The sequence below is a fragment of the Paenibacillus sp. FSL H8-0537 genome, assembly GCF_038051995.1.
Lineage (GTDB): Bacteria > Bacillota > Bacilli > Paenibacillales > Paenibacillaceae > Pristimantibacillus.
The window spans coordinates 1,450,925-1,508,595 of the sequence record NZ_CP150290.1 but is presented as its reverse complement, the minus strand read 5'-3'; the positions used below and the strand labels follow the sequence as shown (position 1 = coordinate 1,508,595).

43 protein-coding genes and 1 pseudogene (1 of these 44 cut by a window edge) are annotated in these 57,671 nt (G+C 48.7%); 15 read left to right on the top strand and 29 right to left on the bottom strand.

The features are described 5' to 3' along the window. Together MHB80_RS06110 and serS are read left to right on the top strand one after the other, a co-directional pair. Nucleotides 1-201, top strand: partial view of a glycine betaine ABC transporter substrate-binding protein gene (locus MHB80_RS06110; RefSeq protein WP_341282873.1) — the 3' end only. It extends 645 nt beyond the left edge of the window; the window shows 201 of its 846 coding nt (coding positions 646-846); the start codon falls outside the window, past its left edge; it ends in the stop codon at nt 199-201. A gap of 296 nt (nt 202-497) precedes the next feature. Further along, entirely contained in the window at nt 498-1,877 is a 1,380-nt protein-coding gene (serS, locus tag MHB80_RS06105) for a serine--tRNA ligase (protein WP_341281340.1), read from the top strand. A gap of 255 nt (nt 1,878-2,132) precedes the next feature. Here the strand turns inward: serS and MHB80_RS06100 are convergent, their stop codons facing one another. Continuing rightward, nucleotides 2,133-2,645 carry an SRPBCC domain-containing protein gene (locus tag MHB80_RS06100; protein WP_341281339.1) on the bottom strand — a complete coding sequence of 171 codons (513 nt, stop codon included), beginning with the start codon at nt 2,643-2,645 and terminating at the stop codon, nt 2,133-2,135. Next, nucleotides 2,623-2,994, bottom strand: a complete 372-nt coding sequence (locus MHB80_RS06095) for a metalloregulator ArsR/SmtB family transcription factor (protein ID WP_341281338.1) — start codon at nt 2,992-2,994, stop codon at nt 2,623-2,625. Before MHB80_RS06095 ends, MHB80_RS06100 begins: the two co-directional genes overlap by 23 nt. Before the next feature lie 623 nt (nt 2,995-3,617). Between MHB80_RS06095 and MHB80_RS06090 the strand changes: the two genes are divergently transcribed. Beyond that, entirely contained in the window at nt 3,618-4,499 is an 882-nt protein-coding gene (locus MHB80_RS06090; RefSeq protein ID WP_341281337.1) for an AraC family transcriptional regulator, read from the top strand. Nucleotides 4,500-4,618: 119 nt separating this feature from the next. After that, a complete protein-coding gene (locus MHB80_RS06085) occupies nt 4,619-5,023 on the top strand; it encodes an IDEAL domain-containing protein (protein WP_341281336.1) in 405 nt (134 codons plus the stop codon). 1,053 nt (nt 5,024-6,076) lie between these two features. Here the strand turns inward: MHB80_RS06085 and MHB80_RS06080 are convergent. After that, nucleotides 6,077-8,095 (bottom strand): methyl-accepting chemotaxis protein, encoded by a 2,019-nt coding sequence (locus tag MHB80_RS06080; protein ID WP_341281335.1) that lies wholly within the window; start codon nt 8,093-8,095, stop codon nt 6,077-6,079. Nucleotides 8,096-8,265: 170 nt separating this feature from the next. On the opposite strand from MHB80_RS06080, the gene MHB80_RS06075 reads away from it, so the two are divergent. Together MHB80_RS06075 and MHB80_RS06070 are read left to right on the top strand one after the other, a co-directional pair. Next, complete coding sequence (locus MHB80_RS06075) at nt 8,266-8,751, top strand: SRPBCC family protein (protein ID WP_341281334.1); 486 nt, start codon at nt 8,266-8,268, stop codon at nt 8,749-8,751. 309 nt (nt 8,752-9,060) lie between these two features. After that, nucleotides 9,061-10,280 (top strand): annotated as a pseudogene (locus MHB80_RS06070) (IS256 family transposase). A gap of 18 nt (nt 10,281-10,298) precedes the next feature. On the opposite strand, the gene MHB80_RS06065 reads toward MHB80_RS06070, so the two are convergent. The 3 genes from MHB80_RS06065 to MHB80_RS06055 form a co-directional block, all read right to left on the bottom strand. Then, on the bottom strand, nt 10,299-10,490 hold the full coding sequence (locus MHB80_RS06065; protein ID WP_341281333.1) for a transposase: 192 nt from the start codon (nt 10,488-10,490) through the stop codon (nt 10,299-10,301). 382 nt (nt 10,491-10,872) lie between these two features. Continuing rightward, on the bottom strand, nt 10,873-11,376 hold the full coding sequence (locus tag MHB80_RS06060; protein ID WP_341281332.1) for a hypothetical protein: 504 nt from the start codon (nt 11,374-11,376) through the stop codon (nt 10,873-10,875). Then, on the bottom strand, nt 11,363-12,145 hold the full coding sequence (locus MHB80_RS06055) for a hypothetical protein (protein ID WP_341281331.1): 783 nt from the start codon (nt 12,143-12,145) through the stop codon (nt 11,363-11,365). The genes MHB80_RS06060 and MHB80_RS06055 overlap by 14 nt, the downstream gene beginning before the upstream one ends. Nucleotides 12,146-12,838: 693 nt before the next feature. On the opposite strand from MHB80_RS06055, the gene MHB80_RS06050 reads away from it, so the two are divergent. The 3 genes from MHB80_RS06050 (at nt 12,839) to MHB80_RS06040 (ending at nt 15,081) form a co-directional block, all read left to right on the top strand. Then, entirely contained in the window at nt 12,839-12,961 is a 123-nt protein-coding gene (locus MHB80_RS06050) for a hypothetical protein (RefSeq protein WP_341281330.1), read from the top strand. 305 nt (nt 12,962-13,266) lie between these two features. Then, nucleotides 13,267-13,479 (top strand): integrase core domain-containing protein, encoded by a 213-nt coding sequence (locus tag MHB80_RS06045; protein WP_341281329.1) that lies wholly within the window; start codon nt 13,267-13,269, stop codon nt 13,477-13,479. Nucleotides 13,480-13,620: 141 nt separating this feature from the next. Then, nucleotides 13,621-15,081 (top strand): IS1182 family transposase, encoded by a 1,461-nt coding sequence (locus MHB80_RS06040; protein ID WP_341277701.1) that lies wholly within the window; start codon nt 13,621-13,623, stop codon nt 15,079-15,081. 221 nt (nt 15,082-15,302) lie between these two features. Here the strand turns inward: MHB80_RS06040 and cdiI are convergent, their stop codons facing one another. From cdiI to MHB80_RS05990, 10 genes are all read right to left on the bottom strand, one after another. Next, a complete protein-coding gene (gene cdiI / locus MHB80_RS06035; RefSeq protein WP_341281328.1) occupies nt 15,303-15,683 on the bottom strand; it encodes a ribonuclease toxin immunity protein CdiI in 381 nt (126 codons plus the stop codon). Between the two features lie 22 nt (nt 15,684-15,705). After that, on the bottom strand, nt 15,706-17,952 hold the full coding sequence (locus MHB80_RS06030; protein ID WP_341281327.1) for a CdiA family toxin C-terminal domain-containing protein: 2,247 nt from the start codon (nt 17,950-17,952) through the stop codon (nt 15,706-15,708). Between the two features lie 24 nt (nt 17,953-17,976). Further along, complete coding sequence (locus MHB80_RS06025) at nt 17,977-21,372, bottom strand: DUF5704 domain-containing protein (RefSeq protein ID WP_341281326.1); 3,396 nt, start codon at nt 21,370-21,372, stop codon at nt 17,977-17,979. 17 nt (nt 21,373-21,389) lie between these two features. After that, nucleotides 21,390-22,676, bottom strand: coding sequence for an S-layer homology domain-containing protein (locus MHB80_RS06020; RefSeq protein WP_341281325.1), 1,287 nt, complete (start codon nt 22,674-22,676; stop codon nt 21,390-21,392). 424 nt (nt 22,677-23,100) lie between these two features. Further along, nucleotides 23,101-23,490 (bottom strand): (2Fe-2S) ferredoxin domain-containing protein, encoded by a 390-nt coding sequence (locus MHB80_RS06015; RefSeq protein WP_341281324.1) that lies wholly within the window; start codon nt 23,488-23,490, stop codon nt 23,101-23,103. A gap of 19 nt (nt 23,491-23,509) precedes the next feature. Beyond that, nucleotides 23,510-23,659, bottom strand: coding sequence for a 50S ribosomal protein L33 (gene rpmG / locus MHB80_RS06010; protein WP_341281323.1), 150 nt, complete (start codon nt 23,657-23,659; stop codon nt 23,510-23,512). Between the two features lie 45 nt (nt 23,660-23,704). Then, nucleotides 23,705-24,940 (bottom strand): GTP-binding protein, encoded by a 1,236-nt coding sequence (locus MHB80_RS06005; protein ID WP_341281322.1) that lies wholly within the window; start codon nt 24,938-24,940, stop codon nt 23,705-23,707. An 80-nt stretch (nt 24,941-25,020) separates the two neighbouring features. Next, nucleotides 25,021-26,139: a metal ABC transporter substrate-binding protein gene (locus MHB80_RS06000; RefSeq protein WP_341281321.1), complete on the bottom strand. Its 1,119-nt coding sequence runs from the start codon at nt 26,137-26,139 to the stop codon at nt 25,021-25,023. Further along, nucleotides 26,123-27,082 carry a metal ABC transporter permease gene (locus MHB80_RS05995; RefSeq protein WP_341281320.1) on the bottom strand — a complete coding sequence of 320 codons (960 nt, stop codon included), beginning with the start codon at nt 27,080-27,082 and terminating at the stop codon, nt 26,123-26,125. Before MHB80_RS05995 ends, MHB80_RS06000 begins: the two co-directional genes overlap by 17 nt. Continuing rightward, on the bottom strand, nt 27,019-27,735 hold the full coding sequence (locus MHB80_RS05990; RefSeq protein ID WP_341281319.1) for a metal ABC transporter ATP-binding protein: 717 nt from the start codon (nt 27,733-27,735) through the stop codon (nt 27,019-27,021). The genes MHB80_RS05995 and MHB80_RS05990 overlap by 64 nt, the downstream gene beginning before the upstream one ends. Nucleotides 27,736-28,123: 388 nt before the next feature. Between MHB80_RS05990 and MHB80_RS05985 the strand changes: the two genes are divergently transcribed. Further along, nucleotides 28,124-28,645, top strand: a complete 522-nt coding sequence (locus MHB80_RS05985) for a molybdenum cofactor biosynthesis protein B (RefSeq protein WP_046234765.1) — start codon at nt 28,124-28,126, stop codon at nt 28,643-28,645. Between the two features lie 334 nt (nt 28,646-28,979). On the opposite strand, the gene MHB80_RS05980 is transcribed toward MHB80_RS05985, so the two are convergent. Beyond that, the gene (locus MHB80_RS05980; RefSeq protein ID WP_341282872.1) at nt 28,980-30,857 is read right to left on the bottom strand and encodes an AbfB domain-containing protein; all 1,878 of its coding nucleotides are present in this window, start codon (nt 30,855-30,857) and stop codon (nt 28,980-28,982) included. 287 nt (nt 30,858-31,144) lie between these two features. On the opposite strand from MHB80_RS05980, the gene MHB80_RS05975 reads away from it, so the two are divergent. Further along, entirely contained in the window at nt 31,145-32,080 is a 936-nt protein-coding gene (locus MHB80_RS05975; protein WP_341281318.1) for an MraY family glycosyltransferase, read from the top strand. An 85-nt stretch (nt 32,081-32,165) separates the two neighbouring features. On the opposite strand, the gene MHB80_RS05970 is transcribed toward MHB80_RS05975, so the two are convergent. The 4 genes from MHB80_RS05970 to MHB80_RS05955 all read right to left on the bottom strand — a co-directional run bounded on the left by MHB80_RS05970 (nt 32,166) and on the right by MHB80_RS05955 (nt 39,821). Further along, entirely contained in the window at nt 32,166-33,398 is a 1,233-nt protein-coding gene (locus MHB80_RS05970; protein ID WP_341281317.1) for an S-layer homology domain-containing protein, read from the bottom strand. Between the two features lie 119 nt (nt 33,399-33,517). Continuing rightward, nucleotides 33,518-37,477, bottom strand: coding sequence for a S8 family serine peptidase (locus tag MHB80_RS05965; protein ID WP_341281316.1), 3,960 nt, complete (start codon nt 37,475-37,477; stop codon nt 33,518-33,520). Between the two features lie 400 nt (nt 37,478-37,877). Beyond that, the gene (locus MHB80_RS05960) at nt 37,878-38,954 is read right to left on the bottom strand and encodes an LLM class flavin-dependent oxidoreductase (protein WP_341281315.1); all 1,077 of its coding nucleotides are present in this window, start codon (nt 38,952-38,954) and stop codon (nt 37,878-37,880) included. 6 nt (nt 38,955-38,960) lie between these two features. Further along, entirely contained in the window at nt 38,961-39,821 is an 861-nt protein-coding gene (locus tag MHB80_RS05955) for a VOC family protein (RefSeq protein WP_341281314.1), read from the bottom strand. Between the two features lie 193 nt (nt 39,822-40,014). On the opposite strand from MHB80_RS05955, the gene MHB80_RS05950 reads away from it, so the two are divergent. From MHB80_RS05950 to MHB80_RS05935, 4 genes are all read left to right on the top strand, one after another. Next, entirely contained in the window at nt 40,015-40,551 is a 537-nt protein-coding gene (locus tag MHB80_RS05950) for a cupin domain-containing protein (RefSeq protein WP_341281313.1), read from the top strand. Nucleotides 40,552-40,733: 182 nt separating this feature from the next. Further along, nucleotides 40,734-42,251, top strand: a complete 1,518-nt coding sequence (locus MHB80_RS05945) for a spore germination protein (RefSeq protein ID WP_341281312.1) — start codon at nt 40,734-40,736, stop codon at nt 42,249-42,251. Continuing rightward, nucleotides 42,248-43,426, top strand: a complete 1,179-nt coding sequence (locus tag MHB80_RS05940; protein ID WP_341281311.1) for a Ger(x)C family spore germination protein — start codon at nt 42,248-42,250, stop codon at nt 43,424-43,426. Before MHB80_RS05945 ends, MHB80_RS05940 begins: the two co-directional genes overlap by 4 nt. A gap of 15 nt (nt 43,427-43,441) precedes the next feature. Beyond that, complete coding sequence (locus MHB80_RS05935; protein WP_341281310.1) at nt 43,442-44,554, top strand: endospore germination permease; 1,113 nt, start codon at nt 43,442-43,444, stop codon at nt 44,552-44,554. Nucleotides 44,555-44,649: 95 nt separating this feature from the next. On the opposite strand, the gene MHB80_RS05930 is transcribed toward MHB80_RS05935, so the two are convergent. From MHB80_RS05930 to MHB80_RS05895, 8 genes are all read right to left on the bottom strand, one after another. Continuing rightward, the gene (locus MHB80_RS05930; RefSeq protein ID WP_341281309.1) at nt 44,650-46,221 is read right to left on the bottom strand and encodes an ABC transporter substrate-binding protein; all 1,572 of its coding nucleotides are present in this window, start codon (nt 46,219-46,221) and stop codon (nt 44,650-44,652) included. 69 nt (nt 46,222-46,290) lie between these two features. Continuing rightward, nucleotides 46,291-47,223: a carbohydrate ABC transporter permease gene (locus tag MHB80_RS05925; RefSeq protein WP_341281308.1), complete on the bottom strand. Its 933-nt coding sequence runs from the start codon at nt 47,221-47,223 to the stop codon at nt 46,291-46,293. 15 nt (nt 47,224-47,238) lie between these two features. Then, on the bottom strand, nt 47,239-48,159 hold the full coding sequence (locus MHB80_RS05920; protein ID WP_056042839.1) for an ABC transporter permease subunit: 921 nt from the start codon (nt 48,157-48,159) through the stop codon (nt 47,239-47,241). Nucleotides 48,160-48,338: 179 nt separating this feature from the next. Then, on the bottom strand, nt 48,339-49,913 hold the full coding sequence (locus tag MHB80_RS05915) for a response regulator (protein WP_341281307.1): 1,575 nt from the start codon (nt 49,911-49,913) through the stop codon (nt 48,339-48,341). A gap of 25 nt (nt 49,914-49,938) precedes the next feature. Beyond that, entirely contained in the window at nt 49,939-51,738 is a 1,800-nt protein-coding gene (locus tag MHB80_RS05910) for a histidine kinase (RefSeq protein WP_341281306.1), read from the bottom strand. 177 nt (nt 51,739-51,915) lie between these two features. Then, the gene (locus tag MHB80_RS05905; protein WP_341281305.1) at nt 51,916-53,877 is read right to left on the bottom strand and encodes an AraC family transcriptional regulator; all 1,962 of its coding nucleotides are present in this window, start codon (nt 53,875-53,877) and stop codon (nt 51,916-51,918) included. A 521-nt stretch (nt 53,878-54,398) separates the two neighbouring features. Continuing rightward, nucleotides 54,399-56,456, bottom strand: coding sequence for an iron ABC transporter permease (locus tag MHB80_RS05900; RefSeq protein WP_341281304.1), 2,058 nt, complete (start codon nt 56,454-56,456; stop codon nt 54,399-54,401). Between the two features lie 8 nt (nt 56,457-56,464). After that, complete coding sequence (locus MHB80_RS05895; RefSeq protein ID WP_341281303.1) at nt 56,465-57,490, bottom strand: iron-siderophore ABC transporter substrate-binding protein; 1,026 nt, start codon at nt 57,488-57,490, stop codon at nt 56,465-56,467. Nucleotides 57,491-57,671 lie beyond the last annotated feature (181 nt).

The following is a 57,671-nucleotide window of genomic DNA, read 5'->3' as shown; positions in this document are numbered from 1 at the left end:
GCGGAGCAAATTCATACGATTGTGCGCAAAGGGCTGAAAGAGGACAAAGCGGAAGCTTACGCTTTCCTCGACAAGTTCAACTGGACGCCGGATGATATGGCGAAGGTTATGGTTGCTATTCAAGGCGGCGAAACACCGGAAGCAGCGGCCAAGGCTTGGGTTGAAGGCAACGCCGAGCTGGTTGATGCTTGGTTGAAATAATTTAATATGAAATAAATCAATCTTGCTTTCATCCGCAGCGCGCGCTATAATACATCTAATTTCATTACAACGACTTGCTGATGACGAGATTCCAACTCCGAGGCGTTCTCGTCAAGAGAGATGCATAGCGCTTCTCCTAAGTTAACCGGGCCCGCCCGTTATCGCGGAACCAAAGCGGATCGTTCGGCACTGCCGTCCGGTCAAGTTGGGTGGCACCGCGAGTTTAACGCTCCTCGTCCCAAAAGGATGAGGAGCGTTTTTGCGTTTTTATTTAAACGGCGAAGGAGCGCGGTAACATGCTGGACATGAAATGGATTCGCGAAAACAAAGAGCTGGTGCAGCAAGCAGCGGAGCATAAGGGGCTGGATTTTAACGTCCAGCAGCTGCTTGAAGCGGATACTCGCAGACGCAAGCTGCAGCAGCAGGCGGACGAACTTAGGCAGGAGCGCAATGCGCATTCGCAGCGCATTGCGAAGCTGATGCAGAGCGCAAATGCGAGGCGGGAAAAGCAAGGGGTAGCAGAGCAAGGGATAGAGCAGGAAAAAGAAACCGAGCAGGCCGAGCAATTGAAGCAAGCGGTAGCGAAAATTAATGAGCTGCTAAAGCCTTGCGAGGAGCAGCTGCTTGAAGCTGAGCAGCAATTCCGCAAGCTCATGCTGGAGGTGCCCAATCCGCCTTCGCCCGATACACCCATTGGCAAGTCGGATGCGGACAATGTGGAAGTGCGCCGAATAGGCAGCCTTCCGGCTCCCGCTTTTGCGCTGCGGGATCATCTGGAGCTCGGCGAGCTGCACGGCATGATCGATATGAGTCGCGGTGTTCGGACAGCAGGCTCGCGCAGCTACTATTTGAAAGGCGCAGGTGCCCTGCTGCACCGCGCCGTACAGCAGCTCGCGCTCGACTATTTGCTGGAGCGCGGATTTACGCTGCTTGATGTGCCTCTGATGGTGAGAGAGGAAGCGATGTACAATACGGGGTATTTCCCTGCGGGTACAGATTCGGCTTACCGCATTGACGGCGAAAATCGCTGGCTGATCGGGACGTCGGAAGTGCCGCTAGTCGCCTATTACGATAATGAAATCGTCGATGTTGCCGAGCCGATTCGGCTTACCGCAGCAACCGCCTGCTTCCGCAGCGAGGTCGGCTCGGCCGGACGTGATGTGCGCGGCCTCTACCGCGTGCATCAATTTGCCAAGGTTGAGCAGGTCGTGCTTTGCGAGGCCGATTCTGCCCGTTCGGAGGCGCTGCTCCACGAAATAACAGCGAATGCGGAACAGCTGCTGCAATTGCTGGAGCTGCCCTATCGGGTTGTTGCGGTATGTACCGGCGATATGTCGCAAAAAAATGTTAAGCAGTTCGACATTGAAACGTGGATGCCAAGCAGGCAAGCATATGGCGAGACTCATTCGTCGTCGAATGTGCATGATTTTCAGGCGCGGCGCTCGAATATTCGCTATCGCGATGCAGAGGGCAAGCTTCGCTACTGCCATACGCTTAACAATACGGCCGTCGCAACGCCGCGCATTCTTATCCCGCTGCTGGAAAATCATCAGCTGGAAGACGGATCGATCTATATTCCAGCAGCGCTGCGGCCCTACATGAACGGACTGGAAACACTGCTGGCTCCAGCCGCGCCTATGGCGGAATCGGCGCAGGAGCAGCACAGCCCGAAGTAAAGCATCAATATGCAGCCATCGCCATTAGGCTGGAGAATAAGGTGAAACGGCTGTCGTCGTCCTCTGGCGGCGCGGCGTGTTTCAGTCCGAAAAATATAGAGAATGGATCGAAAAATCACATCCGTTCCTATATTTAAAAAACAAGCGCTGCTTGAACGGCAGCGCTTGTCTCCTTTTATAGTTGAACAGCAGTCTGAAAGGCAGCGGGCAGATTGCTGACTCGCTTTATTTTTCCAAGCCATAATGACGTTACTTTTATTTCAGCTGTTCCAAGTATGCGACTAGGCGATCCGACGTTTCGCTAATGCCCTGCTCCATTCCCATTTCGACAACCGTTTTGAGTGCTTCCTCGGTTGGGTAGCGGGTCACGCTCACGAACTTGGTTTTGCCATCCTCCGTCGCTTCGAACGTCATGGTAATGTCACCAGACGGCATGTCCGCGGATTCATTGCCCTCGGCATCGGAGAAATAGTCGACATAGGCTATTTTTTCATACGTTACAATTTCCTTATATACGCCCTTGCCCCACGATTCAAAACCGTAAAAGTCCCCTTGGTTCTCGTCTACGCATTTCATGCAGTAATGCCATACGCCGCCTGGGCGGAAATCTACTGTGCAAGCTGATAAAATCCAGCCGTTCGGTCCCCACCAATGCTTCAAATGCTCTGCCGTCGAATGCGCTTCAAACACAAGTGTATGTGGTGCATCAAAAATCCGCTCCATCGTAAGTACCTGTCCTTCAACCTTAAAGCTTAATTTGTTCGTCATTGTGATTGCCTCCCGAATGTTCGTTTGTTTTGCGTTCCCGCTTCTTCAACTGCTGCAAGTAAATATCCAATTTGTCGAACCGCTCGCTCCATAGGCTGCGATACGTTTCCAGCCAGCTGTCCATCTCTTGGAGCGGCTCCACCCGAAGCTTGTAATAACGGCGATTGGCTGCTGCCTGCACCTCGACGAGCCCTGCTTCCAGCAAAATACGCAAGTGCTTGGAAGCTTGAGGCTGGCGAATGTGAAGACGATCCGCAATTTCTCCGACCGTCAAGGAACCGTCCACGAGCAGCTCCATGATCCGTAGACGTGTCGGGTCGGATAATGCGCCGAATGTCGTAGCATCCATAAAACCGCGTCCTTTAATGGCGCTGTTAAGATCAAAGGGAAGTCAGCGCTATGAAGGTGCTTTCGTTTCCCTGAATTGAATATACCATTAAGGGAATATTCCCGTCAAGGAATAATTAAAATCAGCCGAGCATGATTGGCATACTTTAATTCTGCACAAAAAAAGCCGCTAACAAGCATAAAACTTGTTACCAGCTCATGTATAAAGAACAAAAAGGAGCTGCAAACGCTTACGTAGCTGCCGTCTCCCGCCGTAGGCAGAAACCAGCCAAATTCTATCTCTTTATGATCATTAAGATTACTCACCATTTTGTTCTCCTTTACGGGTATGTCGCTGAAGCCGTGAGTAGCCCGTATCTCCAGTTCGTCTGGCAGATGCTTATGGTACATCCAGCTGTCCGGCCAATAACCAACAATTTTAGTAGGAATAGTTGTATTTGCATCATAACAATCAACCGTTAGCGGGTCAATGTCATTTCGCGGCGTATTAAACTTGTCATTTTGTGATGTCGAATCATTTGCTATACTGAGGAAGGTTATCTATTTTCACAGCGCTAGTTAAGTAAAACTAGAATAATAGATTGTAGGACAAGCACGTTTAAACATGGAAAAAAGGGGGTATTAATGATGAGACCGAATATGCGTGAGGACCATCATGAATGGCTGGAAATCTATCATTTCACGCCTTCTGCTTTCGAGAAATCGGGAGCCGCATGGCCGATTCGGGTCGGGACGAATATCGCCAAGCCGAATTATCATATCGGCCCACGCGTGGCGCCTTACTATTATTTGCTAGGCGTGCTGGAGGGGCAGGGAACGTTCCTTCAGGGCAACATGGCGTACACGCTGCGGCCAAATGATCTGTTCTGCCTGTTCCCGCAGGTTACCCATGAATATTTCACCTTGGCGGAGGAGCCGCTGCACAAAATCTTTTTTGCCTTTGACGGCAAGAAAGCGCTTCAGCTATTGGCTCGGCTCGGGCTTGGCCCACAAACGCCTCATGCACCCGGCGCACTGACACCACAGGCTGCCGAGTTTATGCAGCAGCTTTTGCAGCTCGTCAGCCACTCCGGTTCGCCAAATACCGATCTGGCACGGCTTAGCCTTTTTCACCGTATATGGGATGAGCTTGTATCCTCCGCTTCTCCTGCTGTTCCCCGCGACCATCGCAGTATTGGCTGGCTGCAAAAGGGGCTGGAGTATATGGAGATTCATTATGCGGAGGGCATTACCGTGGAGAGCGTCTCAAGCTACGTCGGGGTAAATCGCACGCATTTCACTAAACAATTCAGTAAAGCATACGGCATAACACCGGTCCAATACATCCAGCGGTTAAAAATGGGAGAAGCCACGCGGCTTCTGGTGCAGACCAGCTATACGTTATCGGAAATCGCCAGCTCCATCGGCTTCCCCGACCTCTTTTCTTTTTCCAAAGCTTTTAAGAAAAATATGGGGGTTGCGCCCAAGCAATACCGCTCACAGCTCATTAGCGTGCAAAGAGAGTAACGATTGACAGCTGTAACTGTATAAATTATAATTACAGTATTATCATTGTTAAATTGTAATGGATTTTGAAATAAGCAGGCATAATTGCAGGTTCCATTAAACGACAGGTGGTGACTGGAATGATTAATGAGATGATAATTAAACCGGGTGACTGGATGAACGGAACGACTGGAAATGGCGAGCTAATGCTTGGCTTTGTAGAAAGCGTTGATGCTTCCCACGGCACGGTACGGCTATATGTAACGGCATGCGATAACGAGCTTGCCATCGGCAGAACGATTACGCTTGCGGCTTCACAGGTTAATTCACTGCGTTCTTCACCGCTGTATACGGTGCAGCAGTTGACGCAACTAATCGACCTGGCGCTTGCAACGAACGATGAAGCTTGGTTTAATGAGCTTTCGGCCATGCTCGTCACTTTGAACAATGGCAAATTGCCGCAGGACAGCTCCCTGCCAAACGCCCATACCAAGATTTTCAACCGTCTGGGCATTTCGGTTAATGGAGATGCGAACGGCTTGTAACACATAGAGGTAAAAAAGTTCATCGTCGGCGCTTGCGCGCCGGCTGAAGATGGAGATGAAGCGTTCCTTCGGGGACGCTTTATTTTTTTTGGAATGTGGTAAGGGCTTGTAGGGAACGATCGGGGTGAGCTGGAGTATCGGCAGGATCAGCGGTATCGGCGGCGGAGTTCATGATTAATTTGGGGTTGTATTGTTTTCTGCCATCCCTTACGATGAGAGAAATAATGTAAGAGAAATAGGTAAAGGAAATATACAAAGGACTGGTGCGAATGTGAAGCTCCCATGAAATCCTGGGGGATTCGCACCTCAAAATTTGTCGAAAACGACCCATTTTCATGAGAATGGGTATAAGTCAATATTTGTTTCAGACTTTTTTAGCATTACTTTATTTGAAAATGTACCGGACGAATGCCTGCCCGGCATCATTCATGGGCATTTTCGCTGTCGCACTCCGTATGGGGTACGTGGATTGAAACATCCATAAATACGACACAAGGGATCTTCTTCGCGTCGCACTCCGTATGGGGTGCATAGATTGAAACTCTCCCTACGTTTACCGCTAATATCGTAATATTTGTCGCACTCCATATGGGGCGCGTGGATTGAAGCTGCCTAACCGCACCTATCTTTTCATCCGAAAACAGTCGCACTTAAATAGATTTGGTGGACACAGCAGCAGCTATTTCGACAGAATCGCGGGTTATGGCACAGGCTGCGGACTCAGGAGACGCTAATGTGCTGCAGATGATCAATCCGACGAAATAATGAGGGCAATAGCGGCTTTCCTGTCCGCTTACGGTCTAAATTCAGTTTAAAAGCCAAAATAGCGGAAACTCAGTCCTTGAAAAAAGAGTGAGTAGCCTAAGCCGCGTACTCTTAGCAAAACTCGCAGGCATTGAGAGCTCGAAAGTTATACCGATCTACTTGCGCCATCAACAAAAACCGTTCCTTTCGTTAATGGCAGGCTAAGCTTGCCTTTAACAAAGAAACGGTTTTTTGTCGTTTTACCTATTTTCTTTTACCTTTAGCTCTCACCTTTTACCGATCAACCTTCTATAGCTTAAATTGATCAATTTGTGTGCGAAGCTTCTCTGCCATGTTAGCGAGCTCCGCCGAGGAGGAAGCGACTTCCTCCATTGATGCCATTTGCTGCTGTGCGGCAGCCGATACATTTTCAGATTCAGCAGCGGTTTCGCTGGCGGAATCGGCAATATGACGAATGGAGTCAACCAAGCTTCCTGTACCAGAGACGATTTCCTCAGCTGCGGTCGAAACACTTCGAATGCTGTCTGCAACCTGTTCCACAGATGAGCGAATATGCGTAAATAACTCATTCGCCGCTTCTCCGGCTTGTTTGCCTTGGGCTGCTTGCTCAACTGTCTGTTCAGACGCGTGAAGGGTCCGCTTAATCTCAAGCTGAATGCTGCCAATGAAGCCGGCAATTTGCTCTGCGGATGCCATCGACTGTCCAGCCAGCTTCCGAATTTCATCAGCAACGACAGCAAAACCTCGCCCAGCTTCACCAGAGCGCGATGCTTCAATCGCCGCATTCAAGGAGAGAATATTCGTCTGGCGAGCGATGTTGCTGATGCTGCCCACAACCTCGCCAATTTTAGCGGACAAGCCGCTAAGATCTTGAATCGTGCCGGACAACTCGCGAATGCCGAGCTCCATCTCGTCCATTTTTCCACCAAGCTGATTCATAGCGGCTGAGCCGTCTGTTGCCAGGGTAGAGGCCTCAGAGGCAATGGCAGATACATCTGAGCTATGTGCAGCAACACCGTTAATTTGCACAGCAATATTTTCCGCTGCATCGCTGCCATCTTGTACGCTCGACGTTTGCCGCTCCGAGCTTTCGGCCACGACCATAATCGCCTCGGAAATGCTCTGCGCTGCATGAGCACCTTGATCAGCACCTGCCGCAAGCTGCTTCGCAGACTCCGTCAATTGCTCGGATAAGCCTGCAACGCCCTTCATTAATTGATGCATTTGATCTCCTGCTGCATTAAAAGAATGAAGAGCCACGCTAATATCGTTTTTGCCTTTGGTCGGAATGCGATACGTGAGATCGCCTTGTGCCAGCAGATCAATTCCGTGTGTCAATTGACGGATAGGATGCACAATTCTGAGCGCTATCAAAATGCTGAGCAGCAACGCTCCCACAACAATGATCAGCCCTACGATTATTATGAGCTTCAGCAAATCATTAACCGATTTTAAAAACTCGCTTTCATGCACATAGGTGATAACGATCCAATTGAGATCCGTTTTGGTTAAATAGGATAACTGGTCGACCCCTGATTCATGGAAATGAATGGCCTTGTAATTGCCCTGAATCGCATCAGCGAATCCTTCATCCAGTACAGGGTTGTTCAAATCGGCAATCTTATTGTTTAATATAAAGGACTCATCCGGATAATAAATAAACGTTCCATCCGCAGTCGTCAAAAGCGCTCTTCCCGTCTCGCCTTGCTCAAAGCGAGCAATGTTATCGACAACCTCACTAATCGGATATCCTGCTGTATAAAAGCCAACGGGCTGACCATCCTTCATTATAGGAGCACCAATACCAACGCCAAGCTGATTATCTACTTTAGAAATAATCGGGTCAGAGACGTAAGCGCGTCCTGCCTGAATCTCTTTTACATAGGGACGCTCAGATAAGTCATATTCCTTGCCGGTCGAATCAATTGCAAGCTTTCCCGTCGTATCAGCCGAATACAAAATCGTTGTGAATTCAGGATGCAGCTTCTGTGACTTGGCAAGCAAGTCGATATGCTTCTGTTTGTCATCGCCTAGCTCTGCTCCTTGCTCCGCAAGCATTTTAATGATGGTCTGCTTCTCTTTCATTCTGCTGTCAACTTCCTTGGCCAGCAGCCTCGTATTCAACTCCATTTGCTTCTCCGATTGGCTCCTGACCTCATTAGAGGTGGGAGCATAAAACGTAAACGACAGTACCGAAACACAGACAATGACGATAAGCAGTGTAGATAGCACAATTCGCCCGGCTGTCTGACGGAGGGAACAGAATGTGAGTAGTGCGCGAATAAAACGCGAGTTTTTTAAAGCCATGAGTTATCCCCTTTTTTTAACAATGATTTTTGTTTAGTAACTATATCGGTAAAAGTATGAGACTTATTAATCAGTCCGACACTTTTTCGACAAATTTCTACCCGCTGGTTCGATTACAGCCCTAGCTCCTCCCAACAAATACCATTTTAACAATAACGGAGGATTTTCTAATGTCGCAAAACCATTCAGCTAGCAGCCCTACTACTGCGGTCAATGGACCGGAGCTTACCGTGACCAGGCTGTTCAAAGCATCCCGTGAGCTTGTATTCAAAACCTGGACAGAGGCCGCGCATTTGCAGCAATGGTGGGGGCCCGAAGGCTTTACCATTACAATCCAGCAGATCGATGTAAGGCCGGGCGGAGTATGGAGCTACATTATGCATGGCCCTGACGGTGTTGATTATGATAATAAAATTTCATACCTTGAGGTTGTAAGCCCCGAGCGGCTCGTTTACTCCCATGACGATCATGAGGATGCCGAGCACTTTCGGGTAACGGTTACGTTTGCGGAACAAGATGGCGAGACCGAGCTGACCATGCGTTCACTGTTCAAATCTGCGGAGGAATTAGAGAAAGTAGTCAAAGAATATGGAGCTATCGAAGGCGCAAAATCGACGCTTGAGCGTCTTGCGCAGCAGTTGGCAACATTGGTTTAGAGACAAACATATCCCTAAAATTCTAACAGAAAAAACAGGTCAATTATCTGACCATAATCGACCTGTTTTTTAGCGTTATTTAGGTTATACTTTTCAAGCATTTGATATGCCTACAAATAAATTGCCGAAATCTTCATACGGGCATTACACGGGTTAGATGTGTTATTGGTTAAATGATGGATTCATTCGGCACTAGGTAGCCCCCATATAATTATTTTTCGTAGTACTAACCGAGTCTGTAAAATATTCTGTGTAAACTCTCAAACCCGATTACAATAGAAGAAAGGCTGGTTTGAGAGGATGGCACCGATGGCGAGATTCAATAAGGAACAAGTGAAGGCATTTGTGAAGGAAAACAACCTCAAAACGATGGAAGATGTACAGTCGGCCTTGAAGGAGCTATTTGCAGAGACGCTGCAATCCATGCTGGAGGCTGAGCTCGATACGGAGCTCGGTTATGAGAAGCATGATGTGAAAAGCAAAGCGACACGCAATAGCCGGAACGGGAAAACGAAAAAGACCGTAACAAGTGAATACGGCGAGGTGGAGATTGCCGTCCCTCGTGATCGTCATGGCGAGTTTGAGCCCGTGATTGTGAAGAAGCACCAATCCACCGTCACCGGTATTGAGGATCAAATCATCGCGATGTACGCGAAAGGTGTCAGCACAAGGGATATTGGGGACCATCTCCACCAACTATACGGGATAGACGTCTCTCCCGCGATGATTTCGAACGTGACGAACAAAATCGTCCCCTCATTAAAGAATGGCAGAATCGGCCGTTGCAGGGCAACTACGCGGTCGTATTTATGGATGCGATTCATTACAAAGTGAAGCAAGACGGAGCCATTGTGAACAAGGCAGCCTACATGGTCATTGGCATTGATTTAGATGGCAATAAGGACGTATTAGGCATGTGGATTGGGGAAAATGAGTCCGCTAAATTTTGGCTCAGTGTCTTAAACGAGCTTAAAAACCGGGGTGTACAGGACATTCTGATCACCTGTGTGGATAACCTCACGGGCTTCTCTCAGGCGATCTCGGCCTGTTATCCGAACACCGAGATTCAGAAATGTATCATTCACCAAATCCGCAACTCCATCCGTTACGTTTCGTACAAGGATCTGAAAAAGGTAACGGCTGACTTAAAGCCGATCTACAAAGCGGTCACTGAAGAAGCAGCCTTACTCGAATTAGATCGCTTTGAAGAACAATGGGGAAGCAAATACCAGCTCATGGTGCGCTCTTGGCGTACCAACTGGGATGAACTCGCCACCTATTTTAAATATCCACCTGAGATTCGCAAACTCATTTATACGACCAATATGATTGAGAGCTACCACCGTCAGCTTCGGAAAGTGACAAAGGGAAAAAGCATTTTCCCCACCGTCGAGTCCCTCCTCAAAATGCTTTATTTGGCGACCATGGACGTGACCCGAAAGTGGACAGGACGTGTGCAGAATTGGGGACAAATGCTCCTCCAACTCTCCATCTTTTTCCCTGAACGGATCAGTCAGCACCTGCGTTAATTTTTGCTTCAAGAGTGTTTACACAAAATTATTGACAGACCCAGGAAAAAAGGCTTGTCCACCATCTTGTTTGATTTCGGATACCCACCGATACACGGTATTGACGTGCAGCCCTAATTCCTCTGCAACCTGAAGGGCGGTTTTCCCCTCTTCTTGAATCATCTGAACGACTTGTCTTTTAAATGCTTGATCGTAATGTTTCTTTGTCACTTCGTTCACCTCGAATTAGAATAGGTCTATTTTATCCGATTCTCGGTTCTCCGTGTCTACTTTTTAGTCTAACAACACTCTCGGTGTATCTTTACACATCCCCTAAGTTGTAATCTTGAACTTGGAAATAAGAACGTGATAATTGTTATACCAATTACCACCATTTTATCAATTGCTTTGCGCTCTGTTAGAATTACCACCGCTTGATACTGTATCTTGTTCTTCATCATGCTGTAGATGATTAACAAGCCTTCTCATTACGCATACTCATCTAATTTACGATGGTAATACTCGTAGAATAGCGGATTCCTTTGCTTTTTACGTAAGCGCAAAACAGCTCCCACCTTGTTTGCAAGATGCGAGCCGCTTTACGCTTACATTTTCATAAAATGATGATCCTATAATCTCTATCTGTAATAATAAACTTGTCATTAAAATCTATAGATAAACCTTCATATTTTTCGACAAGCATTTCATTAAGTGTTAATATATCTGACCCTTCCCGAACATACAAATATAGTTCGTTAATATTTCGATTCATAGGATCAAGATGCATCTCAACCTTCATAATATCATTTAAATTTCTTTCAATAGTAGTTATTTTGTATACTATTTTCTCGACATCTTCTTCCACATTAGTGTCGTTTCCAAACATTTCACCAAGTGATGAATAGTTCAGTTGTCCCCTTCTAAATATTTCCACTAACCCTATAACTAACTCCTGAAATGAACTTTCCGAAAATTTCACCTTTAACAATTCCCACGAGTTATCAAACATCCAACTCATATCATTGGGATCATTATCACTATCGTCCAAAATTCCAATAACTACAGGTTTTCTATAAAGAAATTTCGAATTAATTCTTTCATCATTATTTAAAAACACTAAAATCCCCTCCCATCTTCTCTGCCATTTTACTATATAGTATATCCCATACTGCCTCTGTGTTACCTTCTTTAAATAATGCTTGAACCATAGGGTCACTGGAAAGTTCTCTTTGTGTTTGTTTAAAAACTTTCTCAACATCCAGTGGATGTATCGCCCATCCACCAGTTCCTCTCTTAATACTAAACGTTACCCCATTTGGAGTCACAGCTCTTATTTCTGCCATATCGAAATATACCACTGTTTCTAGGTCAGCAATACTAAACCTACTGCTACTAGGGTGATTATGAGTAAATGTTGTATCCTTTGCTATATCTTTATAAGAAGAAAGATCGATTTTTGCTTGTTCCCCATCAGAGATTAATCTACCAATCACATTGCCGTCTTTATCGAAAAACAGACCATGCTCTAACGGCTCATTTCTAATACCGTCTTCCAAATATTTAACTGTTGGAGGTGCTTTATCTACTTTCCCTATACTTGATAGTAAATTTTGACCACCCGAACCCTCACTTACTATACCTATCTTAGAATCTGCACTATTAGATTTCCCAGTCCCCTCAACTTCTCGCTTCAGCCGCTCCATCTCTTCCAAATATCGTTTCTGCACGTCTGTTTTCGGGACTTCAATTGGCGACTTGTCGTTGGGAAATGAGTCCATGAAATGTATCCCCTCAGGGGTCACAAGCCGATTGCCAAATCCTAGTCCTCGGCCACTTCCTGCCCCCTCCGGTTTAACCTCTGGGCTTTTCGGTACCGTCGGTTCCATTCCTCCTGGCCCCTTCACTTTAACCGAGAACAATAAGCCGAGCACTCCGATTACATCCTGCACATGCTCCTTGGAATTCGGATTTTCTGGGGCAAACGCCCCCTGCACCATTCCGGTTAAGCCCAAACTCAAATAATCCAAATACGCAGACACCGACTCATTCCGATTCGCCGTCCGATCAACATGTTCCTCCCATAGCGCTCCGGGTACACTGATCAAGCCCATCGTCGCATTGTTAAAAAAATCATAGACCGAGTCGTTGCTCTTGTTCGCTCTATCAACGTGAGCATTATATAAACGCTGGAGGGAGACCTATGCTAAGTACGGTGAGGATAGCTTGCTAGAAGAGCGCAGAGGCATCGGAAGCACAGGCAGACGATCGAAGAGTGAATCGTCAGCAGAAGAGAAGCTGACGCTCGGACTAAACTCCTCGAAGCGGAAAATGAACTTTTAATAAAGCTAGAAGCGCTCGAAAGGCGAAGCAGTAAGGAGTTGAAGCCTTCCGAGCGCTTTCAGCTCATTAACTAGACGATTCGCAAGCATGACTTACGACGTTTAACACGCTACTTATGTGAAATTGCCGAAGTAAGTACAAGCGGCTATTACCGTTGGCGCAGCACTGAAGAAACGCGCCAACTGCGTGAGATAGCCAATCAAAACGACTTAGAGCTTATTAAGGAGCATTTTGTAGCTTTGAATTGTAAAGTAGGTGCATTGGTCATTAAAATGCGGCTAGAGAACCTGAATGGCATTGTCATGAATCATAAAAAGATTCGTCGTATGCGTAAGTTCGGGTTAGTAGCTACGATCCGTTAAGCCAATCCCTATCGAAAAATGGCGAAAGCGACGCAAGAACATCGTACATGTTCTAATCTTCTGGAGCGCAAGTTCGATCAAGGAGAACCCGAGAAAGTCCTACTTACCGACATTACATACATGCGCTATGGCAGTGGTCAGTGGGCGTATCTTTCTTGTGTGAAGGATGGTGCTACGAGGCAGATTTTGGAGCACTATCTCTCTTGTTCTTTGGAGTTATCATGGGTTGAACGGACAAAACTCGCTTACTCAAACGACTGGACGGCAATATTCATCCTGATGCCATCTTCCATTCCGACCAGGGTATGCACAATACACACCCTAAAACCCGCCTCCTCATTGCTGAAACTGGGTTTAAACAGTCGATTTCTCGTAAGGGAAACTGCTGGGATAATGCGTCTATGGAGACGTTTTTTGGTCATATGAAGGACGAGCTTAACTACAAAGACTATAAATCTCTTAAAGAGCTACGTTTACGGGTCAATGCCTACATGACCCACTACAATTTCGAACGCTAGCATTGAAAGATGACTCCTGATGAATTCGAGGCCACTGAAAAAGTCCACACCTTAGAAATAGAATACCTTTCCTCGATTTTGCGAGGAAGGGTATTCTGTTTTGCTGTATAATAGCTGTAATAATTCTAGGCGGTGTCTCGGATGATTTCAAATCAACAAACTCTTAACCTCAGCCCGTATGTGGGAATTTACGATATAGTTGTACCTAAAGATAATATGCTCCGCCAAATTATTGACCTTGTTGATTTTTCTTTTGTCCATGAAGAATTACAAAATAAATATTGCCTTGATAACGGTCGCAATGCAGTACCTCCTATACGTATGTTCAAATATTTATTATTGAAATCTATTTTCGATGTATCCGATGTGGATGTTGTAGAACGATCGAAATATGACATGTCTTTTAAATATTTCTTGGATATGGCGCCGGAAGATGGCGTCATTAATTCGAGTTCTTTAACGAAGTTTCGAAAACTTCGTTTGAAAGATGTAAACCTACTAGACATACTTATTCAAAAAACAGTAGCGATTGCATTGGAAAAAGAAATCATAAAAAGTACCGCGATTATTGTAGACGCCACACATTCAAAAGCGCGTTACAATCAAAAATCACCCAAAGAGATTTTAATGGAGAAGTCCAAGCTGCTACGAAAAGCCGTTTATCAAATGGATGAAAAGATGAAAGATAAATTCCCTTCAAAAACAACAACAAACAAATTGGAAGATGAATTGGACTATTGCCGAAAAGTCATTCAGGCTGTGGAAAAGGAAGAAAAGATTCGCGAATACCCAAAAGTAAAAGAAAAGCTGAACTATTTAAAAGAAATCGTAGAAGATCACGAAGAGCATCTTCAATTCGCAAATGATCCGGATGCACGTTTAGGTCACAAAACAGCCGACTCCTCTTTCTTCGGATATAAAACACATCTTGCAATGAATGAAGAACGAATCATTACAGCAGCGGTGATTACGACGGGTGAAAAGAATGATGGAAAACAACTTCAAACTCTCATCGAAAAAAGTCATGACACAGGTATGAAGATCGATACCGTTATTGGAGATGCAGCCTATTCTGAAAAAGATAATATTCAGTATGCCAATCACAACGAATTACAATTAATATCAAAATTAAACCCTAATATCACACAAGGAACTCGTAAAAAAGAAGAGGAATTTGAGTTTAATAAAGATGCAGGTATGTACGTTTGTAAAGCTGGACATATGGCGATTCAAAGAGCGCGCACAGGTAAGAAAGGTATGAATAATAACCAAAAGAATACCTACATGTTTGACATTGAAAAATGCAAAGTATGTCCAATGAAAGACGGGTGCTATAAAGAAGGTGCGAAAAGTAAAACCTATTCTGTAACCATCAAATCCACCGAACATAAGGAACATGAGGCATTTCAAAATAGTGATGATTTCAAGGAGAAATCGAAAGAACGTTATAAAATTGAAGCGAAAAACAGTGAACTCAAGCATAGACACGGGTATGATGTTGCATCGTCCTCGGGTCTTGTTGGCATGCAAATGCAAGGTGCCATGGCCATATTTTCTGTTAATCTCAAGCGAATCATTACACTCATGAAAGATTCAAAGTAAAAGAATAAAGAGAAAGGCGATATTCCGTTCCAATGTGAACGAAATTTCGCCTTTTTGATTTAAAACAAATCTTAACAAATTATAAACGTAAGTTTTTCAGTGGCCTCGATGAATTCAGAAGCCATCTCCTAGCTGCCTAAGACTATGAGAACCGTTTTTTAAAACTGTCCATAAATGAGGTTACAGTTCAGGAGGCTAACTCGCATTGTGGCTTTTTGAGCTTATAAATTTAACTTTTCCTTGATTTGGGCTAAACAACTTTCAACTAATTCAATTTTTTGAGGATGTCCTGATAGATAATTCCGAGCTACTTTAACTAAGTAATCAAAAAACAGCTCATTATCCACAATTGCATACACTTCTACGCTAGTCACTGGGGGAGTTGTTGTAAAATTCACTCCGCTATCTCCAAAATACTCTTCATCATAGGGAGTGCATTCTGCGGCAAAATAGCAGCTGGTATAACCAATACCAAATCCTTTACCCTGTTTAAATTCATTAAGAGCATCTAAAAAATAGCCATCCCCTAAAGTACTATAATATGCCTCCATATTCATAATCTTTTCCTGTACATCTTCTACATAATAAATTTCATCATCCATATTATTCATCCCTATCTTTTGACTAATTTTTCGGAATTACAGGAAAAAAGTTTGTTATTTCTCCAGTGACTTTGTCCTTATAACCTATAAATTGCAGTTTTTCACCGTTAACTTCAGCATATCCTACAATTTCGTCAGAAACAGCATTTGGTCGTATATCTATTTTTATTCTATTACTTTGAATGCCCTCTTCCATTGCTTCTCTGCCCAACTTCAATATCTTTTCATCAGATAATAATTTTGGATCATAAACAGTTTTTGGATTTTTGTATTCTTTCCACTGACCAGTAAAGTTACCTTTTCCACCGTTAGCTGTACTCAATCCGTCATAAACAGGTAGCTTGTATTTAATTTCATAAATCCCAGAAATATCAGGATGTGGTGTTTGAGCCACAATGACTTGTTTTATATCCTTTACCTGATCCCCATAGTTTTCTAGAATGTACTTTTCAAAATTATCAAGGTTATGGCCACCTTTTATACCAATGGTCGGTTTTGCTTTGAAACCTACTACCTCAACTAGATGTTCACCATAATCTAGTTTATAGCTTACAGTTATTTTCGAAGCATTACCAGTCCCCTCAGCTTCTCTCTTCAGCCGCTCCATCTCTTCCAAATATCGTTTCTGCACGTCTGTTTTCGGGACTTCGATAGGCGACTTATCGTTGGGAAACGAGTCCATAAATTGTATCCCATCAGGGGTCACGAGCTGATTGCCAAATCCTAGTCCACGGCCACTTCCTGCACCCTCCGCTTTGACCTCTGGACTTTTCGGAACCGTCGGTTCTATTCCTCCTGGCCCCTTTATCTTAACCGAGAACAATAAGCCGAGCACTCCGATTACATCCTGTACATGCTCCTTGGAATTCGGATTTTCTGGGGCAAACGCCCCCTGCACCATTCCGGTTAAGCCCAAACTCAAATAATCCAAATACGCAGACACCGACATATTCCGATTCGCCGTCCGATCAACATGTTCCTCCCATAGCGCTCCGGGTACACTGATCAAGCCCATCGTCGCATTGTTAAAAAAATCATAGACCGAGTCGTTGCTCTTGTTCGCTCTATCAACGTGAGCATTATATAAATCGGTTGCCACTTCAGCTATGCTATTTCCGGTTTGCTTAATCGCAGCCCATTCCACTGACGCTTGGTTTTTTAGCACGCTCCAGTAGATCTCAAGGGTTCGCATCGAATCCTGCCCAAACTTCTCCAGCATGCCCGGCTTTTCCTCGACGATAACTTCCTTTGGTGGGGGATCGTATTTGCTTAATGCCTGCATGCTCTGCAAAATCGTCAGCACGTTCAGCAGCCCGCTTTTTACTTGCCCCTGCTGTACATCCGTTACTAATCCTCCAGCCGCTGTTCGAATCGTTTGCTGCAGCGCATGAATTTCCTTTAGCTGCACCCTCGCCAGTTCGCCCGTCGGACCCTGCGTTTGCGCCATCATCACCATAAACAAATAACGGGCGTTGTCCGGCAGCGGCACCCGCGTCGTCAGATCCCCTTCCAGCGCAAACGATGGATCATAGTCACACGCCAGCAGCGGCACCTGCTTGAAATAGCTCGTCATATTCACGTTGGGGGCAAAATAGCTCTCTGCTACGCCAAGCTCCTTCAGCTTCTCTCGGCTGATCTCTGCCTGTTTATGTACTTCTGCCATCAGCAGATGATTCCCAAACTGCTTGTACACTGCATACGCCGTTTGCGCTTTCGCAATCAGATCCCGCTCGGTGAATATCGCCTCCAGCTTCATTTCCGCATCCAGCTTTTCTGCAGCAGTCGCGCCTTGCAGGCCTGCGACCCGCCGCAGCTCCTTCACCAACGGATCGCTGGACCAGCGGTCCCGGCTGGCCTGTCGCAATATCCGGTCGATTAGGTTTGTCACCATCGGGCGGAAGGTGACCGGCACGGGCGTGTAGCTGCCGCCACCTGTCGTCCCTACCCGCTTCAACAGGTCAAAACGCTCCAGTCCGCTTAGTCCCTTCGCCAGTTGCTTCGCTTCCTGCGCTGCTTCCGCCTGCACCCGCTCGATGCCCTTCAGCGCTTTGCTGATCACTTCCGTCATCTGCTCCGCTTCCTGCGTCAAACTCGTCAACTGCCTTTGGATTTGCTCCAGGCTCCCCAGCACTGGCAAGGGACGATCCCAACTCGCTATCTTTCCGCTCACCCGTCGCCGCAGCTCATCGGTGTCTGCACCGATCTGAATCATTCGGCGCTGTAAATTTCTCACTTCATCCGGTTTAAATACGACCTGCTTTCCAGCCATTTCACACCTCCTCGCTTACCCGTTCTATCTCCCCGTGCCTTGGAAGTCATTGCGCACCGAGAAGCTTGATTCAAACATCGTGATATCTCCGTATTGAAAGCGATACGTCTGACCGCTATAGCTCACGCTGCTGAGCGGCTGCCCTTCAATTTCCCACATATTCGCCATTGGCGCGTCATACCGGATTTCCGGATTCGCCTTCCGCTCCTGCTGATAGGCGCTCAGGTCAAAATGAACCATCAGGTAGCCGTTTTTCAAAAACGCTACCTCACTGCCATTCAGTGCCCCGCCATTTTGCTTCGCTACGTCTAAAATATTCGTGCCCTTCGGCAGCACATACGGCGCAATCGGCAAGCTATACTCCCCGTACCATCGCTGCACACTCCGCAGCGCTTGCACCGTATTCACACTTGCCGGTACCTGCGAGCCGCTTGGGCCCACTAACGTGCGGGACGCATACGATAGCTCTTCCAAGCTGTAACCTGCACTGATGACCGTTTTCCGCGTAATGTAGTGCTTCCAGAACTTCTCCCACGAAGCGCCAAACCGATTAGCTGGCGACAATAGATAATCATATTCATAGCTCGCCGTTTGGCTCAGCGAGGTCGTCGTCACCCCGCGCAGCAAATCCGCCAGCTGATACGTTCGGCTGTACAGCTCCTGATCCCGCGCCGAGCCGACCTTAATCAGCTTGTTCCGTGGACCGGATACGTCGTAGTACAAGTCCACCTCCTGCGCGCTTCCTCCCTGCTTGCTCACAAACCAGAAGCTTGGCTGGATTTGGATGCCTGCGTCCTTGCCGCTGTAGCTACCGATGGTTTCAAAGTAAAACGAGATTGGATAGCCATTATGCGGCACCGTGGCCGCTTCCCGCGGATGCGAGCCTGGCCGAATCGGCAATAGCCGTGAAGGCTGGCTTGCTAAATTCGTCTCTTCCCGATCCTTCGTGCGTCCACCCGATTCATAGACATAACCCGAATGCTGCTTCGAGCCTTTCCCTGTGCGAAAGACGGTTTCATAGCGCAGATCGCCAATGTCCGTGATGGTGAAATCCGAAATCCGGCCTTGCACTGTGAAGAGCAGCGTACGGCTCGCTCCGTAGTTCGCGAGATCGCCATTCAAATCCGTCTGATACGCCGACGATCCATCCGGTGTATTAATCGCCCACGCCTGCGTCACCGCATCGTAGTTCCCTTCTGGTACCCAGACCGGAATGCGGTACGTTTGCTTCGCTGCTCCAACGGGATAATCGATCCACGTTTGCGCCGGATAGAAGGTGCTGCCGTGGTACACATCAAACGGGAATACAATCCGTTTGTTTCGCGTATATCTCGCATAGTCCCGGTTGCCGTATCCGAGCTGATTCAAATGCGGCGCCGTCTCATCAAAGTCGACGGAAAACTCTCGTCCCAGCACAAGCACCGTTCGCGCCATATTTGGGATAACGCTCTGATCAAAGCCACGGTTTTCATCCGGCGCTTCAGAATCATTGACCACTGGGGTGTGGACGGTCACCGTGTTGAGCCCTTCAATCGGGAACGTTTGAACATCCCCTTCTCCATTGATGCTCAGCAGGCTCTCGTACGATAGGATGCCATCACTCAGCTCATCCCGGCTATTCGCCCGGGTGCCGGGTATGATCAAGCCACTCTCGTAGAGCACATCTTCCCCGATCTCCTCGGCTTCTACGATATCAATCGGCTCTGGGGTTTCATCGTCCTGCTGCACGTCGTCCATGATAACGGAGCCGTCAAAATCCAGACGGTCGTTCCATACCTTGATGCGCCCAACCTGCCCCTCTGCTTCTTCGGTCCAGTCCTCCGACGGCACGCTCGGGCGCTCGCTGCCGCCATCAAGCGTTTCGCCCTCCAACACTTTCGCACTGTATGGCGGCTTCTCCATATGCTCGGCCGTCACGCCCCCTTGCACATCAGGCGCAGTATAGCCATTTGGCAGCAGTGTAATCGCTCCATAGGGCAGTGCATATTGATTCAGCGTCGCTTGCTTCAGTCCCCATGCATCGAACGTCGTAATTTCCCAATAGGAAAACGGCCGTTCCACCTCATATATCGTCGTCACCGTTTCGGATTCCTGATGGCGAACCGTTCTCGTTCTCGGGTTGCCGTCCGCATCTTCACCATCCGATTCCTCGGTTTCCCACTTCAACGTATATGTTTTGGACACGGGTATTTTAAACGTACAGGTGCCGATTTCTTGATCAAATGTATAGTCAAAAAGATACGCTTTGCCGAATACATTGGCATATAGCGCGTCACTGCTTGGAATCCCCTTGCTCACATCGAACTGCTCTGCCCCTCGCGCATCAGCCCGAATCTCTCCTCGGGCATCCGGCGTTATGGAGGTCTGGCTACGGCTTAGGCCTGGCTGCGGAACGCACATGTCAGAAGCCTCGCAGCTTGCTCCTGTACACGTGGTAGCTCCCACAGTCAGCGTGATTCTCGCCGTGATGTTATACCCATTTGCCCCATCATCTTTCCAGTTCGCCGTAATAACAGCCGAGCCTCGGCTATGTGCCGTTGCTAAACCTGTCTGTTCATCGACGGAAATGACGGCCGAGCGATCACTTTTCCACGTCACCCTATTCGTCATGTTCTGCCAGCCTAAAGGCTTATAGCCATCCGTCTTTATTTCAGCTTTCAACTGACTTGTCGCTCCAATGGAGGCAGGTGAATCTCCCATAATTCTTATTTCTTTCGTTTGCTTATCGACTCCACGCCAAATTAATAGAGTTTCAAAAATATAATGAACCCCGTATTTCTGCAAAACGCCGCCTGGTCTAAAAATGCCTAAAGGATTGCTAATTTGGTAATTAGGGCCTCCTGTTGTTACTTTATAGACCAAATAGTTTTTATTTGTTATACCAGCATTCAGCCAATCTCCAATTGAACCTGGATATCGATGCATATTCACAAATCTATGTTCACTCGAATTGCTAGAGAGGGAATACTCCCCCACCTGCATAGCATGTGCCTCGTTATTTTTATCTACAAAGCTTCGTGGTGCGTATAGTGACATATCCGTTACACCAACGAATGAAGTTGGGACTGGATATGGATTCGTATTTCGATCTGCACCCGTATTCATGTTAGCCGCATTAGCCAATCTTGGATAACCTTCAGCCTCTGACTCTGAGGATTCAGCCCTAAAGCTACCATCGTCCAATTGGGTCCAAATGATTTTGGGCTTGACGATGTCTCCTGCTACTACTTTATAATGCTTGTGCTGTTTAGAGCCTGTATACCCAGCAGAAAGAGGTTCAAATGTAATATCCCCAGCTGGAGGAAGTTCAATTTCACCAGCTTGAATCGTTTCATCCCCAACAGCTGCAGCAACAAAATTTGCTGCCCCTGTAGCCGCTAGAATCAGTAAAACACCCATTACCACAAAAAAATTTCTCACCTTTTCATCTTCCCCACTTATTTTCTGTTCAGCATTATCGTGCCTACAGTACCATCAGCCGCAGTAATCCATTGCATACCATATGTAGTACCAATAGTAGTCCAGATCGTTCTCGGTTTTCCCACTTGTAAAAAATCTGAAAAATCCTTGTATTCTAATGAAGCTCCATACTGTCTTGGTACCGTTTCATATCCAAACCGCTCAGGTGAATCACCAAAAATAACTGATCCCCCTAAAAAATCATAACTATCTAAATATTCATAGGAATGTTTCATCTTCTTTTCAGCCGTAACAGTTGTCTCTGTATAAATGAGAAAAGTTGCACCCATTCTTTGATCGAACATACTTCCATAGATACCTCTCTCCTCCGTTCCCAACGGTTTCGAAATATCTACTACTATCATTTGATGTAAAATAAAGCTGCCCCGTTTTCCCTTCATAATAAATTTTTTCCCCATAATGTTATAAACAGGTGCCACAACGTCCTTACTATCTTTGGACCATGTTGCATTGCCAAGGCTAACTGCATTCGTACCATACAGTCCAACTTCTCTCAATTCATTCAATCCCCTATAGCTTCCCGCCTTGCTTCCTTCAATTCTTAAATAGCGGTAAAGCATGACCGCAACCTCTGCTCGCGTCGTTGTATTTTCCAGTCCAAAGCTGTCATCTGGATTTCCTTTCATTAGTCCCGTTCCCCGTGCCAGCGCGATGTAAGGCGTTTGGGTTTTGCTAATACCTGTCTTATACGTCTCGGTAAATGGCAATAACGTACCTTCTACCTCTTTCAATGCCGTTTCAAAACTAGCTTCACTGCGCACCAGGCCCTGTGAAAACCACTTCGCCATATCATATCGGGTCATCGCTTCATTTGGTTTAAACTTGCCCCCCGGCGCATCGCCTGCCTTAATAAAACCAGCTCCTACTGCGCCCTCAATAGCACTTGCTGCCCAATAGCCGCTCGGTACATCCGTGAAGCTCAGCTTGCTTCCATCCTTTTTATTCTTCGTTATCCGTACGAGCACACTGGCCAGTTCAGCACGTGTAATGAGGCCATTGGGCTTAAACGTTCCATCCGAGTACCCCTTAAGATATCCATCCACTATTGCCTGCTTGATCGTCGCTTCTGCCCAGTGCCCCTTTATATCCTTAAAACTTGCAGCACTAGTGCTCGCATACACCTGTCTATCTTTCACTATATCTTGGTTGGGCCCATTTGCTTCTTTCGCCGAAGCCATTCCGCCTTGCAGCAATATACTGATAGAAACGACTCCTGCTATTATATTTTTCGCCTGTTTTTTCATTTCTCATTTCCCCTTGTTTATAAATTATATATATGAAATATAGAACTTCATTTTCAATTATTTACCTTACCCATTATTACATCTAAATACCTAATTTTCCATCTATTTTTTGTGTATATAGTATGAATATTGAATGTTAAGTCCCTGTATCTTAGCTTAAAAGAGAGAGTTGGCACGACTTATTTACTACATTCGCGCAAAGTCTACTTCGATTTAATGCATGTCTAGATTTAAAATCTGTAAATCCTTCCGAGAGATAATAAACCAAAAAAAACGAACTAATAGGGATAGAGAATGTTATTTCGGGAAAAACGGATAGGATATAAAAAATTTAGCAGCATCGATTAACAATAATGAACAAAAAAAGCATAACGCTGTCATTCAGCGTTATGCCCTCTGCTTTTGCCTATGCTTCTCCACTTGCTTAAGCTTTTTCCACTTTCTTCACAACCGGCTTGCTAATGCCTTCCGCCGCACTGCCCGTCGCTGCGAAGCAATCCGCTTCGTAGTTATACGAGATTCGTTCCGGCAGCGGCATCCGATTGCCGTCCACCAGTCCGCGAACGAGCTTGCGGCCAAGCTCTGGCGTCATGCCGTTATACCAATTGCCGTCAGGATAGACGACCACATTGCATGCATCCTCGCATCTGCCGTTGCACATCGTCTTCGTCGTATGGACGAAAGAATCCGCTTCGTGCTTCGCAAGCTCCTCACGGATGGCGAGCGTTACCTCTTCCGCGCCGCTGCGTTTACAGCTGCCTCCGTTGCATAGAAGCAGATGATGGCGCGTATGCGTCAGGTTCCAAGTTGCCATCCTCTGGAAGCCTCCTTTCCTACCTCGTTTCCCGGTGCACAGTCACCCGCCCCAAGGCGGGACTGTATTTGCGCAGCTCCAGCCGCTCCGGGGTCGTACGTTTATTTTTGGAGGTCGTGTAGTTGCGGTCACCCGTCTCCGTGCATGCCAACGTTACAGTAACTCTCATTAGGCTCACCTCCTTTTATAACATACTTTTCAACGGCCTGTCTCCTTAATTTATGGCGCAAGCTTCCTGCTGCGACTGCGGAAACGGATCGAAAAGGCTGTTCCAATCCTGCTTCATCTCTTCCTTCGTCAGCAAACACTGGTCAAGCGTTGCTTCAATCTCGGCGCGCTGCAAATCGATACCGATGAACACTACCTTATTGATTCGGTCACCATACATCGGATGCCAGCTGCCCGCAAGTTCAGGCTCCTCCTCAAGCAGCAAGTGCTGCTCAGGCTCGGGAAGCGCGGCAACCCACAGTCCAGCAGGGCCAAATTGAATCGACGGCCCCGCCTGGCTAATGCTCTGCGCCTGCAAGCTGCGGGTTGCCAGCCACATAATGCCTTTTGCCCGAACGATAGCTTCCGGCCATTCCTCCATCCAGCGCATTAACCGCTCCGGATGAAATGGCTTCGCCCGCAAATAAACGAATGACCCGATTCCGTATTCCTCTGTTTCTGGCGTATGGACAGGCGCATTCAGCTCCCGCATCCAGCCAGCCGATACGCTGGCTTCTTCAAAGTTGAATCTGCCGGTATTCAAAATTTCCGCAGGATCAACCTTGCCCTGCTCGGTGCGAATCAGCTTGGCGCGCGGCTGCAGCGTGCGAAGCACACCTTCCAGCTCGTCCAAATCCTCATCGCTGACCAGATCGCATTTATTAAGCAGCAGCACATCGCAAAATTCAATTTGGTCAATCAGCAGATCAACGACCTCTCGGTGGTCTTCCTCATGCGCCCCCTGACTGCGTTCAAGCAGCGTCTCGCCCGAGGAATAATCGTGCCAGAAGCGGTACGCATCAACAACCGTCACCATGCAGTCCAAGCGGCAAAATTGCGACAGGTCAATGCCCTGCTCCTCATCAATATAGGTGAACGTTTGGGCAACGGGAACCGGCTCGCCCACGCCCGTCGATTCGATCAATATATAATCAAAGCGCTCCTGCTTCGCCAGCCGCTCTACCTCGCGCAGCAAATCTCCGCGCAGCGTGCAGCAGATGCAGCCATTCGACATTTCCACCAGCTGCTCATCGGTGCGGGACAGCCCGCCTTCTTTTTGAACCAAAGCTGCATCGATATTGACCTCGCTCAGATCATTGACGATAACCGCCACGCGAAGGCCATCGCGATTGTTCAGCACATGGTTGAGAATCGTCGTTTTGCCTGCTCCTAGATAACCGCTCAGCACCGTCACCGGAATTTTAAAATCTGCTTGCTTCTTCACTGCTGCTTCCTTGTCCATTCGTTTTCACGCTTCCCTTCATATATATAGCTTGGCATAAACGCGATATCACCGGTCTCTTGCTGTAACTTCAATCTGTCTTATTCGTTCAAAGCAAGCTTCAGTGCTTCCAGATTGTTTTTCATCACGCCAATATAATCGAGCCCGTCTGCCGTTTCTTCCTCAGTCAGCCCTTCCAGCGGGTTCAGCACCGCTGTCTTGGCGCCGATTTCGCTCGCAATGGTGCTGGCGATTTTCGGATCAACCAACGTTTCGAAAAAAATCGTCTTTATTTGCTGCTCCTTCGCCAGCTTCACAATTTCCGCCATTTGCTCCGGGGAGGGCTCCTGGTCAGGAGACAGGCCGGAAATCGGCACCTGCGTCAAGCCGTATTCACGAGCCAAATAGCCAAAAGCCGCATGCTGCGTAACGAACTCGGTACGCTTCGCCCCTGCAAGCCCAGTCTTATACGCATCGTCCAGCTCTTTGAGCTTCGCAATATAGGCATCTGCATTCGCTTTATATTGGTCCGCATGGGCGGGATCTGCTTTCGCAAACGCCTCTTGAATGGCTGCAACCTCTGCCTGTGCCAGCTTCGGACTCAGCCATACATGCGGATCGAGACTATGCTCATGATCGTGATCATGTTCCTCTTCCTCATGGGCAGCCTCCTCGTGCTCGGCAACATGGTCGTGCTCATGTTCCGCATCCGCAGCTGCATCATCCGAGGCACCGTGCGCTTCTTCCCCATGCGAATGCTCGTCCTCCCCGCCCTCGGCTAATTCAATGCTGCTGCTCGCCTCCACGACGAAACGTTTCTCATTTGCCGCGCTTTCCAGCGCCTGCTCCGCCCAGCCTTCTACGATGCCGTTATATACGAATACATCCGCTTCTTTCAGCACCGCCATGTCCTTGGCACTTGGCTCCCAGTCATGCGGCTCAGTGCCGGCCGGAATAAGCGCCGTTACATCGGCGTATTCCCCGCCCACCTGCTTGCTGAACTCATACATCGGATAAAAGGTCGTTACGACCTGCAGCTTCTTCGCTTCCGTCTCCCCAGCAGCTGGCGAAACGCTCGCTTCAGAGGAAACGGCACTTCCGTTATCTGCTTGTGCGCCAACTGTATTTGCCCCATTCGTGCTTCCAGCCGCGCCACATCCCGATAGCAGCAGCACCGCTGCGATTAATAACAAAGAAAATTTGCTAAACATAACTTTCATTTTCTGTACCTCCATGTGTGTGAGTAGCTGATGCATCCAGCTTGCTGCTCTTTATGCGGGGAAAAGCATCCTGCTTCGCTAACTGCCCCGTTTGATGATTGTTAATGATGGTGCGATTTTGCCGATTGCCCAGCTTCCTGGCTATAACGGAGACCTTTTTCAATACAATGCCCAGGATCAGCAGCACGAGCAAAAATAATGCGATTGTTCCGCCCGGCGGCGTTCCCAGCTCATAAGAGGCGGTCAGTCCCGAAAATACGCCCGCTACGCCGACTAGCATCGCAATAATGAGCGCTGCCGCAAAGCTGCGGGCAAGCCGTACCGCCAGCGCCGCAGGCAGCACGATCAGCGCCGATACGAGCAGCACGCCTACAATCGGCATAGCCGCAGCGACAATCATGCCCGTCACCACGCTGAAAAGCATGGAGATGAGTCGGACAGGAATGCCACTTGCTTGCGCCGTTTCCTCGTCGAACGCCATCTGATACAGCGGTCTGCGCAGCAATATAAAAAAGCTCGCTCCTACAGCCGCTGCTCCAAGCATCAGCATAAGCTCAGTTTCGTTCACCGCGACGACGGAGCCGAATAAATAGGAGGAGAAGCTTTTGTTCATCCCTTTATTCAGCCCCATCAGCACAACGGCGCTCGACAAGCCGCCAATCATAATTATGGCAATTGACATTTCGCTATAAGCCCGGTATGAGCGCCGAATATATTCAACGGCAATCGCTCCTGCTACAGCAGCAGCGAACCCGGCGTAGGAAGGATTCCAGCCTAAATAGGCGCCAGCGGCAACGCCAGCTAATGATACATGCGAAAGCATATCCGCCATCAGCGCCTGCCGTCTCAGCATTAAATGCACGCCCAGCACAGAAGCGACTAAAGCGATGATGCCTCCGGCGCAAAATGCCCGCTGCATGAAGTCGTAGTGCAGCATTTCCATCCTCCCTCCCCCTTCCGTTCCAGCTCAATGATGCGGTCCAAATACGGACGGACCTCTTCGATTCCATGGGTCACCATCACAACCGTCCGCCCATGAGCCTGCACATGATGAAACATTAATTCGTAAAAGCCTTTACGGCTTGCTTCATCCATTCCGGTTGTCGGCTCATCCATGACGAGCAGGTCGGGCTGCTGTGCCAGCGCTCTGGCGATGCACACCCGCTGCTTCTGTCCGCCGGACAGCTCGCCGATTTTGCGGCCGCGCTGCTCCCACATGCCGACCTGGCGCAGCGCCTCCTCGGCACGGGCTCGTTCCTGCGGCCGCATCCGCCGCAGCCAAGCTCCGCTCTCGTATGCGCCAGACCTGACGAACTCCAGCACCGTGCTTGGAAAGCCGCTGTTAAAAGCTGCAATCTGCTGCGGCACATAACCAATCACGAGCTTTTTGCCGCTCGCGCCGAGCTTCGCCAAGTAAACCTCTCCACTCCACGGCTTCAGCAAGCCCAGCACCAGCTTAAGCAGCGTCGTCTTCGAGGCGCCGTTGGGCCCGGTTACCGCTATAAATTCACCGGTATGAATGTCCATATCCGCCTCATTCAGACTCGGTACGCTGCCGTAGCCGAACACGACATTATTTAATGAAACAATCTGCACGCGGTCTCTCCCCTTTCGCTCCAATGCTATTTTTCAAAAAGATAACAATGTATAAGTTTCACCCTCGAAACGGTAGCTTTGCCGCCAGTGGACAGCGAAAGCCGTTCGTATTTAATCGTAATAATTACGATAATATCTTAAAAAAGAAATCGCCAGCAGCGATTCATTAACGGTTATCATATTGATTAATAGTAATCATTACGCTTAATGAGTATAGCAAGCTGCTTTTCATTCGTCAACTGCCTGTTTTGGGCCAGCCCCCCATTGCCTTATACGGAGGAACATTCCATGCATGCGCTGGAATTGGAGCCAGATCCAGTATACAATAGGAGTCATTATTCAAATATTTTCCGGCATAGCTGGCCAAGAAAGGATGCTTACATTTTCAATGAGTACATCCGTTGAACAACATCGCGAGGAAGCACCTTCGACCGTTAATTGCATGGTCATTACCGTATCTGACACACGTACACCCGCTACCGATAAAAGCGGCACGCTGCTTATTGAGCTGCTCAAGGCAGGCGGCTATCAGACGACGCGCTACGCCATCGTCAAGGACGAATACAGCGAAATCCAGTCCGCGCTGCGCAGCGGAGCTTCGGACCCGGCGGTTGAGGCGATTTTGCTCAATGGCGGGACAGGCATTGCCAAGCGGGATACGACCTATGAGGCAGTAAAGGACTTGCTGGATAAGGAAATGCATGGGTTTGGCGAGATTTTTCGCTACTTGAGCTTTGCTGAGGATATCGGCACGGCGGCGATTCTGAGCAGGGCGATTGCTGGCGTTTACGAGGATACCGCGATTTTCTCCATGCCCGGCTCCAGCGGCGCAGTCCGGCTCGCGGCCGAGCGTATTATCGTTCCTGAGCTAGGTCATGTAATGCGGGAAATTTATAAGGATCTTCGCTGACGGCTTTATATAAATAGCAGCAAGGAGTTCTTTAAAAGGAGATTGCAAACCATGATAGAAGTATTTGAATTGCGAGATAAGATGGCGTTTTTTGATGAGGCTGTTCAGATGTATTGGGATCAATTATCTCACCACGGGCTACCTCTTTAATGGAGAAGCTGCAAAAATATATGAAGCCACTGTCCATCCATAAAAACAAGAGAAAGAGGGGATAGCCCACTCTTTCTCTTGTTTTTTCTCTCTCTTTCTCTTTATTTCTCCTCTTTATTTCTCCTCTCTTTTCAGCCCTTTTCCTGCCTCTTTTCAGCCCTCGTCTATCCTTCTCCCTACGATTTTACGAATAGTTCGTTCGTTTGTATGTTGCATCATTTTTGGAGATTGTTGTATTGAGGGCGCTCAAGGCGTCCAGCCGCAGCACATAGTTGTAATGGCGAACGTAATAGCCAGGCTGGCTGTACGATTCAAAGGAAATTTTTGTGCTGTCTCCAAGCCCACTGACAATGTTGAAGGTTGCGTCCTGCTTAAATGCATCCGTTCCGTCATATTGTTGAAGCACAATCTGGTTGCTGGCATTGCGCCGGAAAAAATGGCCCGGGTAATTCATCGATTCCAGCGATACGGACGATGCGCTCGCAAGTCCCGGCACCACTCGGAACTGCGAATCGGCAGCAGGAGATACCCCCGAATCAACGCGTCCAACATAGTTGTTATGACGGATTAGGTAACCAGCAAGAGCGCCCGCTTCAAAAGTGCTGTAGCCCGTCGCCTCCGCAGTCGCTGGGCCAAGCAGGCGAACCTCATGCAGCGTTGGCGTATACCAGTTGCCCGGATTGTTGAACAGCACTGCATTCACCATATTAATTCGCACATATCGCGCCGTAAAATGTACCGCGTCAGTCGTGAAACCGTATGCGGTGTTCGTCGTGCGGTCAATCGCGGCGTAGTTCACGCCGTCATTGCTGATTTCGATTTTATATTTGTAATAGCCCTCGGAGCCCTTATACATAAACCACGAAATATCAACCTCAGTAATCGTCTTCGGTGCGCCAAAATCCACCTGCCACCAAGCAGGCCAGCCATTATTTGCAGCCGCCCATGACACTTGTGCATTACCGTCATTGCCATTTGCTGCACTGCTCCCGGAGGCGATGCTGCTGGCGGTCGCGGTTTTGCCCAGCGCATGGTTGACTTGCGACGGCAGCGTGACCGCGCCAGTTCCTGCATCAATGCCCCATGAGCTATACCAATTGAGCGTTGCACTATTGCTTGCATCATTCAGCATAAGCGGCAGCCAGATGAATTTGTGGTCGCTGAGATTGAGCGGATTCCAGCGATCCGCCATATAGATGTAGGTGGTGGCGGCGCTGCCCGTCACGGTCATAATATTTTCAATCTGCGAGCTGTAAGCCGCCGGATCGCCAAAGGGCGAGATCGCAGACCATGTGCCGTTCATCGCCGAGGCTGTGGAATAGCCGCCTTGGTTCGGATACCAGCCCGAAGCCTGCGAGGTGAACAAATAATACGTATTGTTTTTCTTCACAACAGCGGGCGCTTCGCGGTAACCATTCTCATATATCCAGCCGACAAAGCTGCTCACGCCGGTATAATCAGCATTCAGCTTAAAAATCGCCATCGTATCGTTGGCGCCGCCATTTTTCCTCGAAGCGGTAATGAGGTAGGCGCTGCCGTCAGTATCGGCAAACACCGTCATATCCCGGGACTCGTAGTCCAGCGGCCGAAAGCTGCCTTGATACGTAAATGCCCCATCCGGTGTAGAGCTCGTCGCTACTGCAACGCGGGCGAGCGAATAATTGCTGCCATTTTCATAATGCATCCAGAGCACATATTTGCCCGTTGCGGCATTATAGATGACCTTCGGACGTTCGATCTTGCTCGTATTCAGCTCCGCTGCCGAAGTTTTGGTCAGCACGCTGCTGCGGAAGGTCCAATTTTTGAGGTCGCTTGATGTATACACGTTAACGGCATCGAACGTTCCGCCCGTCGCATGCTCGCCATACCAGTAATAGGTGAAACCGACTTTTAAAATGTTGCCGCTGTTCGCAAGAATCGGGTTGCCTGCGGTGTCCTTCCAATCCGTCCCGTTTACAATACTTACGCTTGCAGCGTTAGCGCGGCCCGCCGGAATCGCTCCGGCAGCAATTGAAAGCAGTAGAGTAAGCAGCAAAACAGCGATCACACTTCTTTTTCCCATAATCACCATGCTTGAACTCCTCCTTTATAATGATGCGACGCCTGGTTCATTTCAGCAACGCACAACCCTTATATTATCATTTATGTAAGCTATTTCAATTGAACAATCCGGCGAATGGTGAACGATCTGGACTTCGACGGAAGATGAGTTATTTATCAGAAATTTGCTATTCAAACTCGTTTATTGTAACATTTTATTAGTTTGAGAGATTGCTAGCTTTGCTGCCTATTTTTATATATTTATACATTCAGGAGATGATCTAGATTAGTTACGCTGCTGCATTTGCAATGTCATTCTTTATTGTGCTGCTGCTTATTCCTCCGCTTCGCAAGCTCGCTTTCCGCATCGATTTTGTGGACAAGCCCCGCAAGGATGTCGAACGCAAAATACATAAAGAGCCGATTCCACTCACGGCGAGCTATGCTATTTTTGTCGGCTTTATGGCTACGTATTTAGTATTTGTAGATGAAATTACAATGAAAACAGTCGCTATTATAATAAGCTCGATTTTGCTGCTCATTATTGGCACGATTGACGATTGGTACAAGACGCATGGCAAGGATTTTCCGTCATTGCCGAAGATGCTCGTTCAAGTGTCGGCGGCGGCAATCGTATTTTTCGCTGGTGTATCATTCGAGGGCTTCTACAATCCGCTCAGCGGGGAGTTCGTCAATCTGCCTTATGCCTTGCAATTCGTATTGACGATTTTATGGATTTTCGGCGTAACGACCGTCATTAACTTCTCCGATGGCATGGACGGCTTGGCGGGCGGCCTTTCTACAATTTCAGCTGTGACGCTGTTTATTGTGGCCCTTACCAAGGGGCAAAGCGATTCCGCGATGCTGGCTATTATTTTGATTGGGGCTGCAATTGCGTACTTGCGCTACAACAAGCCTCCGGCCAAAATATTTATGGGCGACGCTGGCGCGACGTTCCTCGGCTTTATGCTTGGGGTCATTGCACTTGACGGTGCCTTCAAGCAGGCGACTGTGCTGTCGATTTTCATTCCGATTTTGGCGCTTGGCGTGCCGATCTTCGATAACATTTTCGTCGTAATCAAGCGTATGATTCAAGGCAAGCCCATTTACCAAGCGGATGCGACACAGGTTCATTACCGCCTGCTGCATTCCGGCCTCAAACCTGGACAAGTGCTGTCGTTCCTATTTCTCATCAGCGTTTGCTTCTCGCTATTTTCGATTATTTTACTTATGATTCCGGTATAGAGCATGTATTGCAAAGAAACCTCTCCCGTGTGGCAGAGGTTTTTTTGCATGGGAGCACTGCCTTAGTCGATGTGAATAGTTGATGTCAGTTCAGACGCTCCATTACGCGGTGCAGCAGCACGCTGACTTCCGCACGCACTGCATGGTCCCCCGGAGCAAAAAGCTTGTCCGTCCGTCCTTGCAGCAGCTCAAGCTCGTACAAATACGCCATATCCTGCTCCGCCCAGTGGCCGCTAATATCACTAAACGGATGTACACCAGATGCAGCTTCTTCTTGTGCACCTGCTGGCTCGGCCGGGCCGAGCGCCTTGAGCTGCCGCGACAGCACAGCGGCAATTTCCGCCCGCGTAATCGGCTGATTCGGCAGAAAGGCACTGCCTTGCGGCCGCTCTACACCTTGCAGCAGGCCATTTGCCGCCGCTGTCTCCACATAGTCGTATGACCAATCGCTATTGCGCACATCGGTAAAAGCGGGGATGGATTGCTGCTTCATATCCAGCTCGAACGCAAGTACAGCGGCCTTCGCGAACTCTGCCCGCGTCATTAGGCGCCCCGGCTCAAAGGCGCCAGCTGCCGTCCCTTGCATTACCTGCGCAAGCGCCAGCTCCCCAACAGCTGCCGAAGCCCATTTCAGCTTCGCAACCGCCTCATAGTCCTTGAATTGCTTGAGGCGCTGCTCCACCGTCAACTGTGCTGCCGCTTTCGCAGGCGCTTGTCCGACGACCTTCGCCGGGCCTTCCTTGACTGCTTCTGCGCCAATGCTGACGACCGGCTCATTTACTCGATGCTGAATATTCAGTCCCGGATTATCCGGAAAAATAATGATCGACTTCGCCAAGCTGAAGGATGCGGCTCCATCCTTCTCTGCCTTGAAGGTCAGGCTGCCCAGCTTGCCGTAGCCAGAAAATAATGCCGGGCCCCGCTGGGCCGTCGCCTCGGCAATTTGAATAAGGCCTGCTGCGGCATCAAGCTTGTTCAGCAGCTGCATGGGACTCGCCGAAGCTGCAAACACCGCTGGCCGCAGCAGCGCCCCCGCCTCTTTTTCAACTACAGGCGCTATTCGCTTTGAATCGTATTTCATATGTACCTCATAGCCTTGAACTCCGCCGTAGCTCCCCTTAAAGCCTTGCAGCCATACGGCGACCTCGAACACGTCGCCAATCTTCACCTGATTGGCAGAAGGGACAATACGAATTTGCGGCAGCTTGTCTGTTTCCGCCTTCTCGGCTCCTGATACCGCTGCCGTACCAAGCCAAGCAGTGACCAGCAGGCTTACCCCCATTAATGACAACCATTTTGAATGCTGACTCCCTCTCATATTCATCTCTCCTGTCTTCGACTTCTTGCTCCCTATGCCTCATCCTGAAAATAAGGAGGGGAGCCCATCGCGCTCCCCTTCCATTTTTCACGACCGTTTTATGATCAGTCTCATGCCGCTTACAGCTTGAAGTTGCCTAAAACGAAGGAAATATCGAGCAGGTCAACCGCGTTATCCCGGTTAATGTCAGCTGCACTTGCCGGCGCATTGGCCCAGCTTGTACTCCGTGACTTGCCGAACTGCTTGGCGACAAGCTGGAGATCGGCCAGATCGATTTTACCGTCGCTATTCACATCGCCCGCCTGAAGCGGTCCGACATTAAGCGTCGTATCCTCGCCTGCCACCGTCACCGAAGACGCCGAAGCCACATGGCCTGGCACGACTACACGCACGGTGTAAGTACCCGCTGGAACAAGCAGCGTATAGCTTCCATCCGCCTTCACTTCACCAACAGCTGCAACCTCCTTGCTTGCTGTAACCGCCTCTACGACAACTTTGTGCACGCCATCGGCACCTTGGTACCACGTCTCGCTATAATTCACACTGCTGCCGAGAGCTTCCGCCGTTATTTTGCCTGTAATCCGATGCTCCGGCTCGGTAGGACCCGGCGTCACCGTCACAGAAACGTCGCTCACACTGCTATAAGCAATTTCTTGCGTATCGCTGTTCAATGCCCGAGCATTGGACAGTTTAAAATCTCGTTTTCCGGTGCTGCCGCTGGAAAAATGGAATGTTGCCAGCGTCCCGGAGCCGCTATAGCCGCTGTGATCCCCGGTCAACGATACGACATAGTCGCTCCGCGCAACGCCGCTCCCGAGATCGACAACCGTCTCATTTACGATAAGCGATCCGCCAGGATTGACCTGCTGCTGATACGTGGACAGCGTAACACTTGGCGCAACTGTGCCTTTCACGAGCCCGCTGTCATAAGTCAAGCTGAATTGCGCTGCATATAAGCCCTTTACATGCTCAAAATTCACATCAATATCAAAGGTTTCACCCGTGCGCACACTGGACTTTGAAGCAACAGCTGCCAATGTGGCAGGCTGCTCATTCGCACTCTCATAGTTGACAACAAAGGCTGGCTCAATGACGCCATTATCGGCGGCATCATACACATACACGTCAAAAGCGTTGCTTCCTTTAACAATAGGCACCGAAATCTCGAAGCGCCCGTCTGCTGCAATCGTCGCATCATACTGCTGCAAATCGCCGTTTGCATCCTCAGCGATGGCAGCAGCGCCAACTGCCGAATAATCGCCGAACAACGTAATAAGGCGGTCACTAATAATTCGTCCGCTAATCACACCGTCATTGCCTGTAACCGCAATTGGCGGGTCAGCCAGTTCCGCAACCGGAGCCTGCACATCCAAGACAAATTCGGCAAGCTGGTCAAGCAAAAAGTCTTCTGCCCCAAACCCCACCCAAGGCACGACGACATAATGTCCTTCACCAAGCTGCTGAGGGCCAAGAGCCGTCAATATTTCCCCGTCCCAGCCTTCAACGATGTAGCTGCCCGGGGTCATCCCCTGCGCGCTTTCCACAATGGCCCCTTTCCAGGACAAATTGCTTCCCGAAACCGCATAAACATCCAGTGAAAAATACGGCAGCGTAGCATTTACGCGGAACTTAAGGTCGGTCGTATCCGCTGCACCATCTCCATTTGGCGAAAAGAGGAACGGTTCAAGCGTAATTTCCGATACTTTTGCCGGAAGCTCCACGTCGCCTACATAAACAGCGAGTGGAAGCTGTATAGTCTGTCCTCCACCTTGAATGACGACTTCGCCCTCGTAACGGCCATCCTCCGCTGCTTCAGCTACCTGCAGCGCTACATCGAAGGAAGCCGTACCGCCTGCCGCCACCGCAAACGATTCTTCGCTAACGCTTAGCTCACCCGCTGCATCGCCATACCATATTGTCGATACTGCATACGAGCTGGCCGCGCCAGAAATATCCTTTACTTGGATCGTTTTCGCCGACTCATCCCCTGGAGCCTGTGCTCCGAAAGATAAGCTGCCCGTCAAATAAGACGTAGCGGCAGCACCTGCTACTGCAACTGTCGTTTCCTCCACGAGCGCTATCGCTTTTGCATGAGAGATTTGCTCCAAGTCAATCCGTCCTGCCCCTTGATCCATATGCGAATAACGCTCGCCGCTGCGATCTGCCAGCTTCTTCGCATTGTTCATCAGCAGCCCTTTTACCTCAAATGGAGTAAGTCCTCTCTCCTTTTGAAGCAGCAGAGCCGCAGCGCCTGCAATATGCGGACTCGCCATGCTCGTGCCTTGCTTATTTTCATAAGCATCCGAATAATCGCCGCCATAAGCAGGTATGGATGAACGAATGGCTACACCTGGCGCCGTTATATCCGGCTTAATAGCTAGACCCGGCAGTGATGGTCCGCGCGAGCTGAAATCACCCATCATATCCTGCTCTACTGTTGTACCAAAGTCGATCGCATACCCGCCAGCCCCAGCTCCAGCAGCCGCGTCAACCTTCGCTTTCAAAGCAAGTCCATCCTCCTGGGAAATGCTAAGCGTAGGGACATAATCGACTCCCGCATTCAGCGTTCCACTGAAGCCTCCTGTCGCATTGTTATAAATAATGACAGCCGCAGCTCCGGCATTTAAGGCATTCAGCGCCTTTTCGCCAAAAGTAATGGAGCCTCGTGAAATGAGCGCAGCTTTACCCGTTACATCTTTGCCAATGAAATCCTCCGCTGTTCCTAGGCCCGTATATACAAGCTCCAGAGCATTATTTTCCAGATTGCCAAGCTCAGGGGAGTAGGTCATATAGCCACCATAAACGGTGTCTACTCCGCTTCCTGTCAGCACAGGAACAGAAAGTGGCGGCGAAGAAGCTCCGACGGAAATCGCAAGCTCCGCTGTAGCCGGAACACCTACCGTATAAGGCTCCGGTCCATCGTTTCCGTTCGCCGCAACCGCCACAACGCCTGCCAGCATCACATTATTCAGCGCGACGGCACTAGCCTCGAACTGATCATTAAAGTCATCTCCCAGCGAAAGGTTAATGATATCCATGCCGTCGATAACCGATCGTTCCATCGCGGCAATGACGTTTTCCGTCGAGCCTCTGCCTTTCGGCCCCAGTACGCGGTAAGCATAAATATCTGCACCGTATGCGACGCCTTTTACCCATCCGCTTTCGCCATCCGGGTGTTCCGGATCTCCGCGCCCTGCTACGGTACCAGCCACATGCGTGCCATGGGAGGTTGCCACCTCGGCATCATTCGGATCGGGAAGCGTCTCGTACGGATCATTGTCATTGTCGACAAAATCATAGCCACCCTTATAAGCATCCTTCAAGCTTGGATGGAGATAGTCAATACCGCTATCGATAACCCCAACCTTAATGCCTTCCCCCGTTAGGCCGCTGTCCCAATAAACAGGGGTACCGATAAATGGAACACTCTCGTCCATTTTAGCCTCTACGCTTGGCTGCGGATCTATAATGATTTCCGAATTCGGATAGATCGCCTTCACGCCAGGCAGCGCAAGCAGCTTGTCCACCTGATTTGCCGGAACCTGTACCGAATAGCCATTGAAAATTTGCTGGTACTGGCGCCCAAGCTTCACATTCAGCTTCCTCGCAGCAGCAGCAAAGCTGGATTGCTCCTGCTTCACAATCGTCTGATAGCCGGCAATCGACTTGGCCTGACCTTGCTGTGCCTTGACGCTCTGCACGGCGATTGGATCGGATACCAGCTCAACGATGACGCTAATCGTCTTGCCGCTGTCCGAATGCGGTACGTAGTTTTGCGGCGTAATGAGTAGTGGTGTTGTTCCCTCTGCCGCAGAGCCTGCCGCTTCCACCTTGAAGCGCTGCTCTCCCTGCGCGCCAAGCAGCCCCGCCGACTCCTTCTTGCCGGCTGAATCAACCTGATCATAAGCTGATTTCGGCAGCTTCAGCTGCTCTGACAATATGGAAGATTTAAGGCTTTGCGGCGCTGCTTCCGCCCCCATAGCCCCTGCGGGTAACAATAAGGTGAGCAAAAGCGCCATGACGATTAGAATAGATAATTGCTTATTGCGACTTGTTTTACGTTTATACCATTGCTGCATAAAATCCCTCCTATTTTTCTTTGCCCTCTACTAAAAACCGCACCTTTCCTCCCTTCTATTAAATATCACAAATTACCTTTTAAACCATAAATATGTATTTTCTGAGCTCGCTAAAATCTATTGTAAAGGATCATTTACGAGAAAATTGTAGAACCGTCTGATTATTGAAAATATTTTGGAGCACACAAGGTGAAACGGCTTTCGCCGTCCTCTGGCGGCGCGGCGCGTTTCATTCCGAGAAATATAAGCCGATTATAAGTGTGAAACTTATAATCGGCTTATATTTAAAAAAAATCTGGCAAACGCCGTAAAGCAGCGCCTGCCAGATTGTCTATGAATCTATGAATGAAATGTCGTTATCCGCCAGCTTTCGTCAAAATCGGCAAAGATCAGGTTTAAATCATGCTTTCGCTTTTGTCGCTGCACGCACGATAGGCGCGACCTTCCCAGCTAATAGCTCGATGCTTTCGGCAACTTTGGCATAAGGAATGCCGCCAATATCGAGCTGGGCAATAAAACGCTGATGCCCGAACAGCTCATGCTGGCGAATTATTTTCTCAGCTATTTCCTCTGGACTCCCGACAAACAAGGCCTGATCGGGCGACGTCATTTCGGCGAACTCCTCCTGCGTAATGCGGAATTCGATGCCGCGCTGGCGGTTCATATGCGACCAATAATTCGTGTAATAGGGGAAATATTCTGCACGAGCCTGCTGGCTATCCTTCGCGATATAGCCGTGACCAGTGACGCCAACCTTCAAGCTCGCTGCATCGAAGCCCGACGCAACTCCCGTTTCGCGATAAATATCGACGAGCGGCTTGAACCTGTCTGGTGAACCGCCAAGAATCGCCATTATCATACCGAGGCCAAATTCCCCTGCGCGCACAGCGCTCTGCGGCGAACCGCCAACGCCAACCCATACCGGAATTTGCTGCTGAATCGGACGTGGGGCAATCGCAGCGGCCCGAAGGGCAGGGCGATACTTGCCCTGCCAGGTTACTGTATCCTGGCGGCTCAGCTCGCCGAACAGCTCCAGATTTTCGCTAAACAGCTCATCATAATCGCTCAATTCATAGCCAAACAGCGGGAACGATTCGACGAATGCTCCGCGTCCCGCAATAATTTCCGCACGTCCATCAGATAATAAATCCAGTGTCGCATAATCCTCAAATAAGCGCACCGGATCAACCGTACTGAGCACGGTAGTTGCACTCGTCAGCTTGATTCGCTTCGTTTCTCGGGCAATAGCTGCCAGCATAACTGGCGTTGCCGAAACGACAAAATCATGGCGATGATGCTCGCCCAGGCCGAAAATGTCCAGGCCGCCCTCATCCGCCAGCTTTGCCGCTGCAATAATATCCTGAATCCGCTGCTTCGCACTTATCGTTTCCGATGTATGAGGATCAGGCAATATATCGCCTAATGTATAAATGCCAATTTCAATTCCGGTTTGCTGCTCCCCCATTTGCTTCTCCATCGCTGCTTATCCACCAATCGTCAGCAAACTGGAAATGCCAGAAGGATCTGTGACCATCCAGCCATCTGCCTGCTTGCGGAATTGTATTTGCTTTTGCCCCAGTCTAGCCAGCACTTCATCCAACGCTGCTTGATTAGGAAGCACAATCGTGTAGTAGTCCAGACCTGCCGCATTCGCTGGAGCTGCGGGTACACCTACGCCTGCCCATGTATTCAGGCCGAGGTGATGATGGTAGCCGCCCGCCGAGATGAACAATGCGGACCCGCCCATGTTGAAAATAATATCAAAGCCTAATGTGTCGCAATAAAACTGCTGGGCTTGCGGCAAATGGCTCACATGCAAATGCACATGCCCAATAACCGTGCCTTCGGGCAGCCCATTCCAAACCGTGCCTTCGGAAACATCCAGCAGACCCTGAATGTCAACGGGATCAGTCGCCATCTTGTAGCCGCCGCCCTCCAGCTTCTCCCATTGCTCGCGGGGGCGATCGCGGTAAATTTCAATGCCATTGTTGTCTGGATCATTGAAATAGAGCGCTTCGCTAACCAAATGGTCGCCCTGCCCAACCGGTACATTATGGTTCGCCAAATTCCGCAAAGCAAGCCCCAGCGCTTCACGGCTTGGCAATAAAATCGCAAAATGATACAGTCCCGCCGCTGCACGCTCCGGCAGCACAACCGCACCCTGCTGCTCCTGCAATATGAGCAGCGGACGCTTGCCGTCAGCCGTCAGCTGCACTTCGTTCCCGCTTCGGGAAAGCTCCTTAAAGCCCACAACCGCTTTATAAAAAAGGAGCGAGCGCTCCATATTACTTACTTTAAGCTTCACATATCCAATATGTGCAGCTGGATGAATGGAAATAGTCATTGTCCATCGCCTCTTTATCTGATATATTTGTTATAAGAATATATATTTTATATGAGAAATATTATCATGTGAATGCTGGCAAGTCAATAAAACATTTGCTACTATGGATGAAGCTTAATGCCACATACACAGGCTCAACCGCCACAGCTTAACGACATCGGTTAAGAGGCAACCAATGTTTCAGGAGGTACTCATGGATATTGGCAATACCATTCGCTCAATTCGCAAGAAGAAACAACTCTCCATCCAACAGGTTGCGGAGCTTACCGGACTATCACAAGGGTTCCTAAGCCAAGTAGAAAATAACAAAACATCGCCATCCATTTCTACGCTCGATCATATTGCCGGAGCCCTGAACGTTCCGCTCGCCTTCCTGCTGCTCAAAAAGGATGAGCGGATGCAGATTTTGCGCAAGGATGAGCGTCGGCACACTTTGTACGGCGGCGGGAAGATGAAGGTCGAGCAGCTCAGCGAGCGCGGCAGCGTCAAAATGATGCTGGTCGAGCTTGAGCCCGGCGCCTCGACGGCAGAGGAGCATGCCCATGCGGGGGAAGAAATTCACTTCCTCCTCTCCGGCACGATCTATGTAGAGCAGGGAGACGAATCGGCAACTATCTACGCAGGCGATTCCTTTAGCTGGAAAGCCTGCATGCCCCACTATGCCAAAAATATTGGCGAGGATAAAGCCATTGTGCTCATTTCCATTAATAACGATACACAATTGGTTTAGCCTATAACGCTAAGCCGGATCAAAGCAGCGTTCTCTCAGGAGAGCACTGCTTTTTTTGTTGCCTGCCAGCAGACCCTTTTTGCCCATCCTATTCAATCAGCAGAATAATAAATGCCGCTGTCGGTAAATATATCCTTAACTTATTCGGATTTAACCACTCTTATTATTCAAGGAGAATGGCGATGGTTGACATAATGGATTACCGGCTGATGCCTTTCAGTACCGAGCTAGCAGCCAATATCGAAATTCTCAACACGATTTATAATGATTCCGTTGATATTAAAAGCCGGACCTTTCCGATCGCTGGAAAAACCGAGGCTTTTCTTTTGTTTATCGATGGCATGGTTAACGAATCGCTCATCGACCTGCATGTTCTTGCTCCGCTTCTGCAAACCCGAACCGAAGCGTCTGAGCTTGATTTTGCCTATATCCGCTCCGTCGTATCGACGAGCCAGCTTTCCATCGCCACCTCCTTTAATGAGCTTCTTCAATATATTTCGACCGGGAGCGCTGCCCTACTCGTTAATCATCTGCCGTTTGGCATCGCCATTAATTTATCTGGCTGGCAGCAGCGCGGTATCGAGGAACCAGCAGCAGAATCAATTATTCGTGGTCCGCGCGAAGGCTTTACCGAGACGATGAGTGTCAACACCTCGATGCTGCGGCGCAAAATTAAAGATGCTGCCCTAAAGCTGAGCTCTGTGCAGGTTGGGCGCTACACAAAGACGGAAGTCGTCATTGCCCATATTGATGGCATTGCTAATCACTCGCTTGTCGAGGAAGTCAGACATCGCATCGAGAAAATCGACATTGATGGGGTATTGGAAAGCGGCTATATCGAAGCATTAATTGAGGATCATCCGTATTCGCCTTTCCCTCAAATCCAAGTAACCGAACGTCCTGATGTGGTCAGCGCCTCGCTGCTGGAGGGGAAGATAGGCATCATGGTAGAGGGTACGCCCTTTTGCCTGATTGCGCCGACGACTTTCATGTCTATGCTGCAATCGCCAGAGGATTACTACCAGCGCTTTATGATCAGCACCTTCATCCGCTGGCTGCGCTTTCTGTTCCTCTTCATTTCGCTGCTGCTGCCCTCCCTTTATGTCGCGGTGCTGACGTTCCATCAGGAAATGGTGCCGACTTCGCTGCTGCTCAGCATTGCCAAGTCTCGGGAAGACATCCCCTTCCCCGCGCTGATTGAGGCGCTGCTGATGGAGGTTTCCTTCGAGGCGCTGCGGGAAGCCGGCGTTCGCCTGCCCAAGCAGGTAGGCTCCGCCGTCAGTATCGTCGGCGCACTCGTTATCGGGCAAGCGGCGACCTCTGCCGGACTCGTCTCCTCGCCAATGGTCATGGTCGTGGCGATTACGGGCATCGCGTCATTCCTCCTGCCGCAATACAGCGCTGGCATCGCCATACGCGTATTGCGTTTCCCGATTATGTTTCTGGCGGGCATGTTTGGCCTGCTCGGCTTAATGCTTGGCGTCATCGCCATCATTATCCATTTATGCTCCATCCGCTCGCTTGGAGTGCCATACTTGCAGCCGCTTGCGCCAATGAAATGGAGTGAAATACTGGATACGCTCATGCGTGCCCCTATATGGAGCAACCGTAAAAGACCGAGCTTTACTGGGCGTAAAAACGAAATCAGGCAGTCCCCTTACAACCGTCCTGAGCAGGGAGAAGGAGAGGCTTCCTCATGAGCCAGATGATGCGTACCGTACTGCTCTCCCTATTATCCCTATTGCTTTGTCTTATAATGAGCAGTTGCTGGGACCGCAAGGAAATCAATGATCTTGCGCTCGTAACAGGAGTAGCCATCGATAAGAAAGACGATAAGCTCATCGAGGTGAGCGTACAAATCTTTATTCCCCAGGGCTCTACACAAGGGGATCAAGCTGTCGGCGAAGCATCAGGAGGAACAGGGACAACCTTCGTTCAATCGGCTCATGGTGAAAATATTGCCGACGCGCTGTCCCAGCTTCAGCAAAAGTTTTCGCGTAAAATCTTTTGGGGGCATGCCGAGGTATTCATCTTTGGCGAAGCTAAGGTCAAGCAAGGCGTGAAGGAGGATTTGGACTTTCTCATGCGGGATTCAGAGCCTCGTGAGCGGGCTTTTGTGTTCGTAAGCAAAGGAAAAGCCAAAAAGATTTTGGAGTATCATTCGATTTTGGAGCGGAATACATCTGAGGTGCTGCGGGAAATGGCCAACAATAAAACGAGCATTACCTCCTCATTGGCTCATTTATCCGAAATGCTGGAGGATGATAGCAAAACCGCCTTGCTGCCTTGGGTAGTGCCGCTGCCGCCACCGAATCAAGAAAATCCTACGCAGAGTATCGGCTACATAAATGGGACTGCCATCCTACATAATGGCAAGCTGGTAGGTGTTGCCGACAACCGGGTGACGCGCGGCATTTTGTGGATTATTAACGAAATGGACAATGCGATTGTTACAATCCAGCCAGAGGGCGCTAGCGGGACTGTCTCTGTTAAATTGCTGCGGAACCGTTCCTCTATGAAGCCCCGCTTTCATAATGGACAATGGGAAATGACGATTCACGTCTCCTGCAAAAATCAACTGCTGCAAAATACATCGGACATCAACTTGACCCAGAGCAGCGAAAGCCTTCAAAAAATCGAGGATCAGCTGGAGCGCAACATTGAGGAGCGCATTAGCCTAGCTGTTACCAAAGCTAAAAATAGCTATAAGGCGGATATTTTCAACTTTGCAGGAGCATTCCATCGCGCTTATCCACGTGTATGGAAGCAAAATCAAAAGGATTGGGATGCGATTTTCCCAGAAATAAAGGTAATTGTAAAAGCAAAAGCAGAAATTTTGCGCCCGGGCATGTTCAATACCCAAGAATCCAAGTAGGAAGGAGGAAGCCGAATGATTAAGGAGAAAATCAACGGCAATCAAATTTTCTGGATGATTTCCACGATGCAGATCGGCATGACCATATTGCTGACCCTCAATCCTTCCATTGCGGTTGCCAAGCAGGATGCATGGTTATCGATTGCCATCTCTACGCTGTTCTCCATGGGTCTTGCCTATGTGCTGTCACGCATCAGTATCATGTATCCTGGCGATTCTCTAGTCACCTATGCGCCGAAAATATTGGGCAAGTTCCTTGGACACACAATCATTTTGTTGTATTTCATTTATTGGTATACGGTGCTTGCCATTATTTTACGGCAGTATGCCGATTTCATGATTGGCACCATTTTGCCGCTCACGCCCGTCCTAGTTCCGATTATTGGCATGCTCCTTGTGGCAGCCTATGTTTCCTTTGCTGGAATTGAGGTGCTTGCAAGGTGCAGCGAGGTATTTGGCCCTTTAGTGCTGCTTGGCATTATGGTGCCGCTTCTGCTGAATATTTCGCAAATAAAAATAAACAATTTACTGCCGTTTATGGTCGATGGTAGCCCGCTCGTGCTGCTCAAGGGCGCGCTGCCTACCGCTTCCTTTCTTGGTGATAACATTATGCTGATGATGATTCTCCCCTTCCTTTCGAAGCCGCGCGAGGGGACAAAAAGCGCTGTGCTCGGCTCCGTAGTAGCAGGAGTATTTACGTTGTTTTCCGCAATGGAGTGCATCGCCATCTTTGGCTACTCAACAGCTGCTCGGCAGACCTATCCGTTTCTCAATTTGGTTCGCTTCATTTCCTTCGGTTTTTTGCAAAATCTTGATGCCATCGTCGTCGCCATCTGGATTATGGGCATTTTCATTAAAGTATCGCTATATTTGTTCGTTGCCTCTTACGGCAGCGCCCAATGGTTCGGAGTGAAGCGCTGGCGAATTTTCATCTTTATTGCTGCCCCCGTCGCGCTTGTACTCGCGATGCTGCCACGCAACTTTGTTGACAGCTCCATCCTTTATCCTAAGCTCGTCGCCGTACCGATTAATTTGCCCTTCCATTTTATTTTACTGCCGCTGCTGCTGTGGATTGTCGGTATGATTCGCAGTAATAACAAAAAGAAAAGCAAACCTGACAGGCTTTAAACCGGCAGTCGCACTGCTGAAAAAGCAAAAGCCCGCAGTCGGAGCACCTGTTGCCAGATGTTCGGACTGCGGGCAGCTTATTGACTTAGCTGCTATTATTTTTTCGCTGCTAGAAAAGCATCGATTTGGCTTTGTACTTCTGCGAGAATTTTATCAATGCCGGCCGCCTTCACCTGCTTGTTCAAATCCTCAAGGCCTTTATCTACATCCTTGATCGCGCCATATTCCAGCGGAATAGCAAAGCGGAGCATCACATTTCCAACATTCGCCACTTCCGTCTTCACCTTGCTGTTGTCAAAAACGAAGGTTTCCAGCGGGTAGTGGTAGACCTTCGCTTCCCAATCCTTCGTGATCACTTTGGCTTCCTCTGGGAAGGACGCGTTGTCACGGTTAAGCGGTGAGTTGAAGCCCCAGCTGGAGAAGCCTGTAAAGTTCACGCTTTTATCGGTCGTATCGTATTTATCGTCGCCAACGGCTGTGAAATGTACCCCTGGGATACCGTATTGCACCAAGTCATGAAGCTCTTTGTCATTTTGCATCAGATCGACGAACATCAGCGCACGCTCCGGATTTTTGGAGGTTGCATGGACAGAAACGCCGTTTTGCGTCGATACGGCATTCGATTTTTTCGTATTTGGCGTAATGTCCGCAAGCGCAAGCTCATAAGGCGATTTTTCCATGCGCATCAATGCCATGAGTGAGCTGAGCGTTCCCATATTATGCGTAATAGATGCTGTTTTGCCTTCCTTGAAATCCTGCTGATGATCATTTTTATTGTTTAATACGTTTTTCGACCAGGCATTATTGTCAGCAAGGTCTTTGTAGTAATACAGCAATTCCTTGAATTCCGGTGTTTCATAGACGTTAAACACTTTGCCCGCTTCATCTGACAGTTTAAAGCCGATCGGCAGGTCGAAATCGAGCATGTTCCAGTCATGTTGCTGCTTGAGCAGAATACGGTCTAAATTATGCAGCTTCCAGTCGCCGGTTTCCGGTGTGAAAGGCGTAACGCCCTTCTCATTTTGAGCGATTGTTTTCAAATAATTAGCATACGCCTCCGGGCTGTCGATAGCAGGAAGATTGTATTTTTTACGCAGATCCTCCCGGTACAAAATCAGCTTCTCTACCGATTCGCCTCTGTTTTGCGGAACCATGTACAGCTTGCCGTTTACTTTCGCCTGATCCCAGCCAACCTTGTCCATCGCTTTCCACGTTTCTGGCATATATTTGGACAGCATATCGTCGGTCAGCTCCAGAAAACCGCCTTTGAGTGCCTGATCGTTATAGCCCGCCCAGTTCGCAGAATAGATAAGGTCAAAATCTTCATTCGCCGCAAGCTTCAGCGGATATTTTTGTGCCCAATCGGACCAATCTAGAAATTCGGCATCGACAGTCGCATTGATTTCTTCCTTGAGCTTTTTATTGATTTCAGCGAATACGGCATCATAATCAACCGGCTTCGGGCCGACAAACACCATTTTCAGCTTAACCTCTTTAGAAATATCTACGCCGTCCTTCGTCTGTGACTGTGCTGCTGAAGAATTTGTGCCTGCCGCTGGTGCAGTGCTTGCTTCTGTTCCTGTATTGCCACCGTTGCCGCATGCACCAAGAACCATGGCTAAAGTTAAGGCTACCGCCGGTATAACGACTTTTTTCTTCTTTTGCATATTGAATTTCCCCCTTAAATGTAACTGTTGTTTTGCCCATCTATCTTGATAAACCAAGTTCCCTTGGGATTATCCTTTCACTGCGCCAATCGTCAAGCCTTTTACAAAGTACTTCTGGATGAAGGGATAGGCAAGCAGGATCGGACCGCTGGCTACAACCGTCATTGCCATCTTAAGGCCCTCTGTCGGCAGGCTTGTCGTCACAACAGCGCCTGAGCCCATCATTGCCTTGCGCATACCATCCATGTTGCCCAGCATTTTGTACAAATAATACTGCAGTGGCATCAGCTTGTCGTCCGCAACGAACAACAGGGCATTATACCAATCATTCCAATAGCCAAGGGCAAGGAAGAGACCGATCGTTGCGAGAGCAGGCTTGGACAGCGGAAGAATAAGTTTCATGAAAATAAGGAAATCGCCTGCGCCATCGATTTTGGCCGATTCAACAATCGCTTCTGGAATGTTGCTCATAAACGATTTCATGACGATAATATAAAACACGTTCAGCAGCAGCGGCACAATCAGCGCCAGCGCCGTATCCTTCATATGGAGATAGTTGACGATGAGCAGGTACCAAGGCACAAGCCCGCCGCTGAACAGCGTCGTAAAGAAAAAGAAGAAGGAGAAAAAATTGCGCCATTTGAAATCTTTGCGTGATAAGCAATAGGCGGTCATAGCGGTCAGGAACAGGCCGATCGCTGTACCGATAACGGTAACAGAGATGGTTACCCCATATGCCCGAATCATTTGTTCGGGATATTTGAACAGGATTTTATAAGGCTCCACAGAGAAGGCAGTTGGGAAAAATTGATAACCCTCGCGCACAATGGTGCTTTCCTCCGTAAACGAAGAGGATACGATCAGAATAAAAGGCAATATGCACAGAACCGACAATACGGTTAAGGAAGTATAGCCGATAATGGCAAGAAGTTGGCGGTCGAGCTGACCGCTTTTCACAGACTTGACGGCTTTACTGCCGATATTAGCATCAGATACACTCATTTTCATGACCTCCCACTAGAATAAGGCGCGATCTTTGTCATACTTGCGAACGGCATAGTTAAACAGCATAATGGTGGTAAATCCGAGAACCGATTGATAAACCCCCGCAGCGGCCGACATGCCAATGTCATTCGAAGTGATGAGCGACCTGAATACGAATGTATCAATAACATCAGTAGACGAGAACAACACACCATTATTGCCGACCATATTGTAAAACATCCCAAAATCGCCTTTGAAAATATTGCCCACTGCCAGCAGCACCAATATAATGACGGTTGGATATAAATTAGGAATCGTTACCTTGAAGATACGCTGAAAAATATTCGCGCCATCGATTTCCGCGGCCTCATACATTTCGGTATCAATGCTCGTAATCGCCGCCAAATACATGATCGTACCATAACCGAGCGTTTTCCACGCCGCGACCAGTACGAGAATAATTGGCCAATAGGCAGGCGTATTATAAATATCAATCGGCTCCATCCCAATATTTCTCAGCAGGGAATTAACCGTTCCGATGTCAAAGCTGAGCAGGTTGTAGGCAATCGCGCCCACGACAACCCAAGAAATAAAGTAAGGCAGAAACAAAATCGACTGAGCGATTTTGCGGAACCATTTGCCCCCAACCTCGAACAGCAAAATTGCCGTGAAAATTTGCAGCACATTGTTGACTACAATAAAAGCGATATTATAGAGCGCCGTATTTCTTGTTATGCGCCAGGCATCGCCCGATTCAAAGAAAAACCGAAAGTTGTCCAGCCCATTCCACGCGCTGCCGAAGATTCCGCCGGCATAATCATAATGCTTGAAAGCAATAATAATGCCCGCCATCGGTATATAAGCAAACAGTAGAAAAAACAAAACGGCGGGCAGCAGCATGAGCAAAATAGCCCGATATTTGATGACATCCTGTATAAATCCGTGTCGCTTCATCTGTGCTCCCCTCTCTTCTCTTGTCTGCTTTCATTATAAGAAAAGCAGGGCGTCCGCATAATTAAGGGGAACAACTAAAACTTATACTAATTCAACGATTGCATAAAATAGCGGTTAAAAAATAACCCGGAATCCGTCGGACCCCGGGCCATTACGATGAGATAAACACAGAAAAACGATTAAATGTTATGTTTTTTCCGATATTCCCCCGGCGACATGCCAACCTGCTGCTTGAATTGGCGATTAAAATAAATAATATTTTTATAGCCAGCCAGCTCGGCAATTTCATATATCTTCTTGGTCGGGTCCTCCAGCAGCTTGCACACATGCTTCATACGCAGCTCGCTTAGAAAATCGCTGAACAGCGTATTCGTCTCTGCTTTGAACAGCTGGCCCAAGTAGTTCGGCGTAAAATCAAAGTGGGCCGCCACCTCATTGAGCGTAATTTTCTGATCGAGCCGCTGCTCCACATAAAGTGCGATTTCTTCGATCAGCTTCCGCTTTTGCCGCTGCTTCTTCAAATACAGCAGCTCGGACAGCTCGAAAAACCGCCTTCTCAGCCAAGAGAGAATGTCATGCACCGTCTCAAATTGAAACAAGACAAACGGCTGATGGGAGTCCCATTTTAAAATTTCATATAAATGCTCGTTCATTTGCTGGAGATCCGCATGCAGCTTGGACGTAATGCGAATGATGAGGTCGTAGATGTCGTTTTTCCCGGTTAGCGGCTGGTCGCCGCTGAACAGCTCCCGCAAGCAATCATCAACCGTCGTCAGATCATATTCCAGCATCGCCCGCAGCATCCGGTCTACTGTCTCTTCGAGGCTGTACGCCATCGCTTCTTTAGGCGACCAGGATGCTGCATCGTGAATGAGCCTGTTTTTCCCGACAATCCATTTGATGCTCAGAGCTGCCTGTGCCTGCTGATAGGCGTCATGCAGCTTGGCAATAACCGTTGTATGCATGCCAGCCCCGATGGTAATCGAATAGGGAAAAGCTTCGTTAAACGCTTGCACCAGCTTTTCAAGCAGCGCTTTGCATTCCGCCTCCTGCACCGTCGCCAGCAGCACAAAATGATAGTCATAGCTGGTCAGCAGCGTTCCAACTTGATGACGGTCAACAAAGGCGCGAATAAACAACGCCATCTCCGCTGTTAAGGAACGTCGCTCACCCGCTGCCATCTTGCCCAGCTTCCACTCCATATCATCCATTTCAATAATGGCAACAGCTGCTCCGCCCTGCAGCAGCGGCATAAGGAAGCTGTGAAGATGCTGCTCTACCCGCCCCGATGTCGGCTCGTTAAACCAACGCAGCAGCAGCTCCTGATGCACCAGCGTCAGCGTCTCGGTCAGCGACTGGTTTTGCAGCCGCTCCTGCTCGATTTTGTTGCATAGCTCCAGCAGCATATCATGAAGCTCGGTATCATCAACCGGCTTAAGCAAATATCCGGAGGCGTTCAGCTGGATCGCTTCCCTCGCGTAGCTGAAATCCTGATGGCCGCTTATAAAAACAAGATGCGCCATCGGGTTAATCGCCTTCGCCCTGCGGGCAAATTCCATCCCCGACATAATCGGCATGCGAATATCCGAGAGAATCAGGTCGATGCGCTTCTGCTCCATCATTTCCAGCGCCTCGAACCCGCTAGTGGCAACGGACACATCCTGCAATTGCAGGCGCTCATTGCCGACTACCCGTCGCCGTAGCCATTCCAAATCGATTGCCTCATCATCCACGAGCAATAAACTAATATCCATCCCCGCATGCTCCCCTCTAAGCTGCCTATAGCCAAATCCCTTCTGCATCCTCCCTCATCTCGGCATTTTCGACCGGAAGAATAATTTGCACCGTTGTGCCCGCGCCATAATGGCTGCCGATTCGAATGCCAAAATCCGTGCCGTAGCGCAGCTTGATTCGCTCTTCGACGTTTTTCAGACCATATTTATCCGATTTGGCGTCTTCCACTTTATCCGTTTGTCCCGCAGGAACAGGCATAGGCATTGGCAAGGATGTATTCGAGAGCATTTTTTTGATCGTATCCGGCCGCATCCCGATGCCGGTATCAATAATTTTCAGCTCAATGCGGTCGCCCAGCCGTCTGCCCGTTATGCGTATCGCTATCGTTTTGCCAAACCAAGCGTGCTTAAATATATTTTCCACAAATGGCTGTAAAATAAGCTTAATAATCGGTGTTTGCAAAATATCCGGCTCGATGTCGTAATAAACCTCGAACGTATCGGCATATTTTACCCGTTGAATGTCCAAATACGTTTTTACCTGTTCAATCTCCTTCTCCAGCGTAATGTACACATTGCCGCCATTCAGCGTTAAACGGTAAAACTTCGACAGCCCCTGAACCATCGCCGTCACCTTGTCCGTCTCACCCAAATTAGCCAAACTGCCAATCGTCGAGAGCGTGTTATACAAAAAATGAGGGCTGATCTGCGCTTGCAGCACATCCAGCTCCGCCTGCTTTTTCTGAATGCCCTGCACGTAGACATTTTTAATCAGCTCTTGAATGCTCGTCGCCATTTGGTTGAAGGAATTGGCAATATGAACAAACTCGTCATTGCCGGTAAAACCAATCCGCTTATGAAAGTTCCCTTCTTGGAAGGAGCGAACCAGCATAACAATTCGCTTCATTTTTTTGCCAGACAACCGGGCAACAATGTAGCCAATAAACGCCATGACCAGGAAGCTGATCAGACACACGGCAACGATGACCTTCTGCATTTTGCTGGCGTCTTTACTTAAATAGGCATGGGGCACGAGCGTCTCAATCACGAACGGCGTTCCGGGTATTTCTTCTTTCACACTGAGGTAGGAAGCCGGATTAGACTGATGGTTCGCCAAGCCGCGCGTATACATGACCTCGCCTGATTGAGTGTTTAGAAGTCGCAAGCTGATGCCTTGATCAATCGGGAACGTATCGAAGTTGCCAAGCAGCTCATCAAAGCGAGCCGTCACGCGCACATAGCCGATAACAGAAGCCATGCCGCTGGAGGACACCAGCTTGCGAAAATGCGAAACGTTTTCTAGTTTGCGGTCGGAAGCCAGCTGTATCCAAAGATTATCCTGATTGGATGCTTGGAGTGACTTGAACCAGTCCGTATTCTCGATATGATGCATCGAAAGCACATAATAGTCTCTGCGCTGAATAGGCTTGTCCATATCATCGCCCAGCACCTCGTACATTTTCTCGTCTACCGTGTAAACTGCGAGCCGGATATTGTTCCCATACAGCTGGAGCGGCGCTCTCATCTGCGGTATGATGTCATCCTTCATTTTCAGCATAATCTCCAGCGGTTCTCCCGTGTTTTGCAGGGCATTCTGAAACGTTAAGCTGCTGAAAAGCGTGCTCGATATACGTTCTATCTCATCCATTTGGTATTCAATATTATTGCGCGTCTGCTCCATCGCGGTGCGAATATTCGTCTCCGCCATCTCCGTTCGTGACTGAACGAGCATCGTATATGAGATATAGCCGACCAGCACATCCGTCAGCAGCACAAGCGCCATGTAAGGAATCATCATTTTATACGTAAATGGTATATACAGCTTGCTTAGCTGAAAGCTCTTCATCTGTTGTCTCCTTTTCTATCCTGCAGCGCTTATGTGCATCATTCTACAATATAGGAGGGGATTTTGATATGGCAATAAAATCACTATTCCTGCACTTATTTAAGCCTTACAAGAAAATAACCCGTAAAGTGGAAACTCTTAGAGAGTCCACTTTACGGGTTAGATTTAATTGTTTATTTATTTCACAATACTCTCAAGCACATCATCAATCATTTGCGAGTTGGCAATCGTTCCTGTGTACAGCCAGCTGGCATTGTTGTCATACGCGTAGACGTTGTTATTTTTCACTGCAGGAATGCCCTGCCAGATCGGATCGCTCAAAACTTCCTCTTTCGTCGCCTCCCTGCTGTTCACAATAAACAGGTAATCGGCGTCCAGCTCGGCGAGCTTCTCCTTGGAAATCGCACTCCAATTCGCCTTCGCCGTAGAGGATATTTCTGCAACCACGTTCGGAACGGCCAAACCCAGATCCCGATAAAGCAAATCGCCGCTGGATAAGCTTTGGTTGACGACGTAGACATTTTTAGCTGTTACCCAGAGAACCGCAGCCGACTTGTCACCGATTGCTTGGTGCAGCTTATCCTTGGCATCTGTAGCTTTCGCTTCATAATCAGCCAGCACCTGCTTCGCTTCCTCACTCTTATTCAGCAATTCTCCTACCGTCAGCAGCTCCTGCCGCCAATCATTGTTGACATCGCTGCCTACTGTATAGGTTGGGGCAATTTTAGCATATTGTGCATACTTGTCCCCCATTACCATTTCCGCATTGTCGATAATAATAAGATCAGGCTGGTAGCTCAGCACGACTTCATAGGGAAGCTCGGATGGAATAGCAGGGATATTCGCCAGCTCCTTCTGCAAATAATTTTGCACCTTCCCATCACTTACCGACCACTGAGCAACCGGAATGACGCCTAGCGCTACCAAATGATCTTCCAAATAAGAGGCTATAACGCGTTGAGGATTAGCTGGAACCTTAACTTCATTCCCCAAACCATCCTTCAGTACCCGCTCACCCGCTGTCTGTTCCGCTGTATGGCTGCTTGCGGCTGGCGCAGCCCCATTTGTCGCTGGAGAATTTGCCGAACTTCCGCATGCACTGACCAATAGAGTCACTGCAAGCAGCATCATAATGGCAATTGATTGTTTGGAAACTCTGTTCATTCTTAATACCCCTTCGCCTCTTTTTTGATAATGATTATCACCAATAACAGTATGCCCGCTGCGCCTCCTGGATACAATGGGGTATCGGGACATCAATAATGGATTATAAGGGCGTTTTCTTGGGGGACTCGCATCCATTTTATAATGAATCGGCGAAATGCCCGTATGCTTTTTAAAAATACGGCTGAAAAAATAAACGTCCGGATAGCCGACACCGGTGGCTATTTCCTGTAAAGTCCCCTCCGTGCTCGTCAGTAGATCTTTCGCCTTCTGGATGCGAAGCTGAATGAGATAATCAATCGGACTATGGTGGATTTGATTTTTGAATAGGCGCGTTAAATGCCTTGGCGTGCAATCCAGCACATTCGCCAGCCGCTCCAGTGTAATCGATTCCGCATAATGCTCATGGATAAACCTGACCGCCTGGGCGACCAGATCCGCTTTTATAACGGGAACCTCCTGCTCCTCAAGCTGCCGCAGCAATTCATAGATGAAGTCGTAGAACAACGTTTTCACATGCAGTTCGGCAAGCTTGCCGTCCTTATGAAATTCTTCGTTCAGCTGCTTCAGCTTCCCATAAAGGGATATTGGAAAAACGGGCGTAATACCGTATTGCATGCGAAAAGGATTTGTCTCCAGCAGCCGCTGTTTTTCTGGCATATTCCGAAGCGGCTGAACCGTTTTGTAGAGGATGAGATAATATTCAAAAAGCTCATCTATGGGGCCAATATCCAAATAAAAGCCTTTCCCGCCATGCAATATTTGAAATCTTTTGAATGCATATTCCCGATTGTCCAAAGCAACCGCCGCACTGCCTCTTAGCGCAAATAAAAACGCATTGGCCGGCAGCCGATAGGCGCTAAGCGCTTCCCCTAGCTTCATTTTAATATGCCGAACGTCCATCACTTTAATGGCACTATGCGTGAACCAAAACAGCTGCTCCTCCATGTTTATCTTGTCGTTCGTGACTTCCACTTGTTCTTCACTCCTTGCTCTTACGCTGCACTCGTCTTTATTTGAAAAAATGAATAAAAAAAGCAAAAAACAGGCCAATCATGGTAATATCTAACCATAATCGAACTGTTTGATGCAACTGCTCTTGCTTAGCGAATATTCGAGGCAATTTCCTCTGACGATTCAAAACTGGGAACGGCAGCCTGGGAACGGCAGCATTAGATCGTTACTCCGTTCGCTTACCTCGGGCCCGCTCATGCTTTTTTTTCGCGGACTGAGGCTCCGCTATTTTGGCTTTTGATCCCATTTCAGGCCATAAGCGGACAGGAAATTCGTTATTGCCCTTAATATCCTATCAAAATGGCTTATGGCAGCGCATTAGCGTCCCCTGAGTCCGCAGCCTGCGTCATATCCGTGATTCTGCTGAAATAGCGGCTGCTGTGTCCGCCGCCAAACCTGTCTTTGTGCAGGGTGTTTTCCTTACCGTTCCGTTCCCACCTGAAATGGAAAGCAGAAGGCTTCAAGCAGCCTCACAAACGCTGCTAAAACTTCCTAACCACCGAGCGGTACATGAGGAACAGGAAATACGGACTGCCGATCAGCATAATAATTAGACCTGATGGAATTTCTTTCGGTGCCATGATTGTTCTACCGAGCGTATCGGCAATGACGAGCAGCAAGCCGCCGAGCAGTCCTGACAAAATAATGGAGCGTCTCGTGTGATGCCCAATCATCATGCGCACGACATGCGGTGCCATAAGCCCGAGAAAACCTATCGTACCTACGCTCGCAACAGCTCCCGCTGCTAGCAACACGCCGATAATCATCGCCCAGAGCCGCGTTCCTCGAACCGGCAGGCCAAGGCCTATCGAGCTTTCGTCGCCAAACGCCAGCAAATCGAATTTTCGGCCTAAATAGTAGGCAATCGGTAAAAGGATAATCAGAAACAGCATAATGCTATAAAATTGATTCCAGCCTCTCCCATAGGTTGTGCCCGTTAACCAAATCAGGGCTGTACTATTCCAAAGGCTCGCCTTGACGATCATCGCCTGTATGCCCGCAGAGCCGATTGCCGATACTGCGATGCCAAGCAAAATAAGAACAGACGGATTTAAAGATTTGCGCCAAGCTAAGAAAAAGACAAAAGCTGCGGCAAGAATCCCACCTGCAATTGCCGCAAACGGGAGAGCGAAGATTGTTAAATTCGGCAGCGCAACCAATACGATTAGCGCGCCAAACCCCGCCCCCGACGTCACGCCAATAATCGAGGCATCAGCCAATGGATTTCGGACGGCGCTTTGAATTAAGACGCCGCTAATGGCAAGCGCAATTCCACCCCCAGCCGCAACGAGTGTACGCGGGAGCCTTAAATTCAGCAGCACGGAATAGGTTGAGTCTCCTCCACCGATAAGGCTGCCTAGCAAATCGGCAATCGGTATTCTAGTTCCCCCAAGCGACAAGCTTACGAGAATGATAACGATGAGCAGCACGGTCATGGATATCGCAGTCGGAGCGAAGCGCATACGCAGCGCTACCCCGCCGATGTTCATAGATGACTGCCCAGAGCCTGAACCGGATATATTTTCCATCTTGTTCAGTACGAGCCAGATGAGCCAAGGCGCTCCAATAATCGCCATGACCGCGCCAACCGGCATTTCCCCTAAATGGCTCCGCACCATACGAGCAAGCAAATCCGCCGCCGTAATAAGCAGCGCTCCCCACAATGCGCTGGCGGGAATAAGCAGGCGATGCTTGCGAATACCGCTAAGCCGGACAAGATGGGGGGCGACCAGACCAACGAAGCCAATCGGACCAACTACACTGACTACAATCGCCGCAAGCAGTACCGAGAGGCCAAGCCCCATTGCCCGTATTAAGCCTACGCGCTGCCCAAGCGAACGAGCGGTAGACTCATCGAGCTCCAAGGCATCAAATTGCCTTCCTGCGAGCATTGTGATTCCAAGCAAAGCAATGACGAAAGGCCATGCATACTCGACTCCGCTCCAGTTCAGCTGAATTAAGGAACCTGAGCCCCATAAAAATAAATTTTGCGTTTCCGTTTGCTTAAAAATATGAATGGCCGTTGTAAACGCCCCAAGCACCATGGATACGATCATGCCTGATAAGGCAAGCCTGATAGGTGTGGCCTTCCGGCCGCCGCTCAGGAAATAGGCAATTAACGCCGCCAGCATTCCCCCCGCTGCCGCCATTAAAAATGGGAACTGCTGCTGCAGAGCAGGAAAAGCTACCACGCCAAGGACAACCATAAAGTAAGCCCCAGCATTGATTCCCAGTGTATCGGAAGCAGCGAGCGGATTTTTCGTTATCGTTTGCAGTAAGGCGCCAGCCGCAGCGAGCGCAGCCCCGGCCAAAATGCCAATAACCGTGCGCGGCATGCGGATATCCCATAGCAGATTATGCTCCATCACATCTTGGCGGCTGAGCAATCCATCTAACACGGTGGCTGCTGGGATTTTAGCTTCCCCGAAGCAAAGACTAAGAAGGGATAAAACGAAAAGGGCGGCAAGGCCGCCCCCAAATATTCCAATTACCCGCCAGGTCATTCCGGTAGTGGCTTCATTGTTAAGATTATCGTTCATCTTGGCACTCATTTCGTTAATGTATTCACAACTTCATCAACGATCACTTTCGAGGAGATTGGACCGCCGAACACCCAGGTCGCGCTATCTAATCCGTAGATGCGTTTCTCCTTAACGAAAGTAAGACCGTTCCAAACCGAGTTATCCTTTAGTTCTTTCGAAAAAATATTATCATCCTTTTGAACAATGTAGATCAGATTGGTGTCTTGAACCGCCGGCAGCGCTTCAACCGTCGAAGTGCTAAATCCGTAAACCTCAAAGTTTTCCGATTTCCAATCGTTTTTCAGGCCAATCCGATCCAGCGTTTGTACGGCAAGCGAGTTGTCAGTAAAAAGACGCAGCGTTGCTGCATTTTGGTAGCTGTAAGCTTGTGTCAGCACGTAGTTGAAGCCACCCTTTCCTGCCGCAGCAAGCGCAGCCTTTGCATCCGCATAATGAGCATCCAGGTCAGCTAGAACTTTAGTACCTTCCTCTGTTTTTCCAACAGCAGCTGCAATCGTTTTGAACACTTCTTCCATCTGGTCATATTGATTGGTGTCCCCTTCAAGCGGGTATAGACTAAAAATCAACGTTGGCGCAATGCCTTTCAATTGATCATAAATCGCTTCGTGGCTATCCGTATTCGCTATAATCAAATCGGGCTTCAAAGCCGCAATTGTCTCTAGATTCGGAGCGTCACGCATACCAACATCCGTCACGTTTTCATCCAGCGGCGCTTCTGATGTCACATACAGCTTATATTGTGCGTTATCGGCATTACCAACTGGCTGCACGCCAAGCGCAATCACATCCTCTGTAAATGTCCACTCTAGTACGACAACCTTTTGCGCAGGCTTATCCAGCTTAACCTCGCCTTTAGCATCCTTTAATATAATAGGTCCAGCCGCAGCGGACTCCCCATTCGAATTTGCAGCAGCTGCATGGTCAGTTGCGGTTCCTTCTGCTGCCGAATTATTCGTAGTGTTAGATCCACAGCCCGCTGCGACCAGCACAACAACGATAACCATAATTAAACCCATTAGCCTTTTGTTCATTTTGTTTATCCCCCTATTATTCCAAAAATCAAAGCTATCCTACTGTGATAGTGTTTATCATTATGTTGATAATGATTATCATCATTAGATACAATAGCTATATTAGCTACCATTTTACTGAAAGTCAATGTTTAAATTTTCAATTTCCACTTTATCCGACCCGAATACAAAAAAAGGACAG

Coding starts and splice junctions, on each gene's coding strand:
- MHB80_RS06090 (WP_341281337.1), top strand. CDS start 3,618: ATGATGAGACCGAATATGCGTGAGGACCATCATGAATGGCTGGAAATC.
- serS (WP_341281340.1), top strand. CDS start 498: ATGCTGGACATGAAATGGATTCGCGAAAACAAAGAGCTGGTGCAGCAA.
- MHB80_RS06015 (WP_341281324.1), bottom strand. CDS start 23,490: ATGGCAACTTGGAACCTGACGCATACGCGCCATCATCTGCTTCTATGC.
- MHB80_RS05985 (WP_046234765.1), top strand. CDS start 28,124: ATGAGTACATCCGTTGAACAACATCGCGAGGAAGCACCTTCGACCGTT.
- MHB80_RS05940 (WP_341281311.1), top strand. CDS start 42,248: ATGAGCCAGATGATGCGTACCGTACTGCTCTCCCTATTATCCCTATTG.
- MHB80_RS05970 (WP_341281317.1), bottom strand. CDS start 33,398: ATGAGAGGGAGTCAGCATTCAAAATGGTTGTCATTAATGGGGGTAAGC.
- MHB80_RS06095 (WP_341281338.1), bottom strand. CDS start 2,994: ATGGATGCTACGACATTCGGCGCATTATCCGACCCGACACGTCTACGG.
- MHB80_RS06055 (WP_341281331.1), bottom strand. CDS start 12,145: ATGGAACCGACGGTACCGAAAAGCCCAGAGGTTAAACCGGAGGGGGCA.
- MHB80_RS06030 (WP_341281327.1), bottom strand. CDS start 17,952: ATGGCTGGAAAGCAGGTCGTATTTAAACCGGATGAAGTGAGAAATTTA.
- MHB80_RS05955 (WP_341281314.1), bottom strand. CDS start 39,821: ATGACTATTTCCATTCATCCAGCTGCACATATTGGATATGTGAAGCTT.
- MHB80_RS06075 (WP_341281334.1), top strand. CDS start 8,266: ATGTCGCAAAACCATTCAGCTAGCAGCCCTACTACTGCGGTCAATGGA.
- MHB80_RS05995 (WP_341281320.1), bottom strand. CDS start 27,082: ATGGAAATGCTGCACTACGACTTCATGCAGCGGGCATTTTGCGCCGGA.
- MHB80_RS06020 (WP_341281325.1), bottom strand. CDS start 22,676: ATGAAAAAACAGGCGAAAAATATAATAGCAGGAGTCGTTTCTATCAGT.
- MHB80_RS05920 (WP_056042839.1), bottom strand. CDS start 48,159: ATGAAGCGACACGGATTTATACAGGATGTCATCAAATATCGGGCTATT.
- rpmG (WP_341281323.1), bottom strand. CDS start 23,659: ATGAGAGTTACTGTAACGTTGGCATGCACGGAGACGGGTGACCGCAAC.
- MHB80_RS05960 (WP_341281315.1), bottom strand. CDS start 38,954: ATGGAGAAGCAAATGGGGGAGCAGCAAACCGGAATTGAAATTGGCATT.
- MHB80_RS06080 (WP_341281335.1), bottom strand. CDS start 8,095: ATGGCTTTAAAAAACTCGCGTTTTATTCGCGCACTACTCACATTCTGT.
- MHB80_RS06085 (WP_341281336.1), top strand. CDS start 4,619: ATGATTAATGAGATGATAATTAAACCGGGTGACTGGATGAACGGAACG.
- MHB80_RS05910 (WP_341281306.1), bottom strand. CDS start 51,738: ATGAAGAGCTTTCAGCTAAGCAAGCTGTATATACCATTTACGTATAAA.
- MHB80_RS05975 (WP_341281318.1), top strand. CDS start 31,145: ATGTCATTCTTTATTGTGCTGCTGCTTATTCCTCCGCTTCGCAAGCTC.
- MHB80_RS05895 (WP_341281303.1), bottom strand. CDS start 57,490: ATGAACAAAAGGCTAATGGGTTTAATTATGGTTATCGTTGTTGTGCTG.
- MHB80_RS06100 (WP_341281339.1), bottom strand. CDS start 2,645: ATGACGAACAAATTAAGCTTTAAGGTTGAAGGACAGGTACTTACGATG.
- MHB80_RS06045 (WP_341281329.1), top strand. CDS start 13,267: ATGCACAATACACACCCTAAAACCCGCCTCCTCATTGCTGAAACTGGG.
- MHB80_RS05980 (WP_341282872.1), bottom strand. CDS start 30,857: ATGGGAAAAAGAAGTGTGATCGCTGTTTTGCTGCTTACTCTACTGCTT.
- MHB80_RS06005 (WP_341281322.1), bottom strand. CDS start 24,940: ATGGACAAGGAAGCAGCAGTGAAGAAGCAAGCAGATTTTAAAATTCCG.
- MHB80_RS05935 (WP_341281310.1), top strand. CDS start 43,442: ATGATTAAGGAGAAAATCAACGGCAATCAAATTTTCTGGATGATTTCC.
- cdiI (WP_341281328.1), bottom strand. CDS start 15,683: ATGGATGATGAAATTTATTATGTAGAAGATGTACAGGAAAAGATTATG.
- MHB80_RS05945 (WP_341281312.1), top strand. CDS start 40,734: ATGGTTGACATAATGGATTACCGGCTGATGCCTTTCAGTACCGAGCTA.
- MHB80_RS05925 (WP_341281308.1), bottom strand. CDS start 47,223: ATGAGTGTATCTGATGCTAATATCGGCAGTAAAGCCGTCAAGTCTGTG.
- MHB80_RS05915 (WP_341281307.1), bottom strand. CDS start 49,913: ATGGATATTAGTTTATTGCTCGTGGATGATGAGGCAATCGATTTGGAA.
- MHB80_RS05965 (WP_341281316.1), bottom strand. CDS start 37,477: ATGCAGCAATGGTATAAACGTAAAACAAGTCGCAATAAGCAATTATCT.
- MHB80_RS06000 (WP_341281321.1), bottom strand. CDS start 26,139: ATGAAAGTTATGTTTAGCAAATTTTCTTTGTTATTAATCGCAGCGGTG.
- MHB80_RS06040 (WP_341277701.1), top strand. CDS start 13,621: ATGATTTCAAATCAACAAACTCTTAACCTCAGCCCGTATGTGGGAATT.
- MHB80_RS05900 (WP_341281304.1), bottom strand. CDS start 56,456: ATGAACGATAATCTTAACAATGAAGCCACTACCGGAATGACCTGGCGG.
- MHB80_RS05950 (WP_341281313.1), top strand. CDS start 40,015: ATGGATATTGGCAATACCATTCGCTCAATTCGCAAGAAGAAACAACTC.
- MHB80_RS05930 (WP_341281309.1), bottom strand. CDS start 46,221: ATGCAAAAGAAGAAAAAAGTCGTTATACCGGCGGTAGCCTTAACTTTA.